Source organism: Oerskovia sp. 140933 (genome assembly GCF_059651515.1).
The window spans coordinates 1-57671 of record NZ_JAMXIO010000008.1 but is presented as its reverse complement, the minus strand read 5'-3'; the positions used below and the strand labels follow the sequence as shown (position 1 = coordinate 57671).

The following is a 57671-nucleotide window of genomic DNA, read 5'->3' as shown; positions in this document are numbered from 1 at the left end:
TACGTGGTCGTCGCGCTGCTGTCGTCCGTGATCTTCCTCGTCGCGATCGCGCTCACCTACGCCGCGACGGGCACCGTCAACCTGGCCCAGCTCGCCGAGCGCCTGCCCGACGTCGACCCCGGCGTCCGGATGACGCTCCAGCTCCTGCTGCTGCTCGCGTTCGGGATCAAGGCCGCGATCTTCCCGCTCTCGGCCTGGCTCCCCGACTCCTACCCGACCGCCCCCGCGCCCGTCACGGCCGTGTTCGCAGGCTTGCTGACCAAGGTCGGCGTCTACGCGATCATCCGCACGCAGACGCTCCTGTTCCCCGACAACCGGCTCGACACGGTCCTCATGTGGCTCGCGCTGCTCACCATGGTGATCGGGATCCTGGGCGCCGTGGCGCAGAACGACATCAAACGTCTCCTGTCGTTCACGCTCGTGAGCCACATCGGGTACATGATCTTCGGCATCTCGATGGCGTCCGAGGCCGGGATGGCGGCGTCGATCTTCTACGTCGTGCACCACATCACGGTCCAGACGACGCTGTTCCTCGTGGTCGGGCTCATCGAGCGCCGCGGCGGGTCGACGTCGCTCGACAAGCTGGGCGGCCTCGCGAAGATCGCCCCCGGCCTCGCGATCCTGTTCTTCATCCCCGCGATGAACCTCGCGGGGATCCCGCCCCTGTCGGGCTTCCTCGGCAAGGTCGGGCTGCTCCAGGAGGGCGTCGCCCAGGGCACTCCGCTCACGTGGGCGCTCGTCGTGGGCAGCGTCGTGACCTCGCTCCTGACGCTGTACGCGATCGTCAAGGCGTGGAACAAGGCCTTCTGGCAGACCGCGCCGGTCGAGCTCCCGGCCGCGAGCACCCCGCGCGGCATGGTCGGACCGACGACGGCGCTCGTCGCGTTCGGACTGGCCCTCACGTTCGCCGCAGGCCCGCTCTACTCCTACGCGGAACGCGCCGCCGGGAACCTCATGCAGCCCCAGACGTACGTCGACGCGGTCTTCCCCGGTGACTCCGGTCGTGGCCAGGGGGTCTCGAACGACCTCGTCGAGGAGGAGCAGGAAGGTGGGGAGTCATGAGCCTGCACCCTCGTAGAGGCCGGCTGTCGGGCGGCTGGTTCGGCCGCCTGACCGCGCAGTGGCGCACCGTCGTCTGGCTGACCGTCGTGTGGGTCATGCTGTGGGGCGACCTCTCCTGGGGCAACGTCATCGCGGGCGTCCTGCTCGCGAGCCTGCTCATCACGTTCATGCCCCTGCCGTCCATCGCGACGAGCGGCACGGTCCGCCCCTGGCCGCTGCTCGTCCTGGTCTCCCGGTTCGTCGCCGACCTCGTGGTCGCGTCGTTCCAGGTCAGCATCCAGGCCTTCCGGTTCCGGCACACCCCGCACGGGGCCGTGGTCGGCGTGCGCCTGCGCAACCCCTCGGACATCTACATGACCATCACGTCCGAGCTCAGCTCGCTCGTGCCCGGGTCGCTCGTCATCGAGGCGCACCGCCTGACGGGCATGGTCTACCTGCACGTGCTCGACCTCGACGCCGCGGGCGGAGCCGACAAGATCCGTCAGGACACGCTCGACCTCGAGGCCCGGGTGCTGCGCGCGTTCGCGTCGAACGACGAGCTCAAGGCCGCCGGCCTGTACGACCACCCGGGCGAGGCTCCCGAGCCCGCGGGCGTGACGCCGTCGGGCACGGGGGGCCGCACCGGCACGACGCCCGGGACCGACGGGGCGACCGGCCCGACCGACCGACCGACCGATCGAGGGGAGGGGCCGCGATGATCGTCGTCGTCCTGATCTGCGCCGTGCTCCTCGCCTCGGCCGCGACGCTCGCCGTCGTCCGGGCCGAGAAGGGCCCGTCGATGCTCGACCGCACCATCGCGCTCGACGTCTTCACCACGACGCTCGTCGGCACCATCGCGCTCGAGGCCGCCTGGTCGCGACGCACCGAGACCATCCCCATCCTGGTCGTCCTCTCCCTCGTCGGCTTCGTCGGGTCCGTGACCATCGCCCGGTTCGCCTCGGTCGAGCCCGAGGGCGAGGGGCGCATCCGGACCCGCGAGGAGATCGCGGCCGAGGAGGCCGAACGGATCGCGGCGGAGGAGGCCGAGCACGCGAAGGGCATCGACCCGGAGCACGGCGCCGGGCACGAGCCCGACGAGCTCCACGAGGCCGAGGACGCCGCGGCCCCCGAGGTCGACGGCTCGACCGGACCCGAGGAGGCACGCTCATGAGCTGGACCCTGGTGGCCGACGTCGTCGCCGCGATCTTCCTGCTGTGCGGGGCGTTCCTCGCGTTCGCCGCGGGCGTGGGCGTCGTCCGGTTCCCCGACCTGCTCGCGCGCATGCACGCCGCGACCAAGCCCCAGGTGCTGGGCCTGATCCTCGTCCTGGTCGCGCTCGCGCTGCGGCTGCGGAGCTGGTCCGCCGTGGGCATGCTCGTCCTCGTCGTGATCTTCCAGCTCATGACGTCGCCCGTCGCGGCGCACATGGTCGGCCGGGCGGGCTACCGGACCGGGAAGGTCCGACCCGACCTGCTGGTCCTCGACGACCTCACCGCGGACCAGGAGGCCGCCGACCGCGAGAAGGACGAGGCGGACCGCGAGAAGGACGACGCGGACCGCGAGGCGACGGCGCGCGCGGCCGACGACGGGGGCGGGCCCGCACAGCGGGGGTGACGCCCGCCGTGGGCGCCGACCGTCCCCGCGCGCCGCGCGAGGTCCGGTGGTAGACCCGCTACATGACCTCGTCTCCCCCCACGCAGCCCGTGGCCGACAGCCCACGCGTCGTGAAGACCGAGGAGCACGCGGAGAGCACGCTCACGGTGGTCGTCGCGTTCGGCGCCAACCTCCTCATCGCGGTCGCCAAGTCGGCCGCGGCGGTGCTGACGGGCTCGGCGTCGATGGTGGCCGAGGCCGTGCACTCGTGGGCCGACACGGGCAACGAGGTGTTCCTCCTGCTCGCGAACAAGCGCTCGCGCAAGCCCGCGGACCACGAGCACCCCCTGGGGTTCGGGCGCGAGGCCTACGTCTGGTCGATGTTCGCGGCGCTCGGGCTGTTCGCGGTGGGGGCGGGGGTCTCGGTCACGCACGGCATCCAGGAGCTCGTCCACCCGGAGCCGGCCGAGGACTTCGGGATCGCGTACGCCGTGCTGGGCGTGGCGTTCGTCCTCGAGGGGATCTCGTTCCTGCAGGCGCACCGGCAGGCCCGCAAGGAGGCGGAGCGGGCCGAGCAGGACCTGCTCCAGCACGTCCTGGTCACGTCCGACCCGACGCTGCGGGCCGTGTTCGCGGAGGACGCCGCGGCCCTCATGGGACTCGTGGTGGCGTTCGTCGGCATCCTGCTGCACCAGGTCACGGGCTCGCCCGTGCCGGACGCGATCGGGTCGATCGTCGTGGGGCTGATCCTCGGGGTCATCTCGTGGGTCCTGATCGACCGCAACCGTCGCTTCCTCGTCGGGGAGACCGCGGGGGCCGCGACGCGGGACGCGGTGCTGCGCGAGCTGCTCGCGGACCCCGAGGTCGACCGGGTCACGTACCTGCGCCTGGAGTACGTGGGGCCGCGGTCGCTCTACCTGGTCGCGAGCGTCGACCTCGTCGGGGACGACGACGAGCACCTGGTCGCCGAGCGCATCGACGCCCTGGAGCGCCGCGCGACGTCGGCGGCCGTGATCGTCGGTGCGGTCGTCTCGGTGTCACCCGCGAGCGAGCCGTCCCTGGTGCCGGGCGACCCGAGCCCCTGACGGCGGCCTCAGCCGGGCAGCCGCTCGTCGAGCCAGGTGAACACCTCGTCGAGGAACGCGCTGCGCGCCGGCTCGGGGGACAGGACGAGGTCGTGGGCGCCGCCCTCGATCTCGACGAGCGTCACGTCGTCGCCCAGCCGCGGGGCGCGGTCCTTGATGTGCTGGACGTCCAGGACGCTGTCGGTCGTGAGGATCTCGGGGTGGTGCCCCTTGTTCGGGCCGGACCGTGTCGAGGTCAGGACGAGGACGGGGCACTGCACGTGCAGCCCGCGCGCGACCTGCGCGTGGCCGCGCCGGATCTTGCGCAGCCAGCCGGCCCGGACGGGGAAGCCCTCGTGCGGCTTCCAGCCGAGCTCGTAGGTCCACTCACCGCCCGTCCCGGTGTGCAGGGCCCGCCCGTACGCCTCGTCGAGCGAGCCGACCACGAGCCGGGGGGCGAACCGCCCGACGACGTCGATCACCCGCGTGGAGACCACGCGGTCGAACCAGGACGAGTTGAGGTCGAACCACGGGCTGTTGAGGACGAGGGCCGTGACCTTCCCGGGCCGCGCGTTGGTCCACAGGCTCGCGATGAGGCCGCCCGTCGAGTGGCCGAGGACCACGAGCTCGTCGTGCCCCTCGTCGCGGACGACGGCGGCCGCGGCGTCGAGGTCCTGGGCGTGCAGGCTCAGGTCGGTGACCATGTTGGGGTCCTTGCCGGCCTCGGTCCAGTGCGCGAGCGAGCGGCCGTAGCCGCGCAGGTCGATCGCGTAGAAGGTGTAGCCGTGCTCCTCGAACGCGTCGGCGAGGTGCGTCTGGAAGAAGTAGTCCACGAACCCGTGGACGTACAGCACGGCCCGACGGCGGCGCTCGCCCTCGGCGGGCACCGCGCCGGTGGCCGGGCTCGTCGGGGAGCGGGTGGCCGGTGCCTGGCCCGGCGTGGGCGCCGCGGAGGTGGGCCGTGCACCTGCGGGTGCGGCGCCGTCGGGCAGGGGGGCGACGGCCTTGCGGACGAGGGTCGCCGTGTCCCCGCCGGGGAGGTCGAGCGTGCGGGCGACCCAGTCGGGTCCGAGGACGTCCTGCTGCCAGCCGTGCGTCATGGGTGCTGCCTCTCGGTCGCGGACTCGGGCGGTGCCGCGGTGCCGCCATTGTCCACCGCGCGTGCGGGCCTGTCAGGGCGAGCACGGCCCGGACGTCGAGCCGTCGTGACGGCGCGCGGCCCCCGCCGCGCCGGGGTGCGGTCCGAGGGGTCCGGTGCGATGGTGGCAGGAGGTCCGAGACGTCGCGTCCTCAGCGCCCTGCGGCCCCGCGACACCCCGACGGCGGGGCGCATCGTGACATGACGGACAGAGTTGAGTGGAATAGGCTCAAGTCAGCCCAGTGTTGTTCAGGTAGACCCAGACCCTTGAAGTACCGGAGACCCCATGGACACCAAGTTCACCACCATGTCCCAGCAAGCCATCGGCGAGGCGATCCAGACCGCCTCGGCCGCGGGCAACCCCCAGCTCGAACCCGTCCACCTCCTCGCCGCGCTCCTCACGCAGGAGGGCGGCGTCGCCGTCGGGCTCCTCGAGGCCGTGGGCGCGAACGCCCAGGCCATCGGCCAGCGGGTGCGTGCGGCGCTCGTCGCGCTGCCCACCGCGAGCGGCTCTGCCGTCGCCCAGCCGACGGCCTCGCGCGCGACCTCCGCCGCGCTCGACCTGGCCTCGAAGGAGGCCCAGGGCATGGGGGACGAGTACGTCTCGACCGAGCACCTGCTCATCGGGATCGCCGCCGGCTCCTCGACCGCCGCGCAGATCCTCGGCGACGCCGGGGCCACGGCCGACGCGCTGCGCTCCGCGCTGCCCGCGGTCCGCGGCTCGGGCCGCGTCACGAGCCCCAACCCCGAGGGCACCTACAAGGCGCTCGAGCAGTACGGCCAGGACCTCACCGCGGCTGCGGCCGAGGGCAAGCTCGACCCCGTGATCGGGCGCGACTCGGAGATCCGCCGCGTCGTGCAGGTCCTCTCGCGCCGCACCAAGAACAACCCGGTCCTGATCGGCGAGCCCGGCGTCGGCAAGACGGCCGTCGTCGAGGGCCTGGCCCAGCGCATCGTCGCGGGCGACGTCCCCGACTCCCTCAAGGGCAAGAAGCTCATCTCGCTCGACCTCGCGGCCATGGTCGCGGGTGCCAAGTACCGCGGCGAGTTCGAGGAGCGCCTCAAGGCCGTCCTGGAGGAGATCAAGTCCTCCGACGGCGAGGTCGTGACGTTCATCGACGAGCTCCACACCGTGGTCGGTGCGGGCGCGGGCGGCGAGGGCGCCATGGACGCGGGCAACATGCTCAAGCCCATGCTGGCCCGCGGCGAGCTGCGCCTGGTCGGTGCGACGACCCTCGACGAGTACCGCGAGCACATCGAGAAGGACCCCGCCCTCGAGCGCCGCTTCCAGCAGGTCTTCGTGGGCGAGCCCTCGGTCGAGGACACGGTCGCGATCCTGCGCGGGCTCAAGGAGCGCTACGAGGCGCACCACAAGGTGACGATCGCGGACTCGGCGCTCGTGGCCGCGGCCGCGCTGTCCGACCGCTACATCACGGGCCGCCAGCTCCCCGACAAGGCGATCGACCTGGTCGACGAGGCCGCGTCGCGCCTGCGCATGGAGCTCGACTCCTCGCCCATCGAGATCGACGAGCTCCAGCGTGCCGTGACGCGCCTCGAGATGGAGGAGGTCGTGCTCTCCGAGTCCGACGACCCCGCGTCGCGCGAGCGCCTCGAGAAGCTGCGGGCCGACCTCGCCGACCGTCGCGAGGAGCTGTCCGCGCTGACCGCGCGCTGGGACGCCGAGAAGGCGGGGCACAACCGCGTCGGCGACCTGCGCGCCCGGCTCGACGAGCTGCGCGTCCAGGTCGAGCGCGCCATCCGTGAGGGCGACCTCGAGACCGCGGGCCGCATCCAGTACGGCGAGATCCCGCAGCTCCAGGAGCAGCTCCAGGAGGCCGAGCAGGCCGAGGCGAGCGCCGACGACGCCGCGCTCGCCGAGCAGGCGCCCATGATCGCCGACAAGGTCGGCGCCGACGAGATCGCGGAGGTCGTGTCCGCGTGGACCGGCATCCCCGCGGGCCGCATGCTGCAGGGCGAGTCGGAGAAGCTCCTGCACATGGAGGAGGTCATCGGCAAGCGGCTGATCGGGCAGAAGGCGGCCGTCGCGGCGGTCTCGGACGCCGTACGACGTTCCCGTGCGGGCGTCGCGGACCCCGACCGCCCCACAGGCTCGTTCCTGTTCCTCGGTCCCACCGGCGTCGGCAAGACCGAGCTCGCCAAGGCGCTCGCGGACTTCCTGTTCGACGACGAGCGCGCCATGGTGCGCATCGACATGTCGGAGTACAGCGAGAAGCACAGCGTCGCGCGCCTGGTCGGGGCCCCTCCGGGGTACGTCGGCTACGAGGAGGGCGGCCAGCTCACCGAGGCCGTGCGGCGCAGGCCGTACTCGGTCGTGCTGCTCGACGAGGTCGAGAAGGCGCACCCGGAGGTCTTCGACATCCTGCTGCAGGTCCTCGACGACGGTCGCCTGACCGACGGTCAGGGCCGCACGGTCGACCTGCGCAACGTCATCCTGGTGCTGACGTCGAACCTGGGCTCGCAGTTCCTCGTGGACCCCATGCTCGACGACGCCGCGAAGCGCGAGGCCGTCATGGGCGCCGTGCGGGCCAGCTTCAAGCCCGAGTTCATCAACCGGCTCGACGACGTCGTGATCTTCGACCCGCTCAACCTCGACGAGCTGGGCAAGATCGTGGACATCGCGGTCGACAAGCTCGGGGAGCGGCTCGCAGACCGTCGCCTGACGCTCGACGTCACGCCCGCGGCGCGCGAGTGGCTCGCGCTCGAAGGGTTCGACCCGGCGTACGGGGCGCGTCCGCTGCGCCGCCTCGTGCAGCGCGAGATCGGCGACCGCCTGGCGCGCAAGCTCCTCGCGGGCGAGGTCGCGGACGGCGACACGATCGTCGTCGACCGCTCGCAGAGCGAGGGCGAGGGCCTGGAGCTGACCGTCCAGCAGTGACCCGCGTCGTGAGGTGAGGGCCGCCGTCGGGCCGGGGGTGTCCCGGGCCCGACGGCGCCGCGCGCCCCGTGTGCCGGAGGCTCGGTCCCGGAAGGGGCCGGGCCTCCTTGCGTGCTCGGGCGAGCGTGCGTACCCGGGCGAGCCGGGGCGCTGAGCTCGGGCGCCCGGCCTCTCAGCCTCCGCGGCCCGCGGTCAGCAGCGGCAGGCACACGGTGTCGACCATGTCGGTGAGGGCGGCCTCGTCGATGTGCCCCTGGAAGAGCAGCTCGTGGCGGACGAGGACCAGGGGGATCTGCAGGACGCGGGGGGGCAGGGGCTCCGGCCCGATCTCGCCACGTTGCCGCGCGGCGTCGATCACCGTGCCCAGGATCTCCTGCGCGGAGGCCGTGGCTGTCTGGTCGAGGTGCGGGAGGAAGTCCTCGTCGACCTCGGCCATGAGCCCTCGCAGGGTGTCGAGCCCGATCCGCTCGAACCTGCCCACGATCGCGCGACCGAGGGCGAGCAGGTCCTCGCGAAGACTCCCGGTGGTCCGGGTCGGCAGGTCGGCCGGTGCGTGGCGGATCCAGGCATCGACCACCATGAGTGCGCGGGAGGGGTAGCGGCGGTAGATCACGGGCTTGGACGTCCGTGCCCTGCGGGCGACGCCCTCGAACGTCAGGCCGGCGTAGCCACGCTCGGCGAGCTCGTCGCGGACGGCCTCGCGGATCGCCTCGTCGAGCTCCTCGCCGCCTCGACGTGTCGGAGGTGCCCAGGCGGGCGTCTTCACGGACTCTGCCACCACGTCCTCCTGGGTACGTTGCGTTTCTTCGTGGTCGAGCCTACCGTAGGCATTGGATACGGTACGTATCGTATGTTGACGGAAGCGGGTAGAGATGTCTCGATGGATCAGGCCCTTCGTGGTCCTGCTGGTCGCGCTCGGCGCAGGGGCGCTGCTCATGGCACCCATGGTGTCGATGGACCCGCGGGACCTGCCGATCGCCGCGGTCGATCTGGACCAGGGGATCGAGACCGCGGCAGGCCGGGTGAGCGCGGGCGAGCAGGTGGCCGCCACGGTCCAGGAGGACGACGCTGACGGCCTGGTCCGCTGGATCGCCCTGGACTCGCAGGCCGAGCTCGACGACGCGCTCGCGGACGGCGACGTCTACGCGGCCCTCGTCGTCCCTGCGGATTTCACGGCTTCCCAGGTGGCGGCTCAGCAGGGCGCGGGCCAGGTGAGCGCCCTGCGTCTCGTGATCAACGAGGGGAAGAACCCGATGGTCGCGAGCCAGCTCTCGGGGTCGCTGCCCGCGCTGGCCGCAGGCAGCGACGTACCGGTGGAGACCGTCTTCCATGACGAGGTGCCCGACTCGTTGGGACTCCTGGCCAGCTTCCTGCCCATGGTCTTCATGATCCTGGCCTACATCTCGTCCTACGCGACCGGGATCGTCATCCGATCGACCTTCCCCCTCGGGGCGGAGCGTCGAGGGGCGACGGTCGTGACTCAGCTCGCCGTCGCGGCGGCAGCGGCAGTGATGATCGGGGGGCTCGCGTCGTGGATCCTGTCCGTCATGGCGCCCGACGTCGGACTGCCGGTGGGCGACGCGGCGGTGTTCCTCGCGATCTCGTCGTTCGCCCTCATGACGCTCGTGATCGGGTCGGTCAACTGGTTCGGGGCGGCGGGCATGGTCGTCCCCGTCCTGATGCTCGTGCTCGGCCTGGGGACCGCGGACCTGCCCTTCGAGTTCCTGCCGGCCTTCTGGCAGGAGCTCGTGTACCCCTGGAACCCGCTGCGGTTCCTCGCCGACGGCGGCCGGGCCCTGCTCTACCAGGGGGCCGGGTGGTGGAACGTCGCCACCCTCGGTCTGGTGGTCACCGCTGCTGTCGGCACGGCGCTCGTCGGGACCTCGCCCCTGACCCCTCGCGGTCGGAGCGCGAGCGCGCAGGGCGAGCCCCTGCCTCGGACCCAGCCCCAGCGTGAGCCCGTGGCGCCCTGACGGGCCCGCCCGCGGGCGTGCTCCTCGGTCGTCGTACCAGGTGTCTGGTTCTATCCGGTGCGGAAAGGGCATACTGGGCAATCAGCCCAGGTTCCACCGACGGAAGGTCGCTCGTGCAGTCGGAGTTCCCCGCACCCGATCACCTTCCTCAGACCCGCGCCGCGCGCCGGCTCGCCGAGCAGGCGGCCTCGTCGCCGTCCCGGTCGCAGCGTCGCGCAGAGGCCGTCCGTCGGGCCCGCCCGACGCGCCCCGCGCAGACGTCGGCGCGCGGCCCTCGTGTCCTGCCCCAGGTCGCGGCCGTGACCCTCGGGCTCGTCGGCGGGCTCCTCGTGGTCCCGGCTACGCAGGAGATCGGCGGGGAGGGCCGAGGGCTCGAGCCTCTCGGGGCTCGCTGGGACGCCGCACTGGGCCGCGGGGAGGACCGCGCCAGCCGGAGCACCGACGGACGCGCCCCGTTGACCGCAGCCGCGGCAGGTGAGGACGCCGCCGTCGCTGGCCGCTCGACCCAGGAGGTCGAGCCGCAGCCCGCCGGACCGGCCGCCGAGGACCCCATCGCTGCGACCCCGGAGGCGCCGACCGACGCTACCCCGGAGCCCGAACCCGCTCTCGAGGAGTCCGCGCCCGCCGGTCCGCCGCAGCAGGGAGCGACCGGCCCCGAGGTCCAGGAGATCCAGGAACGCCTCCAGGTCCACGGGGCGACGGTGCTGGCAGACGGCGAGTTCGGCCCCGGCACGGACCGCGCCCTGCGCACCTTCCAGACCGAGCAGGGCCTCGAACCCGACGGGGTCGCGGGCCCCGCTACCCGAGCCGCCCTGCTCGCCGACCCGACCCCCGCCGAGGGGGCGACCGGACCGGCCGGGGGAGAGACGCCGTCGGGCACGGGAGGCACCGGGGACACGACGGACCCGGGTGACACCACCGCCGCCCTCGCGCTCGTCAACGCGCACCGCGCGACCGCAGGCTGCCCCGCGCTGCGCGCCGACGACCAGCTCGTGCGCGCCGCGACCCTGCACGCGCAGGACATGGTGGCCCAGGGGTACTTCAGCCACACGAGCCTCGACGGTCGCACGTTCGGCGATCGTGTCCTCGCCCAGGGCTACGCCAGCCCCGGTGGCGAGAACATCGCCGCCGGGCAGCAGAGCGTGCAGGGCGTCGTCGACGCCTGGATGAGCTCCGAGGGCCACCGAGCGAACATCCTCAACTGCGACTTCACGACCATGGGTCTGGGGCGCGCGGGCACCACCTGGGTGCAGGTCTTCGGGTACTGAACCCGTCCGGAGTGTCCGGGGTGTCCGCTTGCTGGGCGAGCGAGCGCCCCCCGCGACATACTCGGGGCGTGAACACGTCCCAGGAAGCCACGCCCGAGCCCGCCGCCCAGCAACGCCTCGACCACGCGCCGCTCCGCTCGGCCGTGATCGTCAACCCGAACCGCGTCGAAGGGCTCGACGAGCTCCGCCGGACCATCGAGACCCAGCTCGCCGACGCCGGGTGGCCCGCCCCCACCTGGCTCGAGACGACCGCCGAGGACCCCGGCACCGGGCAGGCCCGCCAAGCCGTCGCCGACGGCGCCGAGGTCGTGTTCGTGAGCGGCGGCGACGGCACCGTGCGCGCCTGCATCGAAGGCCTCGCCGGCACCGACGCCGCGCTCGCAGTCCTCCCCGGCGGCACGGGCAACCTCCTCGCGGGCAATCTCGGCATCCCGCCCCGGCCCGAGGACGGCATCCGCCTCGCGCTCGACCGCGGACGCCGCGCGCTCGACGTCGGCGAGGTCGACGGGCAGGCGTTCGCCGTCATGGCCGGCATGGGGCTCGACGCCGCGATGATGGAGGACGCGCCCACCGCGCTCAAGGCCAAGGCGGGCCCGCTCGCCTACGTCGTCTCGGCGTTCAAGCACCTCGCGGACGACGAGATGAAGGTCGAGGTGCGGGTCGACGACCGACCGGTGCTGCGCCGTCGGGCACGGACCGTGGTCGTGGGGAACGTCGGCCGCCTCCAGGCGGGCGTCAACCTGCTGCCCGACGCCGAGCCCGACAACGGGCAGATGGACGTCGCGATCATCGCGCCCCGCAACCTCGGCCACTGGGTCCAGCTCCTCGTCGGGGTTGTCACCAAGCGCAGGCGCGTCCCCAACATGGAGGTGCTGCGCGGGTCGCGGATCTCCGTGATCTCCGACCGGCCGCAGCCGCGCCAGCTCGACGGCGACGTGATCGAGCCCTCGAAGAAGCTCGAGGTCAGCGTCCGCGCCGGGGCGCTGTGGGTGTGCGTGTACCAGCCCGACACGTCGGACGACATCGCGGAGGGGGCGCCGGCTGGAGGCTGATCCCGCTCCCCGAGCGGTAGGGCTTGCCGGGGCGATGACGGCAGGACCGAGGTGGGCCGAGTCGAGGCCGGACGGCACGGTGGGGGCGACGCGCCCCCCGGGACGTGCTGAGGCGGGTGGAACGACGGTGTGCGACGAGTCATGGCGTTCACCCCGCCGACCCGGCCACGGTGCGGTGCCGAGCCCGACGACCTGGGCGCGTCTGCGTGTGGTTACCAGGTCGACGTCCAGTTCAGATAGTGAGAAGTCCTGACGAATCCCTTGCGGGATGGCGCCGGATGCTGCCAGCCTGGCTGCGCAGGGCCTCCTCAAGGGGGGGCTTGCAAAGGGGGAACGCAATGAAGCGAAAGATCATGGCCGTCCTGACAGCAACGGTGGTGGCGTTCGGAGGCGTCGTCGTCGCTGGGGCTCCGGCGCAAGCGGCATCGTGCACGTTCACGGTGTACACCAACACGCCGGGCTACGCGAAGGCATACAACGAGAGCTGCTCCGCGGTACGCGCCAAGCTCGAGTGCCGTATCCAGGCAACGGGATCGACGGGGGTCGCTTTCGGGCCTTGGGCCGGTTACGGCAGGACGTCACAGACCGGTTCGGTCACCGCCTCCTGGGTCACTGCTCGTGGTGCTCAGTTCGTCGTTTAGCGCACTCGGGTGGCCCCGTTTTCACGGGGCCACCCGATTATGGGGGGGCATGATGAATGTTGTGAGGAAGGGTGTCGTCGTTCTCGTCGGATGTGTGGCGATCGGCATGTTGTCGGCGTGCACCGGTGATGCGGATGCTGTCGATGTGAGCCCGTGGTCCGACGATGTTCGGAGCATTGGACAGAAGAGCAAGATCGAACTCGTGCGGGGGATCACCGAGGATGGTGAGATCACCCAGGCGGAGTTCGGCGAGGTGCAGCAGACCTATGTGGACTGCCACGCGGATCAAGGATTCCCGCTGGAGGTTCGTCCACTCGAGGATGGTCTCTGGTCGTACTTCGGAACGGGCGGTCCGACGGACGAGGGTTCGGACGAGGCCTGGGAGACGGTGGGCAAGGAGTGCTCGCTGTCGTCCGGGTTGACGGAGATCGAGCCCCTCTACGCCCAAGTCGTCGTGAACCCCGATCGGGAGGACCTCGACGAACTGGTCGTGGAGTGCCTCGTCGGGATCGGTGCTGTCGACAAGTCCTACACCGCGGAGGACTACCGGGAGGATCTGACGAACCCCGAAGTGTCCTACGCGGGGGATCCGCAGGATGTCCAGGTCTGCGTTGTCAACCCGAAGCTACTGCTCGAGAAGTGAGCTCTCTCCGCGAGGACTTGTCGCTGTCGGACAGCACTGCCAGGCTCTTCGCTGCACGGGCGCCACGGGGAGCGGGAGGGGCCTTCGTGGGGAGCTCGACGATTGCGGGGCGGACCCGTGCTTGCCCTGGTGGCGGTCGCGGTGATGGCCGTCTCCGCCTGTTCGCCGGGGCCCGAGGAGGACGGCACCTACGCCGCCGAGTTCGCCAAGGCGCGCAACGACGCCACGACGGAGGTCGCCCGCAAGATCCTCGAGGACGACGTCATCACGGAGGCCGAGTTCAGGCCGGTCCAGGACGCTTCGATCCAGTGCATGCGGGACCAGGGGCTGACAGTCGAGCTCGTCGAGGGGGTGGGCTCTCGGTCACGCACGTCGGGACCGACTGGAACACCTCGCCGGAGGAGTTCGACGCCATCGAGGGCGGAGGCGGGCAATGGACGAGAGCGAAGCGAGGTGCGACGTCCCCCTGCTCGCGGGCCTCTACGGGGCCGTGACAGACAACCCCGACAACAAGGACCTTCTCCAGGTCGTCGCCGCCTTCCGAGATCACGGCCTGCGCGCAGTACCCGGAGCAGTAGTCCCCGACAGCATGCCATCGCACGACCCAGCAGCAATCATGCATGCGCGCCACCAGAGGAGCAGCAGTGACCAGAGATCGACGTCCCGCCCGGCCCAGGACCGCCGGTTCCGGAGCGGCACGGGCGGGGGCGCTGGCGCTCGCGGCGGCGGTGCTGCTCGCGGGGGGCGTCACCGCGGGGATGGTGCTGGCGCCGCAGTCGGAGCCGCAGAGCGTGCGGAGCGCGACGCCGCCCGCGGCGGTCCCGGTGTCACGGCAGGCCTTCGATGACGCGCGCCGGGTCAAGGTGACCCCGGTCGTCGCGGAGGAGGGCTCCCTCCAGGTGACGGATACGGGCAAGGTCACGCGCTCGCAGTGCGCCCCGGGGGCGGTGATCGAGTCGGGATCGAGCCCGGTCACGGTCGACGACCGCCCGGTCCTGGCGCTGGCGACGTCGATCCCGCTGTGGCGGGACCTGGCTCCTACGGCCAAGGGCGACGATGTCGAGGCCCTGCAGGTCGAGCTCGCGCGCCTGGGGTACAGGGTGAGCACGGACGGGACCTACGGCAAGGCGACCAAGGCCGCCGTGACCGCGCTGTTCAAGGCCGCGGGCGTCGTGAAGCCGACCGGCGACCTGCCGGCGGCGTCCGTGCTGTGGCTCCCGGCGACGTCGGTCACGGTGAAGGCGTGCGAGGTGCCCGTGGGAGCCGCGACGTCCGACGAGGCGTTCGCGACGACGGCCGGGACGCTGGTCTCGCTCGGCCTGTCGGACACTCTCTCGAACGTCACGCCCGGGGACCGGGTGCTGCGCCTGGGTGAGCTCAGTGCGCCGGTCGGGGAGGGCGGTGTGGTCACGGATCCGGCCTTCCTCGAGGCTGTGCGCGGCAGCATGGAGTTCGCCGGTTGGCAGCGCACCGAGGGCTCGGAACCCCTCACGCTCGAGTACGTCCTGGCCGCGCCGCTCGACGTGTCGGTCGTGCCGCCGGGGGCGCTGTTCGCACTCAGCGGCTCGACCGGATGCGTCAGCGCGAACGGCACGGCGTATCCCGTGACGGTCGTCGCGTCGAGCCTGGGACAGACCCTCGTGACGTTCGACGGTCGCGACGCCGCCACGGCCCCCACCGAGATCGAGCTGACGTCGCAGGAGGAGGGGCAGTCGTGCCGGTAGCAGGCAAAGGCCTGGTCGGGACGGGCCTGGGGCACGCGTTCCCCGGCACCGGCCTGCTCTTCACCGGCCTGGACCTGGAGATCGTGCCGGGCGAGGTCGTCGCGCTCGTCGGGCCCTCGGGCAGCGGGAAGTCGACCCTGCTGAGCATCGTCGCGGGGTGGGAGCGCCCCACGCTGGGGCAGGTCGAGCGCGTCGGGGTCGCCACGACCGGGTGGGTCTTCCAGAACCCGCATGGCGTCGCGCGTCGCGCGGCCCTGGACCACGTGGTGCTGCCGCTGCTCGCGCGCGGCCTGCGCCGCCCCGACGCCGAGGACCGGGCCGCCGAGATCATGGCCCGGTTCAACCTGGCCCCGGTCGCCGACCGCCCCTTCCGGGCGTTGTCCGGCGGGGAGGCGCAGCGCCTCATGCTCGCGCGCGCCGTGGCGCTGGCCCCGGACCTCCTGCTCGTCGACGAGCCCACCGCGCAGCTCGACCTGCGCACGGCCGCGACCGTCAACGAGGTCCTCGCGGGCATCGCGCAGGACGACTCGATCGTCGTGGTCGCCACGCACGACCCGCACACCCGCGACGCCTGCACCCGCGTGATCGACCTCGCCGACTTCCAGGCCGCGGAGGTCGCGGCATGACCGCCACGGACCAGGGCCCCGTGCCCGACGGCACAGCGCACCCCGGCCTCGCGACGCCCCCGGGAGGTGCGCCCCCTTCCGGCGCCGGCATCCCCGGCGGTCCCGTCACGGCCCCGGGCGCCTCGACCCCGGTAGACGACGTCGCACGTCACAGCCTCGCCGGGTCGTCAGGCATCCCCACCGCGCCCGACGACGGAGCGCACCTTCGCACGGAGGCGAGCGGCGCCGTCGGGCCGGGGGAGGAGGCCGGGCGGCCCGTGCGGGCGCGGGCCATGCGAGCCGCGTCCGTGGTGTCGGAGGCGTGGCGCAACGTCACGACCGGCACGACGCGCGCGACGCTGTTCGCCGCGGTGCTCGTCGTGGTCGTCGGGTCGTTGGCCGCAGTCGACGTGCGCGCGGTCGTGGGCGTCATCGATGGCGCCCGCGAGTACCGCGACGCGGGCGCGAGCGTGCAGATCCTCGAGGCCGCCGGGCAGGTCGACGGGGCACGCTGCGAAGCCCTCACCGGGGTCGACGGCGTCAACGCGGCCGGCGCCCTGCGGACCGGCACGCCGCTGCGGGCGCTCAACCTCCCCTCGAGCGAGCTCACCGGCTTCGAGGCGACCCCCGGGCTGCTCGGCGCGCTCGATCGCGGCCGGGTCGCCGGGGCCGGTCTGTGGCTGTCCGCAGATCTGGCCGAGGCGCTCGGCGCGACGACCGGTGACTCGATCGCGACCAATGCGGGACCCGCCCGGGTGGGGGCGGTGTACCCGTACCCCGACGACGGCCGCGACCGTGTCCTGGGCTACGCCGCCGTCGCTCCCGTGCCCGCCACCGGGCTGTTCGACTCGTGCTGGGTCGAGATCTGGCCGGTCGACCCCGAGACCGCGACCCTCCTGCGGACGGCCCTCGTCGCCGACCCGTCGTCCGAGGCGCAGCCCACCCAGAAGCAGCTCAACGGGCGGCTCGGTACGACGTACGACGCGAGCGCCGAGTTCGCGGACCGTCTGACCAAGCCCGCTCCGGTCGCCGCGGTCGTCCTGGGACTCGCCCTGGGTCTCGTCGCGATCCGCCTGCGCCGCCTCGAGCTCGCCGCGGCCCTGCACGCCCGCGTCCCGCGCGCGGCCCTGACCTGGCAGGTGCTCCTCGAGACCGCCGTCTGGAGCGGGGTCGCCGTGATCGTGGCCGTCCCCGCGCTGTGGTGGTTCGCCGCCGGCGTCGGCCTTCCCGCCGACCAGGTCAGCACCTGGATCCTGGGGATGCGGACCGTCCTGGCGGGCGCCGGGGCGGTCCTCATCGGCGCCGTGGCCGCGGCGCTCACGACCCGCGAGAAGCACCTGTTCAAGTACTTCAAGGAGAGGTGACGTCGGCCGGAACCCTGGAGAGACGGACCGATCGCGGGATGGTCGTGCCGCCGTCGGGCAACCTGCGCTACGGTGACGACCGCACCACCCAGCACCACCGCACCACAAGCAGGACCCACAACTCCACACACCCACGGGAGCTCGCAGCAGCGAGCTGAGAGGGCGGCTCAGCGCCGCCGACCGTTCGAACCTGTTCGGATCATGCCGACGTAGGGAGAGAGAGCAATGAGCTCTGAGACCGCTGTGCCTGCGCACACCATCACGACCGGCCCCATCGCAGGGTCCGCCAAGGTCCACCACCCGGTCCCGGGCGCGGAGCACCTGCGCGTCCCCGAGCGCCGCGTGCACCTGAGCAACGGCGAGCACCTGGACCTGTACGACACCTCGGGCCCGTACACCGAGGTCGACGACCCGGCGGCGTTCGACCTGGCGGCCGGGCTGCCGGCCCTGCGCGCGGACTGGCTGCGGCCCGACGCCGTCCCCACCGAGCGCGGCACGGGTGGTGCCCGGACGCAGCTCGCCTGGGCACGGGCAGGGATCGTGACCGACGAGATGCGGTTCGTCGCGGCCCGTGAGGGCGTCGACGTCGAGCTCGTGCGCGACGAGGTGGCCCGCGGCCGGGCGGTGATCCCGGCCAACCGCCGCCACCCCGAGATCGAGCCCATGATCATCGGCAAGGCGTTCGGCGTGAAGATCAACGCGAACATCGGGAACTCGGCCGTGACGTCCTCGATCGAGGAGGAGGTCGAGAAGATGGTGTGGGCCGCGCGCTGGGGCGCGGACACCCTCATGGACCTCTCGACGGGCAAGGACATCCACGAGACCCGGGAGTGGGTGCTGCGCAACTCCCCGATCCCCGTGGGGACCGTGCCGCTCTACCAGGCGCTCGAGAAGGTCAAGGGCGACCCCGCGCGGCTCACGTGGGAGATCTACCGCGACACCGTGATCGAGCAGGCCGAGCAGGGCGTCGACTACATGACCGTGCACGCGGGCGTCCTGCTGCGGTACGTCCCGCTGACCGCGCGCCGCGTCACGGGCATCGTGTCCCGCGGCGGCTCGATCATGGCGGCGTGGTGCCTCGCGCACCACCAGGAGTCGTTCCTGTACACGCACTTCGCGGAGCTGTGCGAGATCCTGCGCGACTACGACGTGACGTTCTCCCTGGGCGACGGCCTGCGGCCAGGGTCCATCGCGGACGCCAACGACGCAGCGCAGTTCGCCGAGCTGCGCACGCTGGGCGAGCTGACCAAGGTCGCGAAGTCCTACGGCGTGCAGGTCATGATCGAGGGCCCGGGGCACGTCCCGATGCACAAGATCGTCGAGAACGTGCGCCTCGAGGAGGAGCTGTGCGAGGAGGCGCCGTTCTACACGCTCGGCCCGCTCGCGACCGACATCGCGCCCGCGTACGACCACATCACGTCGGCGATCGGGGCCGCGATCATCGCCCAGGCCGGGACCGCGATGCTCTGTTACGTCACGCCCAAGGAGCACCTGGGGCTGCCCGCCCGCGACGACGTCAAGACCGGGGTCATCACGTACCGGATCGCGGCGCACTCGGCCGACCTCGCCAAGGGGCACCCGCGCGCACAGCTCCGGGACGACGCGCTGTCGCGGGCCCGGTTCGAGTTCCGCTGGCACGACCAGTTCGCGCTCTCGCTCGACCCCGACACGGCCCGCGCGTTCCACGACGAGACCCTGCCGGCCGAGCCCGCCAAGACCGCGCACTTCTGCTCGATGTGCGGGCCCAAGTTCTGCTCGATGCGGATCTCGGCGGACGTGCGCGAGTACGCGGAGAAGAACGGGCTGACGTCGGTCGAGGCGATCGAGGCCGGCATGGCGGAGAAGTCGAGCGAGTTCGCGGACGCCGGCGGCCGGGTGTACCTGCCGGTCGCGGGCGGCTGATCCGCTGCCGCAACCGCCTGCCCGACGCACTCAGCGGGGGGCGGGCAGGATCACCGTGGCATCGGCGCCGCGATCCCGTGCTCGTACGCCCACACCACGAGCTGCACGCGGTCGCGCATGCCCGTCTTGGTCATGATCCGGCTCAGGTGCGACTTCACGGTGCTCGCCTCGAGGAACAGCGTCGCGGCGATCTCGGCGTTCGACTGCCCGCGGCACAGCAGCGCCAGGATGTCGTGCTCGCGCGCGGTGAGCAGTCCCGAGGCGACCTCGTCGGGCGCGGCGGGGGACCGCCGTCGGGCGAACTCGTCGATCACGCGCCGCGTGAGCGTCTGGTCGACGAGGCCCTCGCCCGACGCCACGCGCCGCACCGCGTCGACCAGCACGTCGGGCTCGGCGTCCTTGAGGAGGAACCCGCTCGCCCCGGCCTCCAGCGCGCCGAACACGTAGTCGTCCAGGTCGAACGTGCTCACCACGAGCACCGGGACCGGGTCGACGACGCCGGGTCCGGCGAGCGCGCGCGTCGCCGTGATGCCGTCCCCGCCGGGCATGCGGACGTCCATGCACACGACGTCGGGGCGCTCCCGGCGCGCGACGCGCACGGCGTCCGTGCCGTTCGCCGCCTCGCCCACGACCTCGAAGCCCTCGCTCTCGAGGATCACGGTGAAGCCTGCGCGGACGACGGCCTGGTCGTCGACCAGCACCACTCTGGTCATGGGGCCTCCTGCCCGACGGCGGCGCCCGGCACGTCCGTGGACGTCGCCGAGCGCTCGGAATGGGTGGGGGACGCGGTCTGTGCGGGCCGGGGGACCGTGAGCCGGACCCGCCAGCCGTTCCCGGGGACCGGGCCGGCCTCGAGCGCGCCACCCACGAGGGCTGCACGCTCGGTCATGCCGATGAGCCCGTGGCCGGGCGGGGTCGGGCTGCCGGGCGACGGGTCGGACGACCTGCCCCGACCGGTCGCGCCGATCGCCTCGACCGGGAGCCTGTTGGTCACCGTGAGGACGAGCGCGGCCTGCTGGTGGTCGGTCACGACCTCGATCGTGCGGCCCGGGGCGTGCCGGCGCGCGTTGGTCAGCGCCTCCTGGAGCACGCGGTAGACGGTGAGCTGCACCGCGGGGGAGAGGTCGAACGGCTCGCCGTGGCGGACGTCGCGCACCTCCGCGCCCGCGGCGCGCGCGAGGTCGAGCAGCTCGCCCGCGTCGTCGAGCGTGGGCTGCGGCGCGGCCGGCGCCTCCTCGCCCGGCTCGCCGGGGCCCGCCTGCGACGAGCTGCGCAGGATGCCGACGACCAGGCGCAGGTTGTCGAGCGTCTCGCGCCCCTGGGTGCGGATCCAGCGCATCGACTCCTTGGCGCGCTCGGGGTCGCGGTCGACCAGCCGCTCGGCCGCTGCCGCCTGGACGACGATCCCCGACAGGTGGTGCGCGGCGACGTCGTGCAGCTCGCGGGCCATGCGACCGCGCTCCTCCAGGACGGCCTGCGCCGCGAGCATGTCGCGCTCGCGCTCGGCCTGGGCCACCCGGCCCTTGAGCTGGGCGAACAGCTCGCGGCGCGTCCCCACGTACGCACCCACGAGCGCCGCTGCCACGTACGTGAGGAGCGCCGACGCCAGCCCGCCCCAGACCTGGACCGCGACGGGCACGGGGCTCCCCGACGTGATCGGCACGGGCCCGCCCAGCACGAAGCCCAGCAGCACCTGCACGCCCGCGGCCCCGCCGGCCGCCCACAGGGCCGTGCGTCGAGGTGCGTACGCCCCGACCGAGTAGGCCGCGACCAGGGTCGCCGGTGCCTGGAACGAGACGAGGGCCGGGAGCACCGGGGTGAGCGCGACCTGGCCCACGACGGTCAGCGCGAGAGCGAGCAGCGGTGCCCGACGACGCAGCGCGAGCGCCATGGCCTGCGCGACGACGATCACGATCGCTGCGACCCGTCCCCCGGTCGAGAACTGCAGGGAGTCGGGTGCGCCGTCGACCACGATGCCGAGGTCCGTCAGCGCGATCCGCTCGACGGCCAGCAGGAAGCCGACCGTGAGGACCGCGACGACCGCGCCCAGCAGGGCGTCGCGACCCGTCGCGGTGCGGATGCCGATCGCGGCGAGACGGCGGTGCAGTGCGTCGAGCACGAGGCTCCTCTCGGGTCGAGCGGTCGATGTGCGTGGTCGGGCGGGTGCGCGAGGTCACCGGTGCGGGCGAGCCCCGGTTCGGGTCCCCCGGACCCGGGCGACCCGCCCACGCGGGTGAGCGGCGCCGTCGGGCACCACGGTACGTGGCCGCGGCCCCGACGGCGCCGCCGCGAGGGGACCGTCAGACGAGGTCGCGGCGACGGAACGTCACCGCGCCCGCCCCGAGCAGGACCGCGACCCACGCGACCAGGCCCAGGACCGCGGCCCCGACGCCCAGGGGGGCGAGACCGCCCAGGACCGCCGTCGCGCTCTGACCGGTCGACGCGAGCGACCCCAGACCCAGCGGCAGCCACGCCGCAGCCGTCGACTCGCCCCCCGACATCAGCAGGACCGCAGCCTGCACCAGGGGCTCGACGATCACCAGGCCCACGACGACCAGGATCGCGGCGACCTGCCCGCGGACCAGCGTCCCGACCCCCAGCCCGAGCCATGCGAACAGCACGAGGACCACGAGCCCACGCCCCCACACTCCCAGGACGTCACCCGCGCCGACCAGGAGCTGCGCTCCGGGCGTCGAGGCGACCGCCACGAACAGGCCCAGGGCCGTGAGCACCGCGAGCGCCGCTCCGATCAGGAGCGCGACGACCGCGACCGCGCCCGCCTTGCCCCCGAGGACGCGAGAGCGCGAGGGGACGACGAGGGCCGTGGGGACGATCCCGCCCGTGCGGAAGTCGGTCGTGACCGCGAGGACGCCCAGCAGCAGCATGCAGATGACCGACACGCCCGCCGAGCCCGAGCCCGCGGGGCCGTTGCCCAGCAGGTCCAGCATGGCGCGCTGCACGGGCGCCGCCCCCAGGTCGGTCAGCCCGGTCAGGTCCGGGGCGAGGTCGGCCGTCATCTCGGGCGAGGCCTGGAGGCCCACGGTGGCGCCGCCCATGCCCTCGACCCCGGCCAGGATGCGCGGCAGGGCGATCGTCAGCCCCTGGACCAGGAGCATGCCCGCGAGGGCGACCACCCCCAGGATCCAGGGCGTGCGGGTCGTGCGTAGCTTGAGCAGCTCGGCGCGGAACATCAGCGCACTCCTTCGGTCTCTGCGGTCAGGTTGAGGTAGAAGTCCTCGAGGGACTCGCCGCGGACGAGGTCCGCGAGAGGGCCGTCGGCGATGACCTGGCCCTGGCCGATCACGACCAGGTCGTCGGCCACCTGCGTGACCTCGGCCAGGACGTGGCTCGCGAGCAGCACCGCACCACCACCGTCCGCGAACGAGCGCAGGACCTCGCGCATCCACCGCATGCCCGCGGGGTCCAGGCCGTTCGCGGGCTCGTCGAGCACGAGGACCTGCGGGTCGCCCAGGAGCGCCGCCGCCAGCCCGATGCGCTGACGCATGCCGAGCGAGTAGGTGCGGACGCGCCGATCGGCCGCCCGGTCCATCCCGACGAGCGCGAGCACCTCGTCGACCCGGCGGCCCTCGATCCCGGCAGCGGTCGCGAGGACCCGCAGGTGGTCGCGACCGCTGCGGCCCGGGTGCAGCCCGCCCGCGTCGAGCAGCGCGCCGACGACCCGGCCGGGGTGCTCGAGGTCCGCGTACGGGCTGCCCTGGACCGTCGCGGTGCCGGCGCTCGCGGACGCGAGCCCCAGCAGGACGTTGAGCGTGGTGGTCTTGCCCGCGCCGTTGGGTCCGAGCAGCCCCACGACCCTCCCGGGCTCGACGGCGAAGCTCACGTCGCGGACGGCGTCGAACGTCCCGTAGGACTTGCGCAGGCCCACGATCTCGATGGCTGGCATCGGGGGGTCCTTTCTCCTCCGGCGGCGCGACCGGGGTGCCGCGCGCCGTGCCTCCAGCCTGTCTTCCGGGCGGTGGCGGGCGCTTCTGGCGGAGGGAGGAAGGTGGGTTGCGCCTTCCGGCGGAGCCGCGCCGCAGTCACCCGGTGCCAGGGATGGATCACGCCCGGTCGCGCGCGTCGTCGGCGCTAGGCTCGCGGGGAACACACTCACGGGGGAGGGCGCATGCCCAGCAGGACGACAGACACGCACGCACGCGACCACGCAGGCCCGACGGCGGGGCCCGGTCCGGCCGACGGGGCCCGGCACGAGGACCGCGGGCGGGGTGCGGGGGCCGCGCCGCGCGGCTACGCGAAGGGCCGCGCCAAGCGCGACGAGATCATCGAGGCGGCCACGGGACTGTTCGGCGAGGTCGGCTACCGTTCGGCGTCGCTCCGCGAGATCTCCTCGCGGGTCGGGATCTCGCACCCCGGTCTGCTGCACCACTTCCCCACCAAGGAGATGCTGCTCCAGGCGGTGCTCGAGCGTCGCGACGAGGCGGACTTCGCGGTGTTCGACCAGGACGTCCGGGACGGTGTGGACTACTTCGACTCGCTCGCGCGGGTCGTCGAGCGCAACGCGTCCCGGCCCGGCATCGTCGAGCTCTTCAGCATCCTGTCGGCCGAGGCCACGTCGCCCGACCACCCGGCGCACGCGTACTTCCAGCGTCGCTACGACGGCGTGATCGCGCGCACCCGGCAGGAGCTCGCCCGTCGCGCTGCCGAGGGGCTCCTGCGTCAGGGCGTCGACGTGTCGGTCTCGGCGCGCGTCCTCGTCGCCGTCATGGACGGCCTCCAGGTGCAGTTCCTCCTGGAGCGGGGTGGGCCACGTCCGCCCGTGGACATGGCTGCAGGGTTGCGCTCGTACCTCGCGCAGATCCACGTCGACGGGGCGACCGGGCCGGGCGGAACGACGGGCGGCTGACCGGGGCGGCCGGGGCCTCCGGGCACCGGCATGCCCGGGTGTCCCGCGACTCCGCCGCCGAGGAGGAGGGACGAGGAGCCCGGACCGGAGGTCCGGGCCCCGTCACCTCGGCGCGCGCATCAGCCCGCCGCGGCCGCCGCGAGGAGCTGGTCGAGCTGGGCCGCGTCGAACGGCATCCCGTCGAAGCTCGCGATGACGCGCAGCGGCATCCCGGCCGCCATGGCCATCATGTCGTCGTCGAGGAGCGTGGAACCGGGGCCGCCGGCCCGAGCCATCGCGTCACGGACGATCCTGCCTGCGACGGGGTGGGCCAGGGCCTCGCCCAGCGTCGACCACGGGGTCAGCGGCGGGGTGACGTCCTCGCCGACCACGGTCACCGTGGCCGAGCCGCGCAGGTCGCGCGACGACGCACCCACGGACACCACGAACTCACCGCCCTCGACGACCCAGCGCCGCAGCACGGGGTGCCAGTACGACAGGTCCCGCGCACCGAGCTCGAACGTCAGGGTGCGGGTCCCGCCCGGCGCGAGCGACACCTTCCCGAACGCCTTGAGCTCGCGCTCGGGTCGCACGACCGCGGCCTGCGGGTCGCCGACGTACACCTGCACGACCTCGGCGCCCGCGACGGGCCCCGTGTTGGTGACCGTCACGTCCACGGTGAGCGACGCCGTCGGGCCCTCGCCCGAGACCACCACCGACAGGTCCTCGTACGCGAAGGTCGTGTACGACAGGCCGTGGCCGAACGGGAACGCGACGTCCATGCGCTTCGCGTCGTAGTAGCGGTAGCCCACCAGCACACCCTCGCCGTAGCGGACGTGCCCGAGCTCGCCCGGGAAGTTCCCGTACGACGCGTTGTCCTCGAGGCGGACCGGGACCGTCTCGGTCAGCTTGCCCGACGGGTTGCGGACGCCGAACAGGAGGTCGGCGATCGCGCCTCCGCCCGCCTGGCCGCCCAGCCAGCCCTCGAGGATCGCGGTGGCATGGTACTGCCACGGTGCGATCGTGACGGCCGAGCCGTTCGCGAGCACCACGACGACGCGCGAGCACACGGCCGCGACGGCCTCGAGGAGCGCGACCTGGCTCGGCGGCAGGTCCATGTGGTCGCGGTCGAACCCCTCGGACTCGTGGCTCGCCGGCAGCCCCAGGAAGAGGACCGCCGTCCGGGCGGTGCGTGCGAGCCCGACGGCCTCCGCGCGGAGCGCGTCGTCGTCCTCCTCGCCCGTGAGGCCGAACCCGGGCGCGAACGGGACCTCGGAGCCCGTGATCGCGCGGATCTCCGTCAGGGCGTCGTCGAGACGCGTCGGGGTGACCTGGCTCGACCCCGCGCCCTGGTAGCGCGGGGTGCGCGCGAACTCGCCGAGCACGACGAGCGACCCCGCGGCCGTGGCGTCGAGCGGGAGCACGGGCGCGCCGTCGACGGCCTCGTTGCGCAGGAGGACCGTGCCCTCCGCGGCGGCCTCGCGCGCGAGGGCGTGGTGCTCGGACTCGTCGAACGAGCCCGGTGCGGCGAGCGCGGGCAGCGTCCGGTTCAGGAGCGTGAGGTGACGACGGACCGCCTGGTCGAGGACCGCCTCGTCGACCTCGCCGGCACGGACCGCGGCGACGACCTCGGCGTCGGTGCGGCCGCCGGTCGAGGGCATCTCGAGATCGAGGCCTGCGACGAGGGAGGCCACCCGGTCCGAGACCGCACCCCAGTCGGAGACCACGACGCCGTCGTAGCCCCACTCGTCGCGCAGGACCTCGGTGAGCAACCAGCGGTCCTGCGACGCGTACGTGCCGTTGATCTTGTTGTACGAGCACATGACGGTCCACGGGGAGGCCTTCCGCACGGCCCGCTCGAAGCCCGTCAGGTAGATCTCCCGCAGCGTGCGCTCGTCGACGTCCGCCGAGACCCGCATGCGGTCGGTCTCCTGGTTGTTGGCGGCGAAGTGCTTGAGCGAGGTGCCCACGCCCTGGCTCTGCACGCCCTGGATCAGCGCGGCACCCAGGTCGCCCGAGACCACGGGGTCCTCGGAGAAGTACTCGAAGTTGCGACCGCACAGCGGCGAGCGCTTGATGTTGATGCCCGGACCGAGGAGGACCGCGACGTCGTTCGCGCGCGTCTCCCGTCCGAGCGCCTGTCCCACGCGCTGGAGCAGGTCGACGTTCCACGTGGAACCGAGCGCGGCGGCGGTGGGGAAGCACGTCGCGGGGACCGAGCTCGCGAGGCCCAGGTGGTCGGAGGACCCGGTCTGCTTGCGGAGCCCGTGCGGCCCGTCGGTGACCATGACCGCGGGCACCTCGGCCCCGGCGCGCTCGACCGGCTGGGTGTGCCAGAAGTCCAGCCCCGACACGAGCGAGGCCTTCTCCTCGAGCGTGAGCTCCTGGAGGAGGTGCTCGACGTCGAGCGGCCGGGCGCTGCTCGTCGTCTCCGGGGTGGCAGGGGTCTCGTCGTTCACGGTGCACGTCCTCAGGGTTCGCGGCCAGGCCGTTCTGATCGTCCGGTCGAGCGTAGCGGAGATACCTACCGGGCGGTAGGTATCTGTTTTACGGCGACGATCAGTCGATCAGCGAACCCTCGGTGGGTGCCGCGGTGCTCGCGACGCACAGCCCCGTGCGATCCCCCTCCGCCCACGAGGCCTCGGACGGCGACCACACCACCAGCTCGATCCCCTCCGCAGGCGCGTCGCCCGACAGCACCGCGGGCGTGCACACCCGCGACACGCGAGCGTCCGCCGCGTCCTGCCCGGGCCAGCGCGCGTCCGCGGGGAAGTCCGTCCGCGCCACGACCTGGGCCTCGTGCGCGTCCCCGCACGGGACCACGCGCACCGAGGCGACGGGGCCGTCGTCCGGCAGCTCGGCGAGGCAGCTCCCCAGGACGAGCTGACGGGCGTGCGCGGACCGCGGCTCGCTCACCTCGGCAGGCAGGGGGCGCGTCGCGGCGTCCCCGACGAGCAGGGCGACGACCACCGCGACGGCCGTGAGCGTCACCGCGACCCCCAGGGCGATACCCGCCCACGCGAGCCCCGTACCCCGCGAACCGTCGCGGCGGATGCGCGCGAGCGCGGCCACCCCGACGCCGACGCCGACGGGACCGAGCAGCAGACCCGTCGGGATCGCCGCGACGGCCAGCGGTTCGGTCCGGGGGGCGGCGGGCTCCCACCCCGGCGCGTAGTAGACGTTCTCGTCGTAGCCCGGCCGCTGAGCGGGGCCGGTCACGGGTACGTGCTCCAGATCGTGAGGAACCACAGCGCGATGAACAGCGTGCTGACGGCGCCCACCGTCACGCCCGTGATCGCGAACCCGCGCCCCGTCGTCCCGTCCCGCGAGATCTGCTGGAGCGCGACGATCCCTAGGACCAGCCCGACGACGCCCGGCACCAGGCAGAACGCGATCCCGGCGAGCGACGTGATCATCGACGCGAGCGCCAGACCGTTCTGTCGCGGCGGAGGCGCGAACGAGGTGTTCCACGACGGGGCCACGGGCAGGCCCGGGGGTGGCCCGTACCCGGTCCCGTAGCCGTTCTGCGGGCCCGGGTGCGAAGGGTGCTGGCCCCCGTACGGGCTCGGCTCGTAGGCCCCCGGCGGCGTCCCGTAGACGGGGGTCCCGGGCGGACCGTACGGGCCGTAGCCCTGACCGCCGGGCGCAGGGGGCGTCGTCGGGTCGCCGACCGGAGCAGGCGCGTACGGGTCCGCCGCGACGGGCGCGTCGTCCGCCCAGGCCGGGGGCCGGTACGGCACCAGCGGAGGTTGGCGGCCCGGCCCGCCGGAGGCCGGAGGGTGCGGCTGCGGCGGCAGCGGATCCGGGTCCGGGGTGCCCGACCCCGGCGGCGGAGATGACGTCATGGGAGAACCGTAGCCATGCCGAGCGCCGGCCGTCGGGACTCTCCGCGGCGGGTGAACCCGTGGCCGTCCGAGGCGCCCCGACGAATATTTTGTGAGGATTCCACCCCAAATGGCTCCGGAGCCCCTCGGGTCGGTCCCCGGCGCGTCTATGATCGGTGGTGGTACCGGGCTTTCGCGGTCCCTCCTGGGAGGGATTTGGAAGGAGTCGTGCTTTTCTCGCTCGGCTCTCCGGTGCCCCACCGAGCGCGGCCTGCACGGGCCTCGCGCGACGCATCACCGAGCAGTGAGGACGTCATGACCCTGCCACAGGCCGCACAGGTTCCCGCCACCACGAACGATCGAGCGGCGGTGGTCCTCGCTGCAGGCATCGACGACGCGTCCCGCGAGCTCATCACGCGCCCGCTCGGCGACGCGACCGTCGTCGAGCTCGCCGTCGCGAACGTCCGCAAGGTCGTCCCCGACGACCGCATCGTGGTCGTCATCGCCCCCGGGGACACGACCGTCCGGGGCCTGCTGGGCGAGGGGTTCCGGTACGTCGAGCAGCGTGACCTGCCCGGGACGGGCGGCGCGACGCTCGCGGCCCGGGCCGCGGTCGCCTCGCTCCCCGTGCCCGCGAGCGAGGTCCTCGTGGCCTACGCCGACACCCCGCTCCTGCGCTCCGAGTCCCTGCTGGGCCTCCTGACCCGCCACACGCTCAAGGGGGCCGACCTCTCGCTGCTCGCAGCCGTCGTGACCGAGGACCTGCCCACCTACGGGCGCATCGTCCGCCAGGACGGTGAGATCACGGCCATCCTCGAGGAGGAGGACCGCCCGAGCGGCGCCGACGCCGACGGCACCGCCACCGAGGTGAACGTGGGCGCCTACGTCGCGGCCCCCGACCTGCTGTTCACCGAGCTCGAGGACATGGTCGCCGGGGGAGAGCACCGGCTCACCGAGCTCGCACGCCGAGTCATCGCCAAGCAGAAGAGCATCTCGTCGTACCGGATCTACGACACCGACGAGGTCCGGGGCATCAACACCCCCGAGGAGCTCCAGGAAGCCGCGGACATCCTCCTCAAGCGGCTCTTCATGCCCAAGAAGAACACCGACACCAAGATCGTGTTCGGCACGGGCGGGTGGCGCGCCATCATCGGCGAGGGCTACACGCTCGCCAACGTGCGCCGCCTGTGCCAGGCGATCGCGAACGAGACGGTCCGCAAGGGTATCGACGGCCTGGGGGTCGTGATCGGCGGGGACCGCCGCTTCCTCTCGCGCGAGTCCGCGATCGCGGCCGCAGAGGTCTTCGCGGGCAACAACATCCCGGTCACGCTCCTGCCCGACGACGTCCCCACGCCCCTCGTGACCTTCGCCGCCCCGTACCTCGGCGCGGCCTACGGCATCATCGTCACGTCGAGCCACAACCCGCCCGAGTGGAACGGCATGAAGGTCTTCCGCCAGGACGGCTCGCTGCCCCTCGACGACGAGACGGACCGCTACCAGGACGAGGCCAACGCGCTCAGCGTCGACGACGTCATCACGCTCGACCTCGCGGTCGCCCGCAAGGCCGGCCTCGTCGTGGACAAGGTCCTCACCGAGCCCTACGTCGACGCGATCGAGAAGATCGTCGACGTCGAGGCGGTGCGCGGCTCGGACCTGCGCGTGATCGTCGACCCCATGTACGGCACGAGCCAGCTCACGCTCGGCACCATCCTCAACGACATGCGCGTGCGCTCGGAGTTCATCCACGCCGCCCACAACCCGCTGTTCGGCGGGATCGCCCCCGCGCCGGACCTCCAGCGCCTGTCGACGCTGATCTCGATGATCAAGCAGGGCGGTGGCCGCTACGACCTGGGCATGGCGACCGACGGCGACTCGGACCGTATCGGGATCGTCGACGAGACCGGCGAGTACATCTCGACCAACGACCTCCTGCTCCTCCTCTACTGGTACCTGCACGAGTTCCGCGGCGAGAAGGGCGGCGTCGTGCGCAACCTCGCGACCACGCACCTGCTCGACCGGCTCGCGGCGCACTTCGGCGAGGAGTCCCGCGAGGTCAAGGTCGGCTTCAAGCACGTCACCGCCGGCATGGAGGAGATCGGTGCCGTGCTCGGCGGCGAGTCCTCGGGCGGCCTCACGGTCCGCGGCTGGATCCTCGGCAAGGACGGCATCTTCGCGTGCGCCCTGGTGGTCGAGATGCTGGCCCGCACGGGCAAGAAGATCTCCGAGCTGCGCGAGATGATCTACGAGATCACGGGACGCCTCTACACTCTCGAGGCAGGCGTGGACTCCACGCCCGAGATGCGGATCGCCGTGCCGCGCCGCCTCGAGGCCGACCCGCTCACGCACGTCGGGCCGTACCCCGTCGTGAGCATCTCCCACCTCGACGGCACCAAGATCGTCCTCGAGAACGACAACTGGGCGCTCCTGCGGTTCTCCGGGACCGAGCCGGTCCTGCGCATGTTCGTCGAGGCGGACTCGCCCGAGAAGGCCACCGAGCTGCTCGACTGGCTCAAGGGCTTCGTCACCGCGGGCGTCTGAGCCTCAGCCCTCGCACCCACCCACCCGCACCTCTCACCGACAGGAACCGACCCGACGATGCGTTACGGCCATTTCGACACAGCTCGCGACGAGTACGTCATCGAGCGCCCCGACGTCCCCGTCTCGTGGACGAACTATCTGGGCACCAAGGACTTCTGCACCGTCCTGTCCCACAACGGCGGCGGCTACTCGTACTACAAGTCGGCGCAGACCGGCCGCATCTCGCGGTTCCGCCAGAACGGCGTCCCCCTCGACCGCCCGGGGCACTACGTGTACCTGCGCGACGAGGCCGACGGCGACTACTGGTCGGTCTCGTGGCAGCCGGTGGGCAAGCCGCTCGTGGCCGACGGCGACCCGATCGACCCGGCGGGCGGTGCCGGTCGCTGGACGACGCGCCACGGCCTGAGCTACTCGACGTTCGAGGCCCGGTACAAGGGCATCGACGCCCAGCAGACGATCTTCATCCCCCTGGACGACGACGTCGAGATCTGGGACGTGCGCCTGACGAACACGACCGACGAGGTCCGTGAGCTGAGCGTCGGGTCGTACGTGGAGTTCAGCTTCCACACCATCACGATCGACAACCAGAACCTGCAGATGTCGCTCTACTCGACGGGCTCGTCCTACGAGGACGGCATCATCGAGTACGACGCGTACTACGAGCCGTGGACGTTCCACTACTTCGCGTCGAGCGAGACGCCGTCGTCGTACGACTCGCTGCGCGACAACTTCATCGGCCCGTACCGCTCGGAGGCCAACCCGATCGCGATCGAGCGCGGGCACGGCTCCAACGAGAGCGCGACGACGCAGAACCACTGCGGTGCGCTCCAGCACAAGGTCACGCTCCAGCCGGGCGAGACCAAGCGCCTCGTCTACATGCTGGGCTACGGCTCGCGCGCCGAGGCCGGCCGCGCGATGCAGGCCAAGTACGCGGACGTCGCGACCGTCGACGCCGAGCGCGCCCGCCTGGCGGCCTACTGGAAGGCCAAGCAGGACAAGCTGCGCATCCGCACGCCCCACGAGGGCATGAACACCATGATCAACTCGTGGACGCTGCTCCAGGCGGAGACGTGCGTCGTGTGGTCGCGCTTCGCGTCGTTCGTCGAGGTCGGCGGCCGCAGCGGCCTGGGCTTCCGCGACACGGCCCAGGACGTCATGAGCGTCATCCACACCAACCCGACCAAGACGCACCAGCGCATCGTGGAGCTGCTGCGGGCCCAGACGGAGGCGGGCTACGGCCTGCACCTGTTCGAGCCCAAGGCGTTCGACCCGGACGCGCCCAAGCTGCCCGACGTCCCGTCGCCGACGATCGTCCCGACGCCCGACCCCAAGGACCTCATCCACGGGCTCGAGGACACGTGCTCGGACGACCACCTGTGGCTCGTGCCGTCGGTCGTCGAGTTCGTCAAGGAGACCGGTCGCCTGGAGTTCCTCGACGAGGTGATCCCGTTCGCCGAGGGCACGCCCGCCACGGTGTACGAGCACCTCACGCGCGCGCTCGACTTCTCGAGCGAGCAGATCGGTCAGAACGGCGTGGCCCTGGGCCTGCGCGCGGACTGGAACGACTGCCTGAACCTGGGCGGCGGCGAGACCTCCCTCGTGACGTTCCTGCACGCCTGGGCCATCCAGGCGTTCCTGGAGCTCGCGCGGCACCGTGCGGCCGCCGGGGACGAGAGCGCGGCAGCGGACGTCGCCAAGTACGAGGCCGAGCTCGAGCGCATCGCGAAGGTCGCCGACACCCAGCTGTGGGACGGCGCCTGGTGGATCCGCGGCTACACGCGCGACGGCGTGAAGATCGGCTCGAACGACAACGACGAGGGCAAGATCTTCCTCGAGCACCAGGCGTGGCCCGTCATCGCGGGCATCACGACCCAGGAGCGCGGCGAGGCGTCGATGGACTCGGTGCGCGAGCTCCTGGGGTCGGAGTACGGCAACCACCTGAACTGGCCGGCGTTCACCAAGGTCGACGACACGGTCGGGTTCGTGACGCGCGTGTACCCGGGCATCAAGGAGAACGCGGCGATCTTCTCGCACCCGAACGCGTGGCCCATCATCGCCGAGGCCATGCTGGGCCGCGGCGACGAGGCCGTGCAGTTCTACGACGCGATCCTGCCGTACAACCAGAACGACAACATCGAGGTCCGCGGGGCCGAGCCCTACGCCTACGTGCAGTTCCTGTACGGCCGCGACCACGAGTGGTTCGGCAAGGCGCAGAACCCGTGGCTCACGGGCACGGCGGGCTGGATGTACACGGCGGCCACCAAGTACATCCTCGGTGTCCGCCTGGCCCTCGACGGCCTGGTCGTCGACCCGTCGATCCCCAAGGACTGGGACGGCTTCGAGGTGCGTCGTGAGTGGCGTGGCGCGGTCTACGAGATCGAGGTCCGCAACCCCGACCACGTCTCGAAGGGCGTGCGGTCGGTGACGCTCGACGGCGTCGAGCTCGACCCGACCCGGCCGATCCCGGTCCAGCCGGAGGGCTCCGAGGTCAAGGTCGTCGTGACGCTGGGCTGAGTCACCCACCCTCTGTTGCCGAAAACGGGGTTGGGGTCGTTCTGAGTCCCAGAACGACCCCAACCCCGTTCTCGGCACCGGGGCAGCCGGGCAGCCGGGGGCCGGGCAGCCGGGCAGCGCCGTCAGTCCGAGAAGTCCACGATCACCGGGACGTGGTCCGAGGCGCCCTTGCCCTTGCGCTCGTCACGGTCGATCTCCACGCCCGTCGCCCGCGCGCGCAGAGCGGGGGACAGGTACGCGTAGTCGATCCGCATGCCCTGGTTCTTGGGGAACCGGAGCTGCTGGTAGTCCCAGTAGGTGTACTTGTGCTCCTCGGGGAAGTAGTCCCGCGTGACCTCGGTGTACCCGGCTGTCGTGAACGCCGCGAAGGCCTCGCGCTCGGCCGGCGAGGTGTGCGTGTGCCCCGCGAACACCGCGGGGTCCCACACGTCGGTGTCGAGCGGTGCGACGTTCCAGTCACCGACGAGCGCTACCTGCGCAGCGGGGTCCGCCTCGAGCCAGCCCGCGGCCTGCGTGCGCAGGTTGTGCAGCCACTCGAGCTTGTACGGGTAGTGCGGGTCGTCGAGCGCGCGCCCGTGCGGCACGTACAGGCTCCACACGCGCACGCCGCCGCACGTGGCCCCGATCGCGCGCGCCTCCAGGTGCGGCTCGGCCCCGAAGTGAGGCTGGGTCGCGAAGCCTGTCTCGACGTCCTCGATCCCGACGCGCGAGACGATCGCGACCCCGTTCCACTGGCTCAGGCCGAAGTGCGCGACCTCGTATCCCGCGGCCTCGAAGACCGCGTGCGGGAACTGGGCGTCCTTGCACTTGGTCTCCTGCAGCGCGAGCACGTCGGTGCCCGAGCGTTCGAGGAAGGCCACGGCGCGCTCGGCGCGGGCTCGGATCGAGTTGATGTTCCAGGTGGCGAGACGCATGGCGACAGGCTAGCCCGGCCGACCCACGCCGCCGCCGAGCCCGACGCGCGGTGGTGCGCGGCGCCGTCGGGCCTGCGGGTCACCCGACCGCCCCCGGCCCCCTAGGCTGGGTCCATGGCGACTGCACTGATCACCGGCGCCAGCGCCGGCCTGGGGCTCGAGTTCGCGTGGCAGCTGGCCACGGCCCGTCACGACCTGGTCCTCGTCGCGCGCGACGCCGAGCGCCTCGAGCGCGTCGCGCAGCAGATCCGCGCTGCGGCCGGCGTGCGGGTCCAGGTCCTCCCGGCGGACCTCTCGGTGCCCGACGACGTCGCGCGCGTCGCAGCACGCCTCGCCCTCGTGGAGGAGGACGAGGCCGGGCAGCGGCCTGTGGGCCTGCTCGTCAACAACGCGGGCTACGCCGTGCACCAGCGCTTCGTGGGCGGTGACGTCGAGGCCGAGGTCAAGGCCCTGGACGTCATGGTGCGCGCGGTCCTGGTCCTGTCGCACGCCGCGGCGGGCCAGATGACCGAGCGCGGGCGCGGCGCGATCCTCAACGTCGCGTCGGTCGCGGCACTCACCGCGAGCGGCACGTACTCGGCCGCCAAGGCGTGGGTGCGGACGTTCACCGAGGGCCTCGCGGTCGAGCTGCGCGGGACGGGCGTCACGGCCACGGCCCTGTGCCCGGGCCTCACGCACACCGAGTTCCACGAGCGCGCCGGGATCGACTACACGCAGCTCCCCGAGGTCGCCTGGCTCAACGCCGACCGCGTGGTCGCGGCGGCCCTCGCCGACGTGCGCCGCGGCATCGTGATCTCGACGCCCTCGTTGCGGTACCGGCTGGCGTCGGGCCTGCTGAAGGTCGCGCCGCGCGCGGCCGTACGGGCGTTCGAGGGGCGCTAGGGGAGTGCGGTCAGGGGGGAGGCGCACGTGACCCGGGAGTCCGCCGTCGGCCTGGTCGTGCTGGGGGTCCTGCTGGCGCTCGTCGTCGCGGTGGCCGTGCTGGGCGTCGTCGCGCGGCGCGCGCGCCAGGAGACGCAGGACGCTCTGCTCCGTGACCTCGGCTGGGAGCCCGCGCCGCCCGACGAGTCGTTGCTCGACCGCTGGGAGGGGGCGCCGTTCGACGTCCAGGACCGGGGTCGGGTCGAGGACCTCCGCCGGGGGGCGGTGGCCGGCCGGCCGCTCGTCACGTTCCGGTACGCGTGGCGCTCGGCCGCGACCATGGCGGGCCGTGGACGCCCCACGATGGTCGAGTGCCAGGTCGTCGCGCTCGACGTCCCGGGGGAGGTCCCGACGGTCGAGGTCGTGCCCGTGGGCTACCGGCAGCCGTCCGTCCAGCGCGTGGTGGGGCGCGAGGTCGTGTTCGACGACCCGGCGTTCGCCTCGACCTGGACGGTGCGTGCCCCCGACGAGCTCGCTGCCCACGCCCTCCTGACGGCCCCCGTGCGCTCGGTCCTGCTGGAGCCCGCGTACGCGGGGGCGCGGCTGCGCTTCGAGGGATCGGCCCTCCTGTCCTGGACGGACGGCCCGGTACCGGTCGAGGCCGTGCGCGACCTCGCTCTCCTGCTCGCCGGGGTCCTCGACCAGGTCCGGCCACCCGGGCGTCCCGAGATCTCGGAGGCCCCCGAGGGCACGGGGAGCGAGGGGGCGCGGCCCGCGGACGCGCCGGACCGCTAGCCTTGACCCCATGACCGAGACCTCCACGCACCTGTCCCCGACGCCCCGCGAGCAGCTTCGCGACCTCATCGCCGAGCTGGCGATCGTGCACGGGAAGGTGACGCTGTCCTCCGGCAAGGAGGCCGACTACTACGTGGACCTGCGACGCGTCACGCTGCACCACCGTGCCGCCCCGCTCATCGGGCACGTCCTGCTGGACCAGCTCGAGGAGGTCGGGCTGGGCACCGCCGAGGTCGACGCCGTGGGTGGGCTGACGCTCGGCGCAGACCCCATCGCGACCGCCCTCCTGCACGCCGCAGCCTCGCGCGGCCAGGACCTCGACGCGTTCGTGGTGCGCAAGGCCGCCAAGGCGCACGGCATGCAGCGTCAGATCGAGGGGCCGGACATCGCGGGGCGCCGCGTCGTCGTCGTCGAGGACACGACCACGACGGGCGGATCGCCCATCACCGCGATCGAGGCGGCACGGGCCGCGGGCGCCGAGGTCGTGGGCGTCGCGACGATCATGGACCGCGACACGGGTGCGCGCGAGAAGATCGAGGCGCTGGGCGTGCCCTACCACTCGATCTTCGGCCTGACGGACTTCGACCTGGCCTGACGGGCAGCACTCGCCGCCGGCGGTGCGCGCACAGGCGCACGCGCCCGGTCGGCCGGGAGAGAGGGCAGGGGGATGGGCAGCATCTGGTTCGTGGTCGGCATGGTGCTCCTGGCGGTCGCGGGGGTGGCCCTCGGCTGGTGGGCGCACAAGGCCCGGATCGCGGAGCTCGAGCGGTGGGCCGCCGCGAACGGGTGGACCCACCACGGCCCCGACCCTGCGCTGGCGCGACGGTGGCGCGGTGAGCCGTTCGACGAGGGACGGTCGCGACGCGCGACCGAGGTCCTGACGGGGCCCCACGGGGACCGTTCGGCGCTGTCGTTCACGTACAGCTGGACCACGGGCTCGGGCAAGGAGTCGACGACGCACACCGCGCACGTGGTCGCCCTCCTGCTGGACGCGTCGTTCCCGACGCTGCAGCTCACGCCGGAAGGACTCGGCGCCAAGCTCGCCAAGGCGTTCGGCGGGCAGGACATCCAGCTCGAGTCGGAGGACTTCAACCGTGCGTGGCGGGTCGAGTCGAGCGACCTGCGGTTCGCGCACGACGTGCTGCACCCCCGGACCATGCACCGGCTGCTCGAGGCGGACTTCTCGCGGCGCTCCCTGCGGATCGAGGGGGACGCGATCCTCGCGTGGACGGGTGGCCGGACCGTGCCCGACAACGTCCCCCCGATGCTCTCGCGCCTCGCAGCCGTGGTCGACGCCGTCCCGGACTTCGTGTGGCTGGACCGCGGCGCGCTCCCGCCGCGCCGACCGGGCACACCGACCGCGGGCCCGGGACCGGCAGCGGGCCCGGGGGCGGCTCCGCCGTGGGGCACGCCGCCGTCCTGAGGTCACGGACCGGCGAGGGGCCTCGCCGCTACGATGCAGCTACCTTCCGCGTCGCCCGACGGCGTCACGCGCCCGGTCCCTCCGGTCCGGTCGTGCCGTGCCCGGGCGGGCGTCCGACCACCTCAGCCCAAGGGGGCAGCATGACAGGCGGCACCATCGCCTTGATCGTCATCGGCGTGATCGTCCTGGTCGTCCTGTTCTGGGCGGTCGCGCAGTACAACGGGTTCGTCCGGCTGCGGAACCTGGTGCAGGAGTCGTGGCGTCAGATCGACGTCGAGCTGCACCGTCGCCACGACCTCATCCCGAACCTCATGGAGACCGTCAAGGGGTATGCCGCGCACGAGCGCGGCGTGTTCGAGCAGGTGGCGCAGGCTCGTTCGGCGGCGGCCGGACCGACGTCGGGGCCCGCGGACCAGGCCGCGAAGGAGAACCGGCTGACGCAGGCGCTGGGTCGGCTCTTCGCGGTCGCCGAGGCGTACCCGCAGCTCCGTGCGAGCGAGAACTTCGGGCAGCTCCAGGCCGAGCTGACGAACACCGAGGACCGCCTCGCGGCCGGGCGGCGCTTCTACAACGCGAACGTGCGCACGCTGAACACGAAGGTCGAGACGTTCCCGCCCAACGTCGTCGCGAGGATGTTCGGGTTCGGGCGCGCGGAGTACTTCGAGGTCGACAACCCGGCGGTCCGCGCGGCACCGCGCGTCGACTTCCAGGGGAACGGTCCGATCATCGATCGCTGACGGGTCGCCGGCGAGCGGCAGGACGACGGGCGAGGGGCGGTGTGCCGGGAGGCGTGCCGTCCCTCGCGGCGTCCCGGTCAGCGCCGGGTGTGACCCCGCGCACACAAGATTAGGTTTACCTTGCTTTAGTGAGGCTCGCCTTATATGGTCCCGGAGGCGATGGTCGAGCGACCTGTCGCCGTGCGTCGCCACCGCGGGCGGCCCTGGACTTCACGGGAGACCGAGTGCTCATCACGCAACGAGGAGGGCGCCGCCGCGCCCTTGCCTCACTCCTGACCGGAGCGCTCGTCGCCGGTCTCACCTTCGCCGGGGTCGCCCCCGCCGGCGCCGCCTCGGACACCGTCACGGTGTCGGGCGGCAGCGCCACCTGGAACTTCACCGACGGCTGGACGAGCTACGTCACGGGCCCGATCGCCAAGGGCAGCGTCACCCCGGCCCTGGTCGACGGGAAGTCGGTCTACCAGCCGGCCGCCGGGTCGTTCGACGCGAGCACCGGTGAGGGGACCGTCACCTTCGGCGGCTCGACGAAGTACTCGGGCCACGACGGCCTCCTCGACCTCACGATCTCCGACCTCCGGCTGCGCCTGACCTCGGAGACGTCGGGCCGGCTCACGGCGGACTTCGGTGGCACGGCCGCCACCGGGAGCAAGGACGACGTCACGATCGCCGACGTCACGATCGCCCCGACGCGCAACGGTGACAAGCTGACGCTCGTGGCGAACGGGAAGATCGCCGACGGTCTCCAGAACGTCTCGAGCTACTTCGCCGACTACCCCGGCACGCCGATGTCGACCCTGACCGCGACGTTCGACGCCCCGGTCCCCGTGGCGCCCGCGACGGCGACGACCACGACGCTCGGGGTCTCCCCGGCGGGCACCTCGGTCGAGGGCACGGCGGTCACGCTGAGCGCGACGGTCGCACCGTCCGCCGCGGGAAGCGTCGAGTTCCTCGACGGGACCACGCCGCTGGCGACGGTCCCGGTGTCCGACGGCGTCGCTCTCCACTCGGTCGCGGCTCCGGTCGTGGGGGCGCACAGCTTCACGGCCCGCTTCACGCCGGCCGACACCGCGGCGTTCTCGGCGTCGACCTCGGCAGCCGTCGCGCACACCGTGACGGCCAAGCAGGTCGACCCGCCGGCTCCGGTCGCAGACCCCAAGGTCTCGGTCACGCCGAGCACGGACGTCGACCCGGCGGTCGCGAACACCTTCGAGGTCTCCGGGACCGGGTTCGTCGGCGCGGGCGCGAAGTACGGCGCGTACGTCCTGCTCGGCGAGACCTCGGTCTGGTCGGGCGGATCGGCGCTGCCGGGGGCGGGCTGGCTCAAGCAGGTGTTCGTACCGGCCGCGCAGGTCAAGGACGGCGCCTTCACGACGCAGATCGTGATCCCCGCGGGCACGCTCGACGCGACGAAGTCCTACCAGGTGGCCACCTCGGCCGCCCACGGCCTCTCGATGACCGACCGCACGCTCGACACGTTCACGCCCGTCACGCTCCAGGGCGCCGAGCCCCCGGCTCCGGTGTTCGTGCCGGAGGTGGAGGTGTTCGCTGCTGATGGCAAGACTGCTCTGGGGAGCACGGTGGTGCGTCCTGGTGACGTGGTCGTGGTGAAGGGTGTCGGGTTCGATCCGGCGTCGAACGTGGGTGGGCGTGGGGTGCCGATCCCGGCGGGCCTGCCGCAGGGCACGTATGTGGTGTTCGGGTCGTTCGCGAAGGAGTGGCAGCCCTCGGTGGGTGCGCCGTCGTCGGCTCGTCGGGTCGGTGCGCAGGCGTGGGCTCTGGCGGGTTCGGTGCTGGAGCAGGTTCCGCCGGCGTTCCAGGAGACGGTGCGCAAGCAGTGGGTGGACATCGCTGCGGACGGTTCGTTCACGGCTCGGTTGACGTTGGGTGAGCTCGAGGCGGTCGAGGGTGGGTCGTTCGGGGTCTACACGTATGCCGCTGGTGGTGTGAAGAACGCTGCGCAGGAGATCGGCGTCCCGGTCGCTTTCACCAACGCTCCGGCTCCGGTGTTCGTGCCGGAGGTGGAGGTGTTCGCTGCTGATGGCAAGACTGCTCTGGGGAGCACGGTGGTGCGTCCTGGTGACGTGGTCGTGGTGAAGGGTGTCGGGTTCGATCCGGCGTCGAACGTGGGTGGGCGTGGGGTGCCGATCCCGGCGGGCCTGCCGCAGGGCACGTATGTGGTGTTCGGGTCGTTCGCGAAGGAGTGGCAGCCCTCGGTGGGTGCGCCGTCGTCGGCTCGTCGGGTCGGTGCGCAGGCGTGGGCTCTGGCGGGTTCGGTGCTGGAGCAGGTTCCGCCGGCGTTCCAGGAGACGGTGCGCAAGCAGTGGGTGGACATCGCTGCGGACGGTTCGTTCACGGCGCGGTTGACGTTGGGTGAGCTCGAGGCGGTCGAGGGTGGGTCGTTCGGGGTCTACACGTACGCCGCTGGTGGTGTGAAGAACGCTGCGCAGGAGATCGGCGTCCCGGTCGCCTTCACCAACGCCCAGGCCCCGGCCCCCCTGACCGTCACGCCGGGGGCGTCGTCGGTCAAGGCCGGCGAGAAGCTCTCGCTCACCGTTGCCGGCCTCGGTGCCGGCGACAAGGTCTCCTCGGTCCTCCTGGGCGGAGCGCCCGCGTCGTTCACCGTCAACCGCGGCGCCGTCTCGGTGACCGTCCCCGCCGACCTGGCGCCCGGCCAGCTCGCCGTCAAGGTCGTGAGCGAGCTCGGCGCCTCGGGTCAGACGACCGTGGAGGTCGTCGGCAAGCCGGCCGCTATGCAGGTCGGCAGCCTCCGGTGGGGGGTCAAGGAGAGCTTCCGTAGCTACATCACGGGGCACATCGCCCAGGGTGGTGCCGTGGCGTCCGACGGCGCGACGGTGGTGGACGGCCTGTTCGGGTTCGGCCAGGTGGTCGGGGGGACCTGGCAGCCCGGGTCGACGACCGGCTCGGTGGACTACGACGGCAAGATCGCCTTCTCCGGTCACGGCGGCCTCCTCAACCTGACCCTGGCGAACCCGTCCGTGGTCGTGGGCAAGGACGGCAAGGGGACCCTCGTCGTCGACGTGCGTTCCGCGAACCTCGACGGGACGACGTTCGACGCGCTCGACGTCCCGTTCGCCTCGCTCGTGCTCGGGAAGGCCACGGTCCTGTCGGACGGTGCGGTGTCCTACCGTGACGCCGCGGCGACGCTGACCGCGGAAGGCTCGCAGGCCTTCTCCGACTTCTACCCCGCCGGCGAATCCCTCGACCCCGTCTCGTTCGTGATGGGTGCGGGCGCCGCCCCGACCGACGGAAACGGCAACGGCAACGGTGGCACGATCGGCAACCCCGGGACCGGCACGGGCACCAAGCCCCTCGACCCCACGGTGGCGACGCTGTCGACCTACCAGGTGGTGCCGGGCGGCCAGGTGACCATCAGCGGCGTCGGGTTCGGCGCGAACGAGACCGGCCTGACGTCGATCATCCGGTCGACGCCGCGGACCCTGGCGACCGGCATCACGGCCAACGCCGGTGGTGCGGCGTCGGCCACGGTCACGATCCCGGAGGACCTCGAGCCGGGCGAGCACACGCTCTCGCTCGAGGGTGCGAACCACAAGGTGTCCGCGGCCATCACGGTCACGGGCCCGGTCACCTCGGTCGACGCCCCGGGCGGTGCGACGGCTGCCACGCAGTGCTTCGCGCAGGGCGTCAACGGCGCGACCCTGAGCTGGGGCGTGAGCGATCCCTTCCGCGCGTACATCGCGGGGCCGATCGCCAAGGGCTCGGTCTCGACGAGCGGCGTCCGCGACAACGGGTCGTCGTACACGTGGAGCGGCGGCAAGGGGTCCTTCAACACGGACCTCGGCAAGGGGCGGACGGCGTTCGGCGGCTCGGTGCAGTTCACGGGCCACGCCGGGATCCTCGACCTGAAGATCTCGAACCCGCGGGTCCAGGTCGACGGCAGCACCGGCACGCTCGTCGTCGACGTGGTCAGCAGCGACATGGAGGGCAACAAGTCCACGAGCAACGGGGTCGCGTTCGCGAGCCTGAACCTGGCGGGCAAGAAGTCGACCTCCGGCAGCACCGTCACGTGGACCGGTGCACCTGCCACGCTGACGGCCTCGGGCGCCAAGGCGTTCGCGGGCTTCTACGAGGCGGGCACCGCGCTCGCCCCCGTGACGTTCAGCTTCCCGATCGGGGGTGACGTCGAGTGCGACGCGTTCTCGGGTCTCGCGGACACCGGGACGGACGCGAGCACGCTCGCGGCCCTCGCCGTGCTGTTCGTCCTGGGGGGCGCCGGGCTCGTCGTGGCGGGCAACCGCCGTCGGGCACGCGCCGACGCCTGACGAACCTCCTGCACGACCGCGGGCGGGGTCGGGACCTGTCGAGGTCCCGGCCCCGCCCGTCCGTCTAGGCGGGGGACTCCGCGCTCACGGCGAGCAGCGGCCGGTAGCGGTTCTCCGGGCGCCCGGCCGACCCGTAGCGCGGGTTGACCTCGGCCTGGCCGAGGGCCACGAGGTGCTCCAGGTAGCGGCGGGCGCTCACACGGGACATCCCCGTGGCCTCGGCCACGTCGACGGCGGACGCGTCGACCGACGTGCCCGTGCAGACGTCGAGGAGCGCGCCGACGACGAGCTCCAGGCTGCGGTCGGAGAGCCCCTTGGGAAGCTGCGGGCTCTCGTTGCGGGCCTGACGGACCAGGCGGTCCACGGTGGCCTGGTCGAGCGCGCCGTCGGTCGCGCGGACCTGGGCTCGGAAGCGGACGACCTCGTCGAGCCGTCCGCGCAGCACGGCCGCGGTGAACGGCTTGACGAGGTAGTGCTGCACGCCGCCCGCCATGGCGCGCCGGACGCTGTCGAGCTCGCGCGCCGCGGTGGTCGCGATGACGTCCACGGGAGGCCCGGGTCGGCGGCGGAGCTGGTTCAGGACCGCGAACCCGCTGGTGTCCGGCAGGTAGATGTCGAGCAGGACCAGCTCGGGTTCGAGCACCGAGATGGCCCGCACCGCCTCTGCCCCGGTGCGCGCCTCGCCCACCACGACGAAGCGCGGGTGGCTCTCGACGAACCCCCGGTGGAGGCGGGAGACGAGGGGGTCGTCCTCGACGATCAGGGTGCGAAAACGGTCGTCTGTGGTCATCGGTGTGCCGTCCCGGTCAGTGGTTCGAGGGACGCCCCCGCGGGGGCGTCCGTGGAGGGGCGCACGGGCAGCGTCAGCGTCAGGCGCGCGCCGCCGAGCGGTGAGGTCGTGAAGCCGACGGCGCCGCCGCGTCGGGCGACGACCCGTCGCACGAGGGCGAGCCCGATGCCGCGCGCGGTTCCCGCGTCGGTCCCGGGCGTCGGGCGGGGCGGTGGTGCAGGAGGGTCGCTGTGGCGCAGGGCGTCCCACCGGCCCGACGACGTCGCGTCCGTGCCCGGTCGGGGTACCCGGCGGACGGGTCGGGTCGCCAGGGCGCCCGCGTGCTTGGTGCTGAAGCCGGGCCGGAAGACCGCGGCGCGCAACGCCGTCGGGACTCCCGGTCCGTCGTCGTCGACGACGACGGCGAGCTCCTCGGCGTCCTCCAGGACGAGGACCTGGACGGTGCCTCCCGGCCCGGCGGCGTCGATCGCGTTGTCGATCGTGTTGCCGAGGATGGTCAGGACGTCCTGCTGGAGGCTCGTGGCCTCGGGGGAGCAGGGGGCGTCGAGGACCGAGCACGGGTCGACCTCGAGGTCGATCCCGCGCTCGCGTGCCGTGGTCGCCTTGGCGAGGAGCAGGGCGGCGACCTGCGGGCTGTGGACGCCCGGGGCGATCGCGCTCGCCGTGAGCAGCCCCCCGTGCCCCGCCCGCTCGATGAACGCGACCGCCTCGACGTGCTGACCCAGCTCGAGCAGCCCGGACACGACGTGCAGCTTGTTCGCGAACTCGTGGGACTGCGCGCGCAGCGCGTCGGTGAGGTCGCGGGCGCCGTCGAGGTCCTGCAGGAGGGCGTGCAGCTCGGTGTGGTCGCGCAGCACGAGCACAGCGCCCACGGCGCGTCCGTCGACCGTGGCCGGGTTGGCGCGGGCGAGGAGCACGCGCTCGCCCGCGAGGAGCAGCTCGCCGCTCGAGTGGTCGCCGGGCCGGTCGGCGAGCTCGAGGAGCTGGCCGTCGAGCACGTCGGTCGCGAGCGAGCCGACCGGCGCCTCGCCGGGGCCGAGGCCCAGGAGGCGACGTGCCTCGTCGTTGACGAGCGCGACCCGCCCGGTGCGGTCCAGGGCCACGACGCCCTCGCTGATGCCGTGGAGCATGGCGTCGCGCGTCTCGAGCAGCGACGAGATCTCCTCCGGCTCGAGCTTGAAGATCCGTCTGCGGACCAGCCGGGTCACCCACCAGGCGCACACGACGCCGCCGGCCGCCGCCGTCCCGAGCGCGAGGAGCAGGCCGTCCAGGTCCTCGCGGAAGTCCGCGTGCAGGTGCGCCTCGAGGATGCCGACCGAGGCCGAGCCGATCACCGTGCGGCCCGACCCGTCGTAGATCGGCACCTTGACGCGCCACGACTCGCCCAGGGTCCCGGTCTGGGTCCCGATGTACGTCCCCCCTGCCAGGGGGACGGACGGGTCGGTGGACACACGCTCCCCGATGCGATCGGCGTTGGGGTGGGACATGCGGATGCCGTCGTCGTCGGTCACGACGACGTAGGTGACGTCCGAGGCCGCACGGATGACCTCGGCGATCGGCTGGATCGTGGCCGAGGGATCGGGGCCGGCCAGCGCGTCCCGGATCGCCGGCAGCCGCGCGACGGACTGGGCCACCCCGGTCATCCGGTCCAGGTACGCATCGCGAAGCTGCCGCTCCTGCAGGGTGCCCGCGACCACGCCGGCGGCCGAGACCACGGCGAGGACGATCACGACCTGCAGCAGGAGCAGCTGAACCCTGAGCGGCATTGCCCATCCCACGGGACCAGTGTGCCCCAGGCCACAGTGGGTGTCCGCCACCCGGACGCAGAACCGGGACGTTCCCGTGACCTGGCACCGGAAAGTCGCGTGACCACAACGACCACAACCTCCAATACGACCTCAGCGACCGCAGGAGGCCTGGGCGCTCCTAGGCTCCGCTGCACACCGAGGCCCGCGACTGCGTCGTCACGAGGCCCGCTCAAGGAGGAGAAATGGCACCCGTCGTCAGCCCGCGCCGCGGGCACAGCACCAGCGGACCGGTACGTCGTCGCCTGGTCGGCGCAGCAGCACTCACCAGCCTCGCCCTCGCCCTCGGCGCGTGCGGCGGACTGGCCTCGGGCGGTGACGCCCCCGCGGCCGGGGGGAGCGACAAGCCGGCCGCCGTGGGCCTGGCCTCGCTCGACATCATCGTCCCCGCGGACCCGGGTGGTGGCTGGGACCAGACGGGCCGCGCGCTCCAGAAGGAGCTGCAGGGCACCGGGCTCGCCAAGACCGTCAACGTGACCAACGTGGGCGGCGCCGGGGGGACCAACGGCCTGGCCTCCCTCGCGAACGTCACCGACCCCGACACGCTCATGGTCACCGGGCTCGTCATGGTCGGCGCGGTCGAGACCAACAAGTCCCAGGCCCGCATCGAGGACACCACGCCGATCGCCCGCCTGACCGAGGAGCCGCTCGTCATCGTCGTCCCGGCCGGGTCCAAGTACCAGACGCTCGAGGAGCTCGTGGACGACATCGTCGCGAACGGCAAGAGCGTCACGGTGACCGGGGGGTCGGCCGGCGGCGCGGACCACATCCTCGCGGGGATGCTCCTCAAGCAGGCCGGGGTGCCGTCCGAGAAGATCGTCGACACGCTCAACTACATCGCGTACTCGGGTGGCGGCGAGTCCCTCGCGGCGCTGCTCGGCAACAAGGTCAGCGCAGGCATCTCGGGCGTGGGCGAGTACGTCGAGCAGGTCAACGCGGGCACGGTCCGCGCGCTCGCGGTCACGAGCCCCGAGGAGATCGAGGCGCTCCCCGACGTCCCCACCCTCCACGACGCGGGCTACGGGTTCGACCTCACCAACTGGCGCGGCGTGCTCGCACCCGCCGACATCTCCGACGAGGAGCGCGCTGCGCTCGAGGCGGTCCTCACCGAGCTGCACGCGTCCGACGAGTGGCAGGCCACGCTCACGGAGAAGGGCTGGGCGGACGCGTTCCTGACCGGTGCCGACTTCGACGACTACCTGCAGCAGAACATCGTCGACATCCAGACGGTCCTGCAGGACATCGGCCTGGTCTCCTGACATGTCCTCGTCCTCTGTCGTCCCGCCCGGTGATTCCCCCGCACCGGGCGGGGCCTCCTCCCCGGTCGCACCGGCTTCCGGTGCGCCTGCGCGCACGGAGGCCGTGGTGACCGACGAGGTCCCGCTCACCGGCGGGGCCGGACCGTCGAGGGCCGCCGGGGCGCACACCCCGGCGGCCCCCCGGCGGCGCATCGGCGAGTACGTCGTCGTCGCGGTGACGATCGTTCTGGGCGTGTTCGTCATGATCGACGCCGGGACCATCCACGTCCCGGGCTCGACGACCGTCATGGGCCCTCGCGCCTTCCCCTACCTCGTGGGAGGGCTGCTGCTCGCCTCGGGGGTCCTGGTCCTGGTCGGTCTCCTCCGCGGGAGGTTCGGCGAGGAGGACGACGGCGAGGACGTGGACCCGGACGCCTCGACCGACTGGCGCACGGTCGCGCTCCTGGGCTGCATCTTCGTGGTGCACGTCTACACGATCAACATCGCCGGGTGGCCGGTCGCCGCGACCGTGCTGTTCGGCGGGTCGGCGATCGTGCTCGGCGCTCGTCCCTGGTGGCGGGCGATCGTGCTCGGCGCCGTCCTGGGGCTCGTCGTCCAGATCCTCTTCGGCGGCATGCTCGGCCTGTCGCTCCCTCCCGGCCCGTTCCTCGAAGGGGTGAGCTTGTTCCGTGGATAACCTCTCGGCGCTGATGGACGGCTTCGCGACAGTCGTCCAGCCCGCATACCTGCTCTACGCGTTGTTCGGTGTGTTCATCGGGACGGCCGTGGGAGTCCTGCCCGGCATCGGCCCGGCCATGACCATCGCGCTGCTCCTGCCCCTGACGTACTCGCTCGACGCGACCGCCGCGATCATCGTGTTCGCGGGCATCTACTACGGCGGGATGTACGGCGGGTCGACGACCTCGATCCTGCTCAACACCCCCGGCGAGTCCGCCTCGATCGTCACCGCGCTCGAGGGCCACAAGATGGCCAGGCTCGGGCGCGGGGCCGCGGCGCTCGCCACGGCCGCGATCGGCTCGTTCGTCGCGGGGACCATCGCGACCGTCCTCCTGACGCTCGTGGCACCCGTCATGGCGAGGTGGGCGGTCCAGCTCGGCGAGCCGGACTACTTCGCTCTCATGGTCGTCGCCTTCATCACGGTGGGTGCGCTGCTCGGCAGGTCCGTCCCGCGCGGGATGGTCGCGCTCTCGCTCGGTCTGTTCCTGGGCCTCATGGGGACCGACACCCTGACGGGGCAGCAGCGCTTCACGTTCGGCGTCTCCAACCTCGCGGACGGCCTCGACGTCGTGATCGTCGCGGTGGGCCTCTTCGCGGTGGGCGAGGCGCTGTACGTGGCCTCGCGCATGCGGCACGGACCCGTGCACGTCATCCCGGTCGAGAAGGGGTGGCGGAGCTGGATGAAGCCCGAGGACTGGCGCCGCTCCTGGAAGCCCTGGCTGCGCGGGACCGTGATCGGCTTCCCCATCGGGACCATCCCGGCGGGGGGCGCCGACGTGGCGACCTTCCTGTCGTACGCGACCGAGCGCAAGCTCGCGCGCCGGCACAAGGACGAGTTCGGCAAGGGAGCCATCGAGGGCGTGGCCGGCCCGGAGGCGGCGAACAACGCCGCCGCGTCCGGTGTCCTGGTCCCGCTCCTCACGCTGGGGCTGCCCACGACCGCGACCGCGGCCATCATCATCGTGGCGTTCCAGTCGTACGGCATCCAGCCCGGGCCCATGCTCTTCCAGACGCAGACGTCGCTCGTGTGGGCGCTCGTCGCGAGCCTGTACATCGGCAACCTGATGCTGATCGTGCTGAACCTGCCGCTCGTCGGCATGTGGGTCAAGGTCCTGCAGATCCCCCGGCACTACCTGTACGCCGGGATCCTGCTGTTCGGTGCGCTCGGGTCCTACGCGCTGAGCTTCTCGCCGATCGACGTGCTCATCCTGCTCGTGATCGGTGTCGTCGGCTTCTTCATGCGGCGCTACGGCTACCCCGTGGCGCCCATGGTGGTCGGGATGATCCTCGGCCCCATGGCCGAGGACCGCTTGAGGCGGTCGCTGACCATCAGCCAGGGCGACCTCTCCTACCTGGTGACGAGCCCGTTCGCCGCGACCGCCTACGTCTCGATCCTGGTGATCGTCGGCCTGGGGCTGTGGCTCAAGCACCGGGAGAAGCGTGCCAACGCCGAGCTGTCCAGGCTCGGCGAGGAGATCCGTGAAGAGTCCCAGTCGCAGGAGGTGAACTGATGACCGTCGTCCTCGCCTACGCCCCGGGGGAGCTCGGGACCGCCAGCGCGCGCACGGCAGGTCGCGCCGCCGCGCTGCTCGGCGCGCGCGTGGTGATCGTCAACGCCACGCGGGCGGACCGGCTCGTCGACCCGCGGTGGGCCGACGAGGCCGAGCTGGCGCGCGTGATCGAGATCCTCGACGAGGCGCACGTCGACCACGAGGTGCGCCACCTGCGGTCGGGTGCCCTGCCCGCCGACGTCGTCCTGGAGGTCGCGGAGGAGGTCGACGCCGTGCTCGTCGTCGTCGGCCTGCGCCGCCGGACACCCGTGGGCAAGCTCGTGCTCGGCTCGACCCCGCAACAGATCCTGCTGCGGGCGACCTGCCCGGTCCTGGCCGTCAAGGCCTGATCCGCGGCACCCGGACCATCGCCCCGGTACCCCGAGCTGGTCGGGGGGCCGGGGCGGTGCGGTGCCCGGCGGCTCGTCAGCCCGCGCCCGACCGTCAGATGCGGTCGACCGTCAGATGCGGTCGACCAGGTCCGCGATCGAGTCGACGACCTTGCTCGGACGGAAGGGGTAGGTGTCGACCTCGTGGAGCTTGGTCGAGCCGGTCATGACGAGATAGGTGTAGAGCCCGGCCTCGATGCCCGCCACGACGTCGGTGTCCATGCGGTCGCCGATCATCGCGGTCGTCTCCGAGTGCGCGTCGATGCGGTTGAGCGCGGACCGGAACATCATGGGGTTCGGCTTGCCCACGAAGTAGGGCTCGCGCCCCGTCGCGGCGGTGATCATGGCGGCGACCGCGCCCGTCGCGGGCAGCGGCCCCTGCTGGGAGGGGCCGGTCGTGTCCGGGTTGGTGCAGATGAAGCGCGAGCCGCCCAGGATCAGGCGCACGGCCTTGGTGATGGCCTCGAACGAGTACGTGCGGGTCTCGCCCAGCACCACGTAGTCCGGGTCGGACTCGGTGAGGGTGTAGCCGGCCTCGTAGAGGGCCGTCGTGAGGCCGGCCTCGCCGATCGCGTAGGCGCTCCCACCGGGGACCTGGTCGCTCAGGAACTGCGCGGTGGCCAGCGCGGACGTCCAGATCGACTCCTCGGGCACCTCGATGCCCGACGTCGCGAGCCGGGCCCGCAGGTCGCGTGCGGTGAAGATCGAGTTGTTGGTGAGGATGAGGAACGGGCGCTCCTTGTCCCGCAGGGCCCGGATGAACTCCGGGGCGCCGGGGATGGCGTGGCCCTCGTGGACGAGCACGCCGTCCATGTCGGTGAGCCAGCTCTCGATCACGCGGGTCATCGGTGGTCCTCTCCTGGGGTGTGCTCGACGGCGTCCGTCGACGTCTCGGGTCCCGTCGCCGGGGTCGTGGTCTGGTCGTCGGCGGTCCCGGTCCGGGGCTGGTCCTGCGGCGAGGTCGGCCGGGTCTGCGTCGCGGCGGTCGTCACCTCGGAGACGTCCGCGGCCCCTGCGAGGGCTCCCGTCCCCTCGACCGTGACCCGCCGGGACTCCCGGCGCGCTCGCAGCACCTCGATCACCACGGGGATCACGGAGATCGCGACGATGAGCACGAGGATGGTCTCGATGTGGTCGTTGACGAACTGGACGTTGCCGAGCCAGTAGCCGAGGAGGGTCACGCCGACCCCCCAGACGAACGCGCCGACCAGGTTGTAGACCACGAACGTGCGGTAGCGCATGCCGCTCATGCCGGCGGCGACGGGTGCGAAGGTGCGCAGGAAGGGCACGAAACGCGCGAGGATGACGGTCCGGCCGCCGAAGCGCTCGAAGTACTCGTGGGCCTGGTCGATGTACTTGGTCTTCAGGACGCGCGCGTCGGGCTTGAACAGCCGCGGGCCGATCTTGTTGCCGATCAGGTAGGCGAGCTGGTCCCCCAGGAACGCGGCGGCGAAGATCATGCCGCACACGAGCCAGATCGACAGGTTCAGCTCGTCCTGCGCGACCAGGAGGCCTGCGGTGAAGAGCAGGGAGTCGCCCGGCAGGAACGGGAACAGCAGACCGGTCTCGATGAAGACCACGGCCACGATGCCGAACACCGCGTAGACGCCGAAGCGCTCGATGAAGCCGCTGATCATGTTCCGTGCGTCGAGCCAGTCGGGCCCGAGGGCGACCACGTGGCCGCCGTCGACGGCGGAGAGCGTGGTGGCGACGTCAGGCAGCGCTGAGGTCACGAACAGGTCGGTGAGCACGCACCCAGCGTAGTGGGCGGACCGGCGCGAGGGCCCGAGGCCGCGTAGCGCGACGGTGAACATCGTGGGGGGATCGACCGGCCGGGGCGGCCGCCCGGGTGTCGGCGAAGGCCAGGGAGAATGGGACGGTGACCGAACCTTCCGCGCACCGCACGCCGTCCGACGCACCGGGAACGGCCCCGGCCGCCCCGCCCCGCGGCGAGGACGAGGTCGAGGTGGGCGTCGGCCCCTGGCCCGGCGGCCGGGCTGCCTGGCCGACCGACCCGCGCTACGACGTCGACCTCCTGGAGCACGGCGACCGCCGCAACGTCGTGGACGCGTACCGGTACTGGACCGTGGAGGCGATCGTCGCGGACATGGACGCGCGCAGGCCGCGGGACCGGCGCCTGCACGTCGCGATCGAGAACTGGGGGCACGACCTCAACATCGGCTCGGTCGTGCGCACGGCGAACGCGTTCAACGCCGCCGGGGTGCACATCGTGGGGCGACGCCGCTGGAACCGTCGCGGCGCCATGGTCACGGACCGCTACCAGCACGTGAGCCACCACCCGCAGGTCGAGGACCTGCTGGCGTGGGCCGCGGGCGAGCACGACGGCGCGGGCGTCCCGGTCATCGGGATCGACAACGTCCCGGGCTCGATCCCGATCGAGGGCTACGCGTTCCCGCCCGAGTGCGTCCTGCTGTTCGGGCAGGAGAGCACCGGTCTGTCCGCCGAGGCGCGCGCGGCGAGCCGCGACGTCCTGCACATCACCCAGCACGGGTCGACGCGGTCGATCAACGCGGGGGCCGCGGCCGCGATCGCGATGCACTCCTGGGCCGTGCAGCACCTGGTCCCGCGCTAGCCGCGCCGGGGTCCCCGCGACGTCCCAACCCGTGGTGGCGTCCGTCCACCTGAGGGACGGACCACACCGCCGGTAGGGATCCATGACAAAATCATGGGGATAACAGGGCGCGCGGCAGTGTCGTCGGCACCCACCTCCTTCCGTCATTGGAGTTCTGCAGATGGCTATCGCAACCCCCGAGGTCTACGCCGAGATGATCGACCGCGCGAAGGCAGGCAAGTTCGCCTACCCCGCCGTCAACATCACGTCGTCGCAGACCGTGACCGCCGCCATTCAGGGCTTCGCCGAGGCCGAGTCCGACGGCATCATCCAGGTCTCCGTCGGTGGCGCCGAGTACGCGTCGGGCTCGACGATCAAGGACCGCGTGACCGGTTCGCTCGCTCTCGCGGCGTACGCGACCGAGGTCGCGAAGAAGTACGACGTGACGATCGCCCTGCACACGGACCACTGCGCCAAGCAGAACCTGGACTCCTGGGTCCGTCCGCTGCTCGCGATCGAGGCCGAGCAGGTCAAGAACGGTGGCCTGCCCACCTTCCAGTCGCACATGTGGGACGGCTCGTCCGTGCCGCTCGACGAGAACCTGATCATCGCCGAGGAGCTCCTCGAGCTCTCGGTCGCCGCGCGCACCATCCTCGAGATCGAGGTCGGCGTCGTCGGTGGCGAGGAGGACGGCCACACGGCCGAGATCAACGACAAGCTCTACACGACGGTCGAGGACGGTCTCGCGACGGTCAAGGCCCTCGGTGCGGGCGAGAAGGGCCGCTACCTGACGGCCCTCACGTTCGGCAACGTGCACGGCGTCTACAAGCCGGGTGCGGTCAAGCTGCGTCCGTCGATCCTCGCGGACATCCAGAAGGCCGTGGGCGACGCCATCGGCAAGGAGAACCCGTTCGACCTGGTCTTCCACGGCGGCTCGGGCTCGACGCTCGAGGAGATCACCGAGGCCGTGGACAACGGCGTCATCAAGATGAACATCGACACGGACACGCAGTACGCGTTCACGCGTCCGGTCGTCGACCACATGTTCCGCAACTACGACGGCGTCCTGAAGATCGACGGCGAAGTGGGCAACAAGAAGGCCTACGACCCGCGCGCCTGGGGCAAGCTCGCCGAGGCCGGCATGGCTCAGCGCATCGTCGAGGCGTCGCAGCAGCTGCGTTCCGCGGGCCAGAAGATCCGCTGAACCTGGTGAGCCGCCCACCCGGGCGGTGATCCCGGTGGGCGTGTCCCACCACCTGGAGTGCCAGCAGGCCCCGGTCCGAGTCGGACCGGGGCCCGCTGCGTCCGGGGCTGCGACGCGTGCCGCGACGGCAGGTGCGCCCACGGCGGGCCCGACGGCGGAGCGCCCGCCGGGCGGTCGTCCTCAGCGGTCGGTGCGCGGGACGCGACGGCCGCCGTTGAGGTGCGTGACGCCGTCGGGCAGGTCGAAGCCGGGGTCCTCGTCGACGATGTCGAGCATGTCCCCGATGCGCGTGACCTCGAGCAGGAACCGCACGGTCGGCGGTGCACGCAGCACGCGGACGCGGTGCGGGCCGCGGGTCGCGAGCCGGGCGAGGAACGCCACGCCCGAGGAGTCCATGAAGGTCACGTGGTGGGCGTCGATCTCGACGGGCAGGCCCGTGGCCTCGGCGTCGGCCGTCGCGTCGAGGAGGTCGGCGCCGAGGTCGGCATCGATCTCACCTGACAGGACGATCCGTGCCCGGGTGGCACCGACGATGACGTGGACGCTCGCCGGATCGGCCTGGTCCGTCACGACGCCGCTCTCGCCGATCTCGGGGTCTTCGGGCTCGCTACCAGCCGTGGTGTTACCGTCGCGCACGTTGCTCCTCCCAGCGTGGACCGGACCCGCACAGGTCTCGGAGATCACCAATCTACGGTTGAATGTCCACTCGGGACAGTAACGCGCTCACGGCAGTGTCGTTCGGAGGTGGAAATGGTCAGCTCGTCGAGCCTCGGTCTGGGCTCCTGGGGCCATGGTCCGCGTACCGGTGGCGCGCCGCTACCGGACGGCGGCGTGGAGCTCCTCTCGCTCGCGGTGCAGCGCACGGGCATCGCGGCGTTCCTGCTGGGTCCGGCGTCCGTGGGGATGCCCGTCCTGTGGGTCAACGAGGCGTTCAGCAGGCTCACCGGCTTCTCGACCGACGAGGTCGTGGGGCACCGCCCGCAGTTCCTGTCGGACCTCCTCGCGGACCGGGCCGAGGCCGACCTGTTCCGTGCCGGGGTCCTCGAGGGCCGCGAGGTCCGCAGGACGGTCCGGAGCGAGCGTCAGGACGGGAGCCTGCTGTGGGTCCAGCTCACGCTGTCGCCCGTCGACGAGGTCGGGGGAGAGGTCGGGCACTGGGCCGGGTCCATGGTCGACATCACCGAGCACGTGGACCGCTCCGCGTCGCAGCTCGCGTCGCTCGAGCTCGAACGGCGCAAGCGGGCCGGTCTCGCGATCATCACCGAGACGTCGGACCTGCTCAACGACCTGGACTACCCCCTCGCGCTGCGGGAGATCTGCGACGTCCTCGAGGGGGCGCTCGTGGAGTGGGCCGGCTTCTACATGAACGACGACGGGCTGCGCTTCGCGGAGGGCATCGACACCACGACCCCCCCGAGCGGGCGCGGGCAGCGTCACGGCCGGTACATCGCGGACGGCGCGGGCGTCGTGGAGGGCGCCATGGGCCAGACCGACGCGCTCGGCGACGCGACGGGACCGGCCCTCCTGGTCCCGGGGACCGTGATCGACCTGCGGGACACCGTGCAGGACCTGCTCGACGGTCGGATCGAGGGCCCCGTCCGGCTCGACCTGTCGGCCGAGTACCCGCAGTGGTCCGCCTCGGGCTGGCTCAGCCGTGACGTCCGGCAGCGGACCTCGACGCTCGCGGGCGCGCCGCGAGAGGTCGTGCTCCATGCGATCGCAGGCCGTCGGCGTGTCCTGGGCCTGCTCGCGACGAGCGGCCTGCCGGTGTCGGCCGGGGCGGTGTCGGACCCGGAGAGCTCCGAGGCGGTGCTGCGGACCCTCGCACGACGCGCCGGACTCGCGATCGACAACGTGCGTCTCTACGCCCGCGAGCACCGGCTCGCGGAGACGTTGCAGCGCGCGATGCTGCCCGAGCAGGCCGACGTGACCGGGCTCGACGTCTGGACGTACTACGCCCCCAACTCCGAGCACGCCCAGGTGGGCGGCGACTGGTACGACGTCCTGCAGATCACGCCCGACGTCGTCGGGCTCGTGATCGGTGACGTCGTGGGCCACGACGTCGAGGCCGCGGCGGCCATGGGGCAGCTCCGGTCGGTCGTGCGTTCGTACGCGTACGAGCTGACGACGCCCGGCCCCGTCCTGGAGCGGGTCGACCAGCTCGTGGTCGGGATGCGCATCCCCCGGTCGGCGAGCCTCGTCTACGCGTCCCTCGTGCGGCACGGCGAGCAGCCCTCGCCGGAGGACGTCGCCGACGACGCCGGTCCCGACGAGGGCCCCGGCGCCGCCGACGGTCCGGGGGAGCGGTCCGCGGAGCGGTGGACGATCGAGTACTCGCGCGCGGGGCACCTGCCGCCGCTCCTGCTCCGCGACGGCGAGGTCACGCAGCTCAACGAGGCAGGCGGGTCGCTCGTCGGGTTCGGCGTCGGCGAGCGCGCGACGGGCCGGGCCGAGCTCGCGCCGGGCGACGTGCTGCTCTTCTACACCGACGGGCTGATCGAGCGCCGCGACCGCGCGCTGCGCGTCGGGCTCGACGCCCTGGTCGAGGCCACCCGGGCCATCACCGCGATCGACTCGGCGGGGATCGGCGAAGAGCTCCTCTCACGGCTCGCGGACGCCCCCGAGGACGACGTCGCGCTCGTCGTGGTGCGCGTGCCGGACCCCGTGACGGACCCCGTGACGTCGGCGCTGAGCCCGCGCAGCCGGCGTTGGCTCCTGCCGAGCGAGCCCGCGTCGATCGGTCGCGCGCGCCACGCGGTCCTGCGCACGTGCCAGGCGTGGGACCTCGGCGACAGCGCCAACGCGGAACTGGTCGTGTCCGAGCTCGTCGCGAACGGTGTCCTGCACGGGTGGGGGCACCTGGCGCTGCGCCTGTTCGACACGGGAGACGGCCTGCGGGTCGAGGTCGAGGACTCCAACCCCGCACCTCCCGTGTCGACGGACGGCCACGCCCACCGCATGGGCGGGTTCGGGATGCAGATCGTCGAGCGCCTCGCGGACTGGGGCTGGCGCCCGGCCGGGTCGGGCAAGCTCGTGTGGGCCCGGCTGCGCCCCGTGGCGGAGCGTCGGGCGGCGTCGGCCGAGGGCTGAGGCACCGTCCGGGCAGGGGACGTCCGGGATCGCCCAGGAGGGAGGCCCGGACCGCGGCGGAGGGCGCCGCGCGGTGCGTCGGGTCAGGCCGAGGCGCTCACGGGCGGGTCGCACCGGTGGTCGGCGTCGATGCGGAACAGGTCGAGCGCGCCGCAGACCTCCAGGACGAACAGGTCACGGTCGTCGCAGCCGCGCAGCACCGTCGCCCCGCCGCGCTTGCGACCGGAGTCGGCGAGCGAGATGAGGAAGGCGGCGCCCGTCGAGTCCATGAAGGTCACGCGGCACATGTCGATCACGAGGAGCTGACGGCGCAGGCCGACGACGCGGGCTGCGATCTCCGGGAACTGGTCGCGTTCCGCGAGATCGAGGTCCCCGGCGATGACGAGCGTGGTCGTCGCGGGGGACGTGGAGATCTCGATCATGACCATGACTCTAGGCTGCGCGGCCCTCGCTTGCACATGCGCTCGTCAGAGGCCTGCGAGAATCGCTGGATGTCTCACGCACCCACGCACCGCAACCTCCTCGGCGGACCCGACCCGGTCCGTCTCCCGGCCGACCCCGACGTCGCCGCGGCGACCGCCCGGGGGGACGACCCGGTCGAGCTCGCCCGCACGTTCCCTGCCTCGTCGCTGCCCTGGGCGCTCCTCGCCGAGGCCGCGCTGCGCGACGGCGATGAGCGCTCCGTCGTCACGGCCTACGCGTTCGCCCGCACCGGCTACCACCGCGGCCTCGACGCGCTGCGTCGTGCCGGGTGGCGTGGGCAGGGCCCGATCCCGGCCGACCACGAGCCCAACCAGGGCTTCCTGCGGGCCCTGCTCGCGCTGTCCCGCGCGGCGTCGCTCATCGGCGAGGACGGCGAGGCCGAGCGCTGCGCCCAGTTCCTGGTGGACTCGGGCACGTCGGTCGACGAGGTCGCGGCGCTCGCGGGCTGACGCCCGTCCGCCCGCCCCGCGCGGCCTGCCCGGGCCCTCCCGACCGCCGCCCGACGACGTCACGCACGCTGCGCCGTCGGGCGGCGGGAGGGCGCGGGGTGGGCCGAGGGGCCCGCCGAGGTCAATGACAGGTAAACTCGTCCAGGCTTCCGGGTGACTGCCGCCCGGACGCGCCTCGGGCCCTGCGCAGGACCCGTTGGCGGCACGCGCCGTGCGTCGACCCCCGGTCGATGGTGCGCGGCGGTCGTCCGTCGACCGGACAGTCCTGGCGTACGTGCCGGTCGGTGCCGGTCCGTGACCCGGTCCGAGGAACAGGCAGTCTGAAAGTGGGGAATCCATGCCAGGCGTGGTGCTCATCGGTGCCCAGTGGGGCGACGAAGGCAAGGGCAAGGCGACCGACCTCCTCGGGTCGCGGGTCGACTACGTGGTCAAGTTCAACGGCGGCAACAACGCCGGGCACACGGTCGTCATCGGCGACGAGAAGTACGCCCTGCACCTGCTGCCCTCCGGCATCCTGTCGCCGGGGGTCACCCCCGTCATCGCGAACGGTGTCGTCGTCGACATCGAGGTGCTCTTCCAGGAGCTCGACGACCTGATCTCGCGCGGCGTCGACGTCTCGCGCCTGCTGGTCTCCGGCAGCGCCCACGTCATCGCGGGCTACCACCGCACGATGGACAAGGTCAGCGAGCGCTTCCTCGGCAAGCGTCGCATCGGCACGACGGGCCGCGGGATCGGGCCGGCGTACGCCGACAAGATCAACCGCGTCGGCATCCGCATGTGGGACCTCTTCGACGAGAAGATCCTCGCGGAGAAGATCGAGGGCTCGCTCGACCAGAAGAACCACCTGCTGGTCAAGGTCTACAACCGTCGCGCGATCACGGTCGACGAGACGGTCGAGGAGCTCCTCGCCTACGCCGACCGGGTCAAGCCGATGGTCGCGGACACGTCGCTGATCCTCAACCAGGCGCTCGACGCGGGCAAGAACGTCCTGTTCGAGGGCGGCCAGGCCACGATGCTCGACGTCGACCACGGCACCTACCCGTTCGTGACGTCGTCGAACGCGACCGCGGGCGGCGCGGTGACGGGCTCGGGCGTCGGCCCCACGAAGATCTCGTCGGTGATCGGCGTCATCAAGGCCTACACGACCCGGGTGGGCGAGGGTCCGTTCCCCACCGAGCTCTTCGACGAGATGGGCGAGTACCTGCTCAAGACCGGTGGCGAGTTCGGTGTGACCACGGGTCGCGCGCGTCGCTGCGGCTGGTACGACTCGGTGATCGCCCGCTACTCGAGCCGCATCAACGGCATCACGGACCTGGTCGTGACCAAGCTCGACATCCTCACGGGCATCCCCAAGATCCCGGTGTGCGTCGCGTACGACGTGGACGGCGTCCGCTACGACGAGATGCCCACGGACCAGACGGCGTTCCACCACGCCAAGCCGATCTACACCGAGTTCGACGGCTGGACCGAGGACATCTCCGGCTGCCGGACGTTCGAGGACCTGCCGGCCAACGCGCAGGCCTACGTGCGCTCGCTCGAGGAGCTCTCGGGGGCTCGGGTCTCCGCGATCGGGGTCGGTCCGTCGCGCGACGCGATCATCCCGCTGCACGACCTGCTGCACTGAGCCGTCCGCCAAGGACCTCACGCTGACGACCGAGGGCCCCGCGCCCGCTCGCCCCAGGGCGGCGGCGCGCGGGGCCCCCGGGCGT

Annotated in this window: 49 protein-coding genes and 1 riboswitch (1 of these 50 running past the window's edge); of the genes, 33 read left to right on the top strand and 16 right to left on the bottom strand. The window is 72.4% G+C overall.

The genetic code is table 11. The features are described 5' to 3' along the window. From NHG27_RS06445 to NHG27_RS06425, 5 genes are all read left to right on the top strand, one after another. On the top strand, window positions 1–1062 hold the 3' portion of the coding sequence (locus NHG27_RS06445; protein WP_193721055.1) for a Na+/H+ antiporter subunit D. It extends 510 nt beyond the left edge of the window; 1062 of the gene's 1572 nt are visible here — the last part of the coding sequence; its start codon lies off the left edge, out of view; its stop codon occupies window positions 1060–1062. Continuing rightward, entirely contained in the window at window positions 1059–1760 is a 702-nt protein-coding gene (locus NHG27_RS06440) for a Na+/H+ antiporter subunit E (protein ID WP_497015288.1), read from the top strand. The genes NHG27_RS06445 and NHG27_RS06440 overlap by 4 nt, the downstream gene beginning before the upstream one ends. Beyond that, window positions 1757–2212: an MrpF/PhaF family protein gene (locus NHG27_RS06435; RefSeq protein ID WP_193721057.1), complete on the top strand. Its 456-nt coding sequence runs from the start codon at window positions 1757–1759 to the stop codon at window positions 2210–2212. The genes NHG27_RS06440 and NHG27_RS06435 overlap by 4 nt, the downstream gene beginning before the upstream one ends. Beyond that, entirely contained in the window at window positions 2209–2655 is a 447-nt protein-coding gene (mnhG, locus tag NHG27_RS06430; protein WP_497015285.1) for a monovalent cation/H(+) antiporter subunit G, read from the top strand. The genes NHG27_RS06435 and mnhG overlap by 4 nt, the downstream gene beginning before the upstream one ends. Before the next feature lie 62 nt (window positions 2656–2717). Beyond that, on the top strand, window positions 2718–3719 hold the full coding sequence (locus NHG27_RS06425) for a cation diffusion facilitator family transporter (RefSeq protein WP_193721059.1): 1002 nt from the start codon (window positions 2718–2720) through the stop codon (window positions 3717–3719). Between the two features lie 8 nt (window positions 3720–3727). On the opposite strand, the gene NHG27_RS06420 is transcribed toward NHG27_RS06425, so the two are convergent. Continuing rightward, window positions 3728–4798, bottom strand: a complete 1071-nt coding sequence (locus tag NHG27_RS06420) for an alpha/beta hydrolase (protein ID WP_497015284.1) — start codon at window positions 4796–4798, stop codon at window positions 3728–3730. A gap of 324 nt (window positions 4799–5122) precedes the next feature. On the opposite strand from NHG27_RS06420, the gene clpB reads away from it, so the two are divergent. Next, a complete protein-coding gene (gene clpB / locus NHG27_RS06415; RefSeq protein WP_497015283.1) occupies window positions 5123–7732 on the top strand; it encodes an ATP-dependent chaperone ClpB in 2610 nt (869 codons plus the stop codon). 172 nt (window positions 7733–7904) lie between these two features. Here clpB and NHG27_RS06410 read toward each other — a convergent pair whose 3' ends face one another. Next, window positions 7905–8510 (bottom strand): TetR/AcrR family transcriptional regulator, encoded by a 606-nt coding sequence (locus tag NHG27_RS06410; protein ID WP_497015281.1) that lies wholly within the window; start codon window positions 8508–8510, stop codon window positions 7905–7907. 94 nt (window positions 8511–8604) lie between these two features. Here NHG27_RS06410 and NHG27_RS06405 point away from each other — a divergent pair, with 94 nt between their 5' ends. The 9 genes from NHG27_RS06405 (at window position 8605) to thiC (ending at window position 18904) form a co-directional block, all read left to right on the top strand. Beyond that, window positions 8605–9705 (top strand): ABC transporter permease, encoded by a 1101-nt coding sequence (locus NHG27_RS06405; RefSeq protein ID WP_497015279.1) that lies wholly within the window; start codon window positions 8605–8607, stop codon window positions 9703–9705. Window positions 9706–9818: 113 nt separating this feature from the next. After that, a complete protein-coding gene (locus tag NHG27_RS06400) occupies window positions 9819–10973 on the top strand; it encodes a CAP domain-containing protein (protein ID WP_497015278.1) in 1155 nt (384 codons plus the stop codon). Window positions 10974–11041: 68 nt separating this feature from the next. Continuing rightward, on the top strand, window positions 11042–12025 hold the full coding sequence (locus NHG27_RS06395) for a diacylglycerol/lipid kinase family protein (protein WP_497015276.1): 984 nt from the start codon (window positions 11042–11044) through the stop codon (window positions 12023–12025). 338 nt (window positions 12026–12363) lie between these two features. Further along, a complete protein-coding gene (locus NHG27_RS06390; RefSeq protein WP_497015275.1) occupies window positions 12364–12666 on the top strand; it encodes a hypothetical protein in 303 nt (100 codons plus the stop codon). 49 nt (window positions 12667–12715) lie between these two features. Beyond that, window positions 12716–13309, top strand: coding sequence for a hypothetical protein (locus NHG27_RS06385; protein WP_497015273.1), 594 nt, complete (start codon window positions 12716–12718; stop codon window positions 13307–13309). Between the two features lie 644 nt (window positions 13310–13953). Beyond that, complete coding sequence (locus NHG27_RS06380) at window positions 13954–15033, top strand: peptidoglycan-binding domain-containing protein (RefSeq protein ID WP_497015272.1); 1080 nt, start codon at window positions 13954–13956, stop codon at window positions 15031–15033. Continuing rightward, entirely contained in the window at window positions 15024–15659 is a 636-nt protein-coding gene (locus NHG27_RS06375) for an ABC transporter ATP-binding protein (protein WP_497015269.1), read from the top strand. The genes NHG27_RS06380 and NHG27_RS06375 overlap by 10 nt, the downstream gene beginning before the upstream one ends. After that, window positions 15656–17002 (top strand): hypothetical protein, encoded by a 1347-nt coding sequence (locus tag NHG27_RS06370; RefSeq protein ID WP_497015267.1) that lies wholly within the window; start codon window positions 15656–15658, stop codon window positions 17000–17002. The genes NHG27_RS06375 and NHG27_RS06370 overlap by 4 nt, the downstream gene beginning before the upstream one ends. Window positions 17003–17125: 123 nt before the next feature. Then, window positions 17126–17235: riboswitch (TPP riboswitch) on the top strand. After that, entirely contained in the window at window positions 17228–18904 is a 1677-nt protein-coding gene (thiC, locus tag NHG27_RS06365) for a phosphomethylpyrimidine synthase ThiC (RefSeq protein WP_497015264.1), read from the top strand. (Overlaps the previous riboswitch by 8 nt.) A gap of 50 nt (window positions 18905–18954) precedes the next feature. Here the strand turns inward: thiC and NHG27_RS06360 are convergent, their stop codons facing one another. The 4 genes from NHG27_RS06360 to NHG27_RS06345 form a co-directional block, all read right to left on the bottom strand. Continuing rightward, a complete protein-coding gene (locus NHG27_RS06360; RefSeq protein WP_497015263.1) occupies window positions 18955–19617 on the bottom strand; it encodes a response regulator in 663 nt (220 codons plus the stop codon). Beyond that, entirely contained in the window at window positions 19614–21023 is a 1410-nt protein-coding gene (locus NHG27_RS06355; RefSeq protein WP_497015261.1) for a sensor histidine kinase, read from the bottom strand. The genes NHG27_RS06360 and NHG27_RS06355 overlap by 4 nt, the downstream gene beginning before the upstream one ends. Before the next feature lie 181 nt (window positions 21024–21204). Further along, a complete protein-coding gene (locus NHG27_RS06350) occupies window positions 21205–22095 on the bottom strand; it encodes a hypothetical protein (RefSeq protein ID WP_193721073.1) in 891 nt (296 codons plus the stop codon). Next, entirely contained in the window at window positions 22095–22808 is a 714-nt protein-coding gene (locus NHG27_RS06345; RefSeq protein WP_193721074.1) for an ABC transporter ATP-binding protein, read from the bottom strand. Before NHG27_RS06345 ends, NHG27_RS06350 begins: the two co-directional genes overlap by 1 nt. 222 nt (window positions 22809–23030) lie before the next feature. Between NHG27_RS06345 and NHG27_RS06340 the strand changes: the two genes are divergently transcribed. After that, the gene (locus tag NHG27_RS06340; RefSeq protein ID WP_193721075.1) at window positions 23031–23768 is read left to right on the top strand and encodes a TetR/AcrR family transcriptional regulator; all 738 of its coding nucleotides are present in this window, start codon (window positions 23031–23033) and stop codon (window positions 23766–23768) included. Window positions 23769–23887: 119 nt separating this feature from the next. Here NHG27_RS06340 and NHG27_RS06335 read toward each other — a convergent pair whose 3' ends face one another. From NHG27_RS06335 to NHG27_RS06325, 3 genes are all read right to left on the bottom strand, one after another. Next, window positions 23888–26206 (bottom strand): glycoside hydrolase family 3 C-terminal domain-containing protein, encoded by a 2319-nt coding sequence (locus NHG27_RS06335; RefSeq protein ID WP_497015256.1) that lies wholly within the window; start codon window positions 26204–26206, stop codon window positions 23888–23890. Between the two features lie 100 nt (window positions 26207–26306). Then, entirely contained in the window at window positions 26307–26966 is a 660-nt protein-coding gene (locus NHG27_RS06330) for a DUF4190 domain-containing protein (protein WP_497015255.1), read from the bottom strand. Then, complete coding sequence (locus NHG27_RS06325) at window positions 26963–27592, bottom strand: DUF4190 domain-containing protein (RefSeq protein ID WP_497015252.1); 630 nt, start codon at window positions 27590–27592, stop codon at window positions 26963–26965. Before NHG27_RS06325 ends, NHG27_RS06330 begins: the two co-directional genes overlap by 4 nt. Window positions 27593–27886: 294 nt before the next feature. On the opposite strand from NHG27_RS06325, the gene NHG27_RS06320 reads away from it, so the two are divergent. After that, window positions 27887–30109, top strand: a complete 2223-nt coding sequence (locus tag NHG27_RS06320; protein WP_193721078.1) for an NTP transferase domain-containing protein — start codon at window positions 27887–27889, stop codon at window positions 30107–30109. Between the two features lie 57 nt (window positions 30110–30166). Then, on the top strand, window positions 30167–32623 hold the full coding sequence (locus tag NHG27_RS06315; protein WP_193721079.1) for a glycoside hydrolase family 94 protein: 2457 nt from the start codon (window positions 30167–30169) through the stop codon (window positions 32621–32623). Window positions 32624–32745: 122 nt separating this feature from the next. Here NHG27_RS06315 and NHG27_RS06310 read toward each other — a convergent pair whose 3' ends face one another. Continuing rightward, a complete protein-coding gene (locus NHG27_RS06310; protein ID WP_497015249.1) occupies window positions 32746–33537 on the bottom strand; it encodes an exodeoxyribonuclease III in 792 nt (263 codons plus the stop codon). Between the two features lie 114 nt (window positions 33538–33651). Between NHG27_RS06310 and NHG27_RS06305 the strand changes: the two genes are divergently transcribed. The 6 genes from NHG27_RS06305 to NHG27_RS06280 all read left to right on the top strand — a co-directional run bounded on the left by NHG27_RS06305 (window position 33652) and on the right by NHG27_RS06280 (window position 41654). Then, on the top strand, window positions 33652–34419 hold the full coding sequence (locus tag NHG27_RS06305) for an SDR family NAD(P)-dependent oxidoreductase (protein WP_497015247.1): 768 nt from the start codon (window positions 33652–33654) through the stop codon (window positions 34417–34419). A 27-nt stretch (window positions 34420–34446) separates the two neighbouring features. Continuing rightward, a complete protein-coding gene (locus NHG27_RS06300; protein WP_497015246.1) occupies window positions 34447–35193 on the top strand; it encodes a hypothetical protein in 747 nt (248 codons plus the stop codon). Between the two features lie 10 nt (window positions 35194–35203). Beyond that, the gene (gene pyrE / locus NHG27_RS06295) at window positions 35204–35788 is read left to right on the top strand and encodes an orotate phosphoribosyltransferase (protein ID WP_193720891.1); all 585 of its coding nucleotides are present in this window, start codon (window positions 35204–35206) and stop codon (window positions 35786–35788) included. 72 nt (window positions 35789–35860) lie between these two features. After that, complete coding sequence (locus NHG27_RS06290) at window positions 35861–36616, top strand: DUF3137 domain-containing protein (protein ID WP_193720892.1); 756 nt, start codon at window positions 35861–35863, stop codon at window positions 36614–36616. Window positions 36617–36756: 140 nt separating this feature from the next. After that, the gene (locus tag NHG27_RS06285; RefSeq protein ID WP_193720893.1) at window positions 36757–37353 is read left to right on the top strand and encodes a LemA family protein; all 597 of its coding nucleotides are present in this window, start codon (window positions 36757–36759) and stop codon (window positions 37351–37353) included. A 224-nt stretch (window positions 37354–37577) separates the two neighbouring features. After that, on the top strand, window positions 37578–41654 hold the full coding sequence (locus NHG27_RS06280; protein WP_497015242.1) for an HtaA domain-containing protein: 4077 nt from the start codon (window positions 37578–37580) through the stop codon (window positions 41652–41654). Window positions 41655–41718: 64 nt separating this feature from the next. Here the strand turns inward: NHG27_RS06280 and NHG27_RS06275 are convergent, their stop codons facing one another. Next, the gene (locus tag NHG27_RS06275) at window positions 41719–42444 is read right to left on the bottom strand and encodes a response regulator (protein ID WP_497015240.1); all 726 of its coding nucleotides are present in this window, start codon (window positions 42442–42444) and stop codon (window positions 41719–41721) included. Then, window positions 42441–44210, bottom strand: coding sequence for an ATP-binding protein (locus tag NHG27_RS06270; protein ID WP_497015237.1), 1770 nt, complete (start codon window positions 44208–44210; stop codon window positions 42441–42443). Before NHG27_RS06270 ends, NHG27_RS06275 begins: the two co-directional genes overlap by 4 nt. A 224-nt stretch (window positions 44211–44434) precedes the next feature. On the opposite strand from NHG27_RS06270, the gene NHG27_RS06265 reads away from it, so the two are divergent. The 4 genes from NHG27_RS06265 to NHG27_RS06250 all read left to right on the top strand — a co-directional run bounded on the left by NHG27_RS06265 (window position 44435) and on the right by NHG27_RS06250 (window position 48125). Continuing rightward, on the top strand, window positions 44435–45508 hold the full coding sequence (locus NHG27_RS06265) for a Bug family tripartite tricarboxylate transporter substrate binding protein (RefSeq protein WP_497015234.1): 1074 nt from the start codon (window positions 44435–44437) through the stop codon (window positions 45506–45508). Between the two features lie 106 nt (window positions 45509–45614). Next, window positions 45615–46184, top strand: a complete 570-nt coding sequence (locus tag NHG27_RS06260) for a tripartite tricarboxylate transporter TctB family protein (protein ID WP_497015233.1) — start codon at window positions 45615–45617, stop codon at window positions 46182–46184. Further along, window positions 46177–47736 carry a tripartite tricarboxylate transporter permease gene (locus tag NHG27_RS06255; protein ID WP_193720899.1) on the top strand — a complete coding sequence of 520 codons (1560 nt, stop codon included), beginning with the start codon at window positions 46177–46179 and terminating at the stop codon, window positions 47734–47736. Before NHG27_RS06260 ends, NHG27_RS06255 begins: the two co-directional genes overlap by 8 nt. Beyond that, the gene (locus NHG27_RS06250) at window positions 47736–48125 is read left to right on the top strand and encodes a universal stress protein (RefSeq protein WP_193720900.1); all 390 of its coding nucleotides are present in this window, start codon (window positions 47736–47738) and stop codon (window positions 48123–48125) included. The genes NHG27_RS06255 and NHG27_RS06250 overlap by 1 nt, the downstream gene beginning before the upstream one ends. A 111-nt stretch (window positions 48126–48236) precedes the next feature. On the opposite strand, the gene NHG27_RS06245 is transcribed toward NHG27_RS06250, so the two are convergent. Both NHG27_RS06245 and NHG27_RS06240 read right to left on the bottom strand, forming a co-directional pair. Then, the gene (locus tag NHG27_RS06245) at window positions 48237–49010 is read right to left on the bottom strand and encodes an HAD-IIA family hydrolase (protein WP_193720901.1); all 774 of its coding nucleotides are present in this window, start codon (window positions 49008–49010) and stop codon (window positions 48237–48239) included. Next, window positions 49007–49915, bottom strand: a complete 909-nt coding sequence (locus NHG27_RS06240) for a DedA family protein (RefSeq protein WP_321575476.1) — start codon at window positions 49913–49915, stop codon at window positions 49007–49009. The genes NHG27_RS06245 and NHG27_RS06240 overlap by 4 nt, the downstream gene beginning before the upstream one ends. A gap of 128 nt (window positions 49916–50043) precedes the next feature. Here NHG27_RS06240 and NHG27_RS06235 point away from each other — a divergent pair, with 128 nt between their 5' ends. Further along, window positions 50044–50757: a TrmH family RNA methyltransferase gene (locus tag NHG27_RS06235; protein ID WP_497015230.1), complete on the top strand. Its 714-nt coding sequence runs from the start codon at window positions 50044–50046 to the stop codon at window positions 50755–50757. Window positions 50758–50917: 160 nt separating this feature from the next. Next, complete coding sequence (fbaA, locus tag NHG27_RS06230) at window positions 50918–51940, top strand: class II fructose-bisphosphate aldolase (protein WP_030151060.1); 1023 nt, start codon at window positions 50918–50920, stop codon at window positions 51938–51940. Between the two features lie 180 nt (window positions 51941–52120). Here the strand turns inward: fbaA and NHG27_RS06225 are convergent, their stop codons facing one another. Beyond that, window positions 52121–52528, bottom strand: coding sequence for an STAS domain-containing protein (locus NHG27_RS06225; protein ID WP_193720938.1), 408 nt, complete (start codon window positions 52526–52528; stop codon window positions 52121–52123). Between the two features lie 243 nt (window positions 52529–52771). Between NHG27_RS06225 and NHG27_RS06220 the strand changes: the two genes are divergently transcribed. Beyond that, entirely contained in the window at window positions 52772–55030 is a 2259-nt protein-coding gene (locus NHG27_RS06220; protein WP_497015228.1) for a SpoIIE family protein phosphatase, read from the top strand. Window positions 55031–55113: 83 nt separating this feature from the next. On the opposite strand, the gene NHG27_RS06215 is transcribed toward NHG27_RS06220, so the two are convergent. Then, window positions 55114–55452, bottom strand: coding sequence for an STAS domain-containing protein (locus NHG27_RS06215; protein ID WP_191792012.1), 339 nt, complete (start codon window positions 55450–55452; stop codon window positions 55114–55116). Between the two features lie 69 nt (window positions 55453–55521). Here NHG27_RS06215 and NHG27_RS06210 point away from each other — a divergent pair, with 69 nt between their 5' ends. After that, entirely contained in the window at window positions 55522–55962 is a 441-nt protein-coding gene (locus NHG27_RS06210) for a DUF3151 domain-containing protein (protein WP_193720905.1), read from the top strand. 337 nt (window positions 55963–56299) lie between these two features. Next, window positions 56300–57586 (top strand): adenylosuccinate synthase, encoded by a 1287-nt coding sequence (locus NHG27_RS06205; protein ID WP_193720906.1) that lies wholly within the window; start codon window positions 56300–56302, stop codon window positions 57584–57586. The last annotated feature ends 85 nt before the right edge of the window (window positions 57587–57671 follow it).

Bases quoted from the DNA above. Each gene is read 5' to 3' on its own strand.
- NHG27_RS06440 (WP_497015288.1), top strand. From the start codon at position 1,059: ATGAGCCTGCACCCTCGTAGAGGCCGGCTGTCGGGCGGCTGGTTCGGC.
- NHG27_RS06435 (WP_193721057.1), top strand. From the start codon at position 1,757: ATGATCGTCGTCGTCCTGATCTGCGCCGTGCTCCTCGCCTCGGCCGCG.
- mnhG (WP_497015285.1), top strand. From the start codon at position 2,209: ATGAGCTGGACCCTGGTGGCCGACGTCGTCGCCGCGATCTTCCTGCTG.
- NHG27_RS06425 (WP_193721059.1), top strand. From the start codon at position 2,718: ATGACCTCGTCTCCCCCCACGCAGCCCGTGGCCGACAGCCCACGCGTC.
- NHG27_RS06420 (WP_497015284.1), bottom strand. From the start codon at position 4,798: ATGACGCACGGCTGGCAGCAGGACGTCCTCGGACCCGACTGGGTCGCC.
- clpB (WP_497015283.1), top strand. From the start codon at position 5,123: ATGGACACCAAGTTCACCACCATGTCCCAGCAAGCCATCGGCGAGGCG.
- NHG27_RS06405 (WP_497015279.1), top strand. From the start codon at position 8,605: ATGTCTCGATGGATCAGGCCCTTCGTGGTCCTGCTGGTCGCGCTCGGC.
- NHG27_RS06390 (WP_497015275.1), top strand. From the start codon at position 12,364: ATGAAGCGAAAGATCATGGCCGTCCTGACAGCAACGGTGGTGGCGTTC.
- NHG27_RS06385 (WP_497015273.1), top strand. From the start codon at position 12,716: ATGATGAATGTTGTGAGGAAGGGTGTCGTCGTTCTCGTCGGATGTGTG.
- NHG27_RS06370 (WP_497015267.1), top strand. From the start codon at position 15,656: ATGACCGCCACGGACCAGGGCCCCGTGCCCGACGGCACAGCGCACCCC.
- thiC (WP_497015264.1), top strand. From the start codon at position 17,228: ATGAGCTCTGAGACCGCTGTGCCTGCGCACACCATCACGACCGGCCCC.
- NHG27_RS06360 (WP_497015263.1), bottom strand. From the start codon at position 19,617: ATGACCAGAGTGGTGCTGGTCGACGACCAGGCCGTCGTCCGCGCAGGC.
- NHG27_RS06350 (WP_193721073.1), bottom strand. From the start codon at position 22,095: ATGTTCCGCGCCGAGCTGCTCAAGCTACGCACGACCCGCACGCCCTGG.
- NHG27_RS06345 (WP_193721074.1), bottom strand. From the start codon at position 22,808: ATGCCAGCCATCGAGATCGTGGGCCTGCGCAAGTCCTACGGGACGTTC.
- NHG27_RS06340 (WP_193721075.1), top strand. From the start codon at position 23,031: ATGCCCAGCAGGACGACAGACACGCACGCACGCGACCACGCAGGCCCG.
- NHG27_RS06325 (WP_497015252.1), bottom strand. From the start codon at position 27,592: ATGACGTCATCTCCGCCGCCGGGGTCGGGCACCCCGGACCCGGATCCG.
- NHG27_RS06320 (WP_193721078.1), top strand. From the start codon at position 27,887: ATGACCCTGCCACAGGCCGCACAGGTTCCCGCCACCACGAACGATCGA.
- NHG27_RS06315 (WP_193721079.1), top strand. From the start codon at position 30,167: ATGCGTTACGGCCATTTCGACACAGCTCGCGACGAGTACGTCATCGAG.
- NHG27_RS06310 (WP_497015249.1), bottom strand. From the start codon at position 33,537: ATGCGTCTCGCCACCTGGAACATCAACTCGATCCGAGCCCGCGCCGAG.
- NHG27_RS06305 (WP_497015247.1), top strand. From the start codon at position 33,652: ATGGCGACTGCACTGATCACCGGCGCCAGCGCCGGCCTGGGGCTCGAG.
- pyrE (WP_193720891.1), top strand. From the start codon at position 35,204: ATGACCGAGACCTCCACGCACCTGTCCCCGACGCCCCGCGAGCAGCTT.
- NHG27_RS06290 (WP_193720892.1), top strand. From the start codon at position 35,861: ATGGGCAGCATCTGGTTCGTGGTCGGCATGGTGCTCCTGGCGGTCGCG.
- NHG27_RS06285 (WP_193720893.1), top strand. From the start codon at position 36,757: ATGACAGGCGGCACCATCGCCTTGATCGTCATCGGCGTGATCGTCCTG.
- NHG27_RS06275 (WP_497015240.1), bottom strand. From the start codon at position 42,444: ATGACCACAGACGACCGTTTTCGCACCCTGATCGTCGAGGACGACCCC.
- NHG27_RS06270 (WP_497015237.1), bottom strand. From the start codon at position 44,210: ATGCCGCTCAGGGTTCAGCTGCTCCTGCTGCAGGTCGTGATCGTCCTC.
- NHG27_RS06265 (WP_497015234.1), top strand. From the start codon at position 44,435: ATGGCACCCGTCGTCAGCCCGCGCCGCGGGCACAGCACCAGCGGACCG.
- NHG27_RS06250 (WP_193720900.1), top strand. From the start codon at position 47,736: ATGACCGTCGTCCTCGCCTACGCCCCGGGGGAGCTCGGGACCGCCAGC.
- NHG27_RS06245 (WP_193720901.1), bottom strand. From the start codon at position 49,010: ATGACCCGCGTGATCGAGAGCTGGCTCACCGACATGGACGGCGTGCTC.
- fbaA (WP_030151060.1), top strand. From the start codon at position 50,918: ATGGCTATCGCAACCCCCGAGGTCTACGCCGAGATGATCGACCGCGCG.
- NHG27_RS06215 (WP_191792012.1), bottom strand. From the start codon at position 55,452: ATGATCGAGATCTCCACGTCCCCCGCGACGACCACGCTCGTCATCGCC.
- NHG27_RS06210 (WP_193720905.1), top strand. From the start codon at position 55,522: ATGTCTCACGCACCCACGCACCGCAACCTCCTCGGCGGACCCGACCCG.
- NHG27_RS06205 (WP_193720906.1), top strand. From the start codon at position 56,300: ATGCCAGGCGTGGTGCTCATCGGTGCCCAGTGGGGCGACGAAGGCAAG.